This window comes from Corynebacterium sp. p3-SID1194, from assembly GCF_025144155.1.
In the GTDB taxonomy this organism is placed as follows: domain Bacteria; phylum Actinomycetota; class Actinomycetes; order Mycobacteriales; family Mycobacteriaceae; genus Corynebacterium.
In genome coordinates, this window is sequence record NZ_JALXWY010000008.1 from 1 (window position 1) to 56,663 (window position 56,663).

53 protein-coding genes are annotated in these 56,663 nt (G+C 62.6%); 34 read left to right on the forward strand and 19 right to left on the reverse strand.

The genetic code is table 11. The features are described from left to right. Positions 1-239: 239 nt before the first annotated feature. The 3 genes from M3G19_RS06810 to M3G19_RS06820 all read right to left on the reverse strand — a co-directional run bounded on the left by M3G19_RS06810 (position 240) and on the right by M3G19_RS06820 (position 1,495). Positions 240-791, reverse strand: coding sequence for a hypothetical protein (locus M3G19_RS06810; RefSeq protein WP_259901862.1), 552 nt, complete (start codon positions 789-791; stop codon positions 240-242). 61 nt (positions 792-852) lie between these two features. Then, the gene (locus M3G19_RS06815; protein ID WP_259901863.1) at positions 853-1,278 is read right to left on the reverse strand and encodes a type II toxin-antitoxin system VapC family toxin; all 426 of its coding nucleotides are present in this window, start codon (positions 1,276-1,278) and stop codon (positions 853-855) included. Continuing rightward, positions 1,241-1,495, reverse strand: a complete 255-nt coding sequence (locus M3G19_RS06820; RefSeq protein ID WP_259901865.1) for a type II toxin-antitoxin system Phd/YefM family antitoxin — start codon at positions 1,493-1,495, stop codon at positions 1,241-1,243. The genes M3G19_RS06815 and M3G19_RS06820 overlap by 38 nt, the downstream gene beginning before the upstream one ends. Positions 1,496-1,590: 95 nt before the next feature. On the opposite strand from M3G19_RS06820, the gene M3G19_RS06825 reads away from it, so the two are divergent. Beyond that, positions 1,591-2,985 (forward strand): DNA polymerase IV, encoded by a 1,395-nt coding sequence (locus tag M3G19_RS06825; protein ID WP_259901869.1) that lies wholly within the window; start codon positions 1,591-1,593, stop codon positions 2,983-2,985. Here the strand turns inward: M3G19_RS06825 and M3G19_RS06830 are convergent. Both M3G19_RS06830 and M3G19_RS06835 read right to left on the reverse strand, forming a co-directional pair. Further along, a complete protein-coding gene (locus M3G19_RS06830; protein ID WP_259901871.1) occupies positions 2,915-4,024 on the reverse strand; it encodes a HAMP domain-containing sensor histidine kinase in 1,110 nt (369 codons plus the stop codon). The two genes, M3G19_RS06825 and M3G19_RS06830, sit on opposite strands and share 71 nt — an antisense overlap. Beyond that, positions 4,021-4,710, reverse strand: coding sequence for a response regulator transcription factor (locus M3G19_RS06835; RefSeq protein WP_259901873.1), 690 nt, complete (start codon positions 4,708-4,710; stop codon positions 4,021-4,023). Before M3G19_RS06835 ends, M3G19_RS06830 begins: the two co-directional genes overlap by 4 nt. Positions 4,711-4,761: 51 nt before the next feature. Between M3G19_RS06835 and M3G19_RS06840 the strand changes: the two genes are divergently transcribed. Both M3G19_RS06840 and M3G19_RS06845 read left to right on the forward strand, forming a co-directional pair. Next, positions 4,762-5,661, forward strand: a complete 900-nt coding sequence (locus M3G19_RS06840) for a DUF418 domain-containing protein (protein WP_259901874.1) — start codon at positions 4,762-4,764, stop codon at positions 5,659-5,661. Positions 5,662-5,680: 19 nt separating this feature from the next. Continuing rightward, a complete protein-coding gene (locus M3G19_RS06845) occupies positions 5,681-6,622 on the forward strand; it encodes a trypsin-like serine protease (protein ID WP_259901875.1) in 942 nt (313 codons plus the stop codon). Here the strand turns inward: M3G19_RS06845 and M3G19_RS06850 are convergent. Next, complete coding sequence (locus tag M3G19_RS06850) at positions 6,582-7,565, reverse strand: asparaginase (protein WP_259901876.1); 984 nt, start codon at positions 7,563-7,565, stop codon at positions 6,582-6,584. The genes M3G19_RS06845 and M3G19_RS06850 overlap by 41 nt on opposite strands. Before the next feature lie 86 nt (positions 7,566-7,651). Here M3G19_RS06850 and M3G19_RS06855 point away from each other — a divergent pair, with 86 nt between their 5' ends. Next, positions 7,652-8,389: a hypothetical protein gene (locus M3G19_RS06855; protein ID WP_259901877.1), complete on the forward strand. Its 738-nt coding sequence runs from the start codon at positions 7,652-7,654 to the stop codon at positions 8,387-8,389. Between the two features lie 25 nt (positions 8,390-8,414). On the opposite strand, the gene M3G19_RS06860 is transcribed toward M3G19_RS06855, so the two are convergent. Together M3G19_RS06860 and M3G19_RS06865 are read right to left on the reverse strand one after the other, a co-directional pair. Beyond that, positions 8,415-10,085: an ABC-F family ATP-binding cassette domain-containing protein gene (locus M3G19_RS06860; protein WP_259901878.1), complete on the reverse strand. Its 1,671-nt coding sequence runs from the start codon at positions 10,083-10,085 to the stop codon at positions 8,415-8,417. A 6-nt stretch (positions 10,086-10,091) separates the two neighbouring features. Beyond that, the gene (locus tag M3G19_RS06865; RefSeq protein ID WP_259901879.1) at positions 10,092-10,973 is read right to left on the reverse strand and encodes a DUF6263 family protein; all 882 of its coding nucleotides are present in this window, start codon (positions 10,971-10,973) and stop codon (positions 10,092-10,094) included. 44 nt (positions 10,974-11,017) lie between these two features. On the opposite strand from M3G19_RS06865, the gene lspA reads away from it, so the two are divergent. From lspA to dnaE, 7 genes are all read left to right on the forward strand, one after another. Continuing rightward, complete coding sequence (gene lspA, locus M3G19_RS06870) at positions 11,018-11,557, forward strand: signal peptidase II (protein WP_210571643.1); 540 nt, start codon at positions 11,018-11,020, stop codon at positions 11,555-11,557. Continuing rightward, positions 11,554-12,468, forward strand: a complete 915-nt coding sequence (locus M3G19_RS06875; protein ID WP_259901880.1) for an RluA family pseudouridine synthase — start codon at positions 11,554-11,556, stop codon at positions 12,466-12,468. Before lspA ends, M3G19_RS06875 begins: the two co-directional genes overlap by 4 nt. Beyond that, positions 12,465-12,998 (forward strand): hypothetical protein, encoded by a 534-nt coding sequence (locus M3G19_RS06880; RefSeq protein WP_259901881.1) that lies wholly within the window; start codon positions 12,465-12,467, stop codon positions 12,996-12,998. Before M3G19_RS06875 ends, M3G19_RS06880 begins: the two co-directional genes overlap by 4 nt. Positions 12,999-13,075: 77 nt before the next feature. Beyond that, complete coding sequence (locus M3G19_RS06885; RefSeq protein ID WP_259901882.1) at positions 13,076-14,599, forward strand: efflux RND transporter periplasmic adaptor subunit; 1,524 nt, start codon at positions 13,076-13,078, stop codon at positions 14,597-14,599. Positions 14,600-14,650: 51 nt separating this feature from the next. Continuing rightward, positions 14,651-15,364: an ABC transporter ATP-binding protein gene (locus M3G19_RS06890; protein WP_296148214.1), complete on the forward strand. Its 714-nt coding sequence runs from the start codon at positions 14,651-14,653 to the stop codon at positions 15,362-15,364. A 3-nt stretch (positions 15,365-15,367) separates the two neighbouring features. Beyond that, positions 15,368-16,660 carry an ABC transporter permease gene (locus tag M3G19_RS06895; protein WP_259901883.1) on the forward strand — a complete coding sequence of 431 codons (1,293 nt, stop codon included), beginning with the start codon at positions 15,368-15,370 and terminating at the stop codon, positions 16,658-16,660. A 9-nt stretch (positions 16,661-16,669) separates the two neighbouring features. Continuing rightward, positions 16,670-20,236, forward strand: a complete 3,567-nt coding sequence (gene dnaE / locus M3G19_RS06900) for a DNA polymerase III subunit alpha (protein WP_259901884.1) — start codon at positions 16,670-16,672, stop codon at positions 20,234-20,236. Between the two features lie 137 nt (positions 20,237-20,373). On the opposite strand, the gene M3G19_RS06905 is transcribed toward dnaE, so the two are convergent. Together M3G19_RS06905 and M3G19_RS06910 are read right to left on the reverse strand one after the other, a co-directional pair. Continuing rightward, complete coding sequence (locus tag M3G19_RS06905) at positions 20,374-20,934, reverse strand: hypothetical protein (RefSeq protein WP_259901885.1); 561 nt, start codon at positions 20,932-20,934, stop codon at positions 20,374-20,376. A gap of 122 nt (positions 20,935-21,056) precedes the next feature. Next, complete coding sequence (locus M3G19_RS06910) at positions 21,057-22,325, reverse strand: ATP-binding protein (protein ID WP_259901886.1); 1,269 nt, start codon at positions 22,323-22,325, stop codon at positions 21,057-21,059. Between the two features lie 199 nt (positions 22,326-22,524). Between M3G19_RS06910 and ilvA the strand changes: the two genes are divergently transcribed. Continuing rightward, positions 22,525-23,808 carry a threonine ammonia-lyase IlvA gene (gene ilvA / locus M3G19_RS06915; protein ID WP_259901887.1) on the forward strand — a complete coding sequence of 428 codons (1,284 nt, stop codon included), beginning with the start codon at positions 22,525-22,527 and terminating at the stop codon, positions 23,806-23,808. On the opposite strand, the gene treZ is transcribed toward ilvA, so the two are convergent. Together treZ and M3G19_RS06930 are read right to left on the reverse strand one after the other, a co-directional pair. Then, positions 23,805-25,520, reverse strand: a complete 1,716-nt coding sequence (gene treZ / locus M3G19_RS06920; protein ID WP_259901888.1) for a malto-oligosyltrehalose trehalohydrolase — start codon at positions 25,518-25,520, stop codon at positions 23,805-23,807. The two genes, ilvA and treZ, sit on opposite strands and share 4 nt — an antisense overlap. A 174-nt stretch (positions 25,521-25,694) precedes the next feature. Then, entirely contained in the window at positions 25,695-26,525 is an 831-nt protein-coding gene (locus M3G19_RS06930) for a DUF1266 domain-containing protein (protein WP_259901889.1), read from the reverse strand. 59 nt (positions 26,526-26,584) lie between these two features. Here M3G19_RS06930 and M3G19_RS06935 point away from each other — a divergent pair, with 59 nt between their 5' ends. From M3G19_RS06935 to M3G19_RS06955, 5 genes are all read left to right on the forward strand, one after another. Next, complete coding sequence (locus tag M3G19_RS06935; protein WP_259901890.1) at positions 26,585-27,100, forward strand: hypothetical protein; 516 nt, start codon at positions 26,585-26,587, stop codon at positions 27,098-27,100. Beyond that, complete coding sequence (locus tag M3G19_RS06940; protein WP_259901891.1) at positions 27,088-27,357, forward strand: hypothetical protein; 270 nt, start codon at positions 27,088-27,090, stop codon at positions 27,355-27,357. Before M3G19_RS06935 ends, M3G19_RS06940 begins: the two co-directional genes overlap by 13 nt. Positions 27,358-27,429: 72 nt before the next feature. After that, complete coding sequence (locus M3G19_RS06945) at positions 27,430-28,074, forward strand: YigZ family protein (protein WP_259901892.1); 645 nt, start codon at positions 27,430-27,432, stop codon at positions 28,072-28,074. Positions 28,075-28,084: 10 nt separating this feature from the next. Then, positions 28,085-28,321, forward strand: a complete 237-nt coding sequence (locus M3G19_RS06950) for a hypothetical protein (protein ID WP_210571662.1) — start codon at positions 28,085-28,087, stop codon at positions 28,319-28,321. Positions 28,322-28,325: 4 nt separating this feature from the next. Beyond that, on the forward strand, positions 28,326-28,712 hold the full coding sequence (locus M3G19_RS06955; RefSeq protein ID WP_259901893.1) for an RNA-binding S4 domain-containing protein: 387 nt from the start codon (positions 28,326-28,328) through the stop codon (positions 28,710-28,712). A gap of 161 nt (positions 28,713-28,873) precedes the next feature. Here the strand turns inward: M3G19_RS06955 and treY are convergent, their stop codons facing one another. From treY to M3G19_RS06980, 5 genes are read right to left on the reverse strand one after another with little or no spacing between them, the layout of a single operon-like run. After that, on the reverse strand, positions 28,874-31,366 hold the full coding sequence (treY, locus tag M3G19_RS06960) for a malto-oligosyltrehalose synthase (protein ID WP_259901894.1): 2,493 nt from the start codon (positions 31,364-31,366) through the stop codon (positions 28,874-28,876). A 49-nt stretch (positions 31,367-31,415) separates the two neighbouring features. Beyond that, complete coding sequence (locus M3G19_RS06965; RefSeq protein WP_259901895.1) at positions 31,416-32,093, reverse strand: hypothetical protein; 678 nt, start codon at positions 32,091-32,093, stop codon at positions 31,416-31,418. A gap of 54 nt (positions 32,094-32,147) precedes the next feature. Beyond that, positions 32,148-33,479, reverse strand: a complete 1,332-nt coding sequence (locus M3G19_RS06970) for an exonuclease domain-containing protein (protein ID WP_259901896.1) — start codon at positions 33,477-33,479, stop codon at positions 32,148-32,150. Further along, the gene (glgX, locus tag M3G19_RS06975) at positions 33,472-35,727 is read right to left on the reverse strand and encodes a glycogen debranching protein GlgX (RefSeq protein ID WP_259901897.1); all 2,256 of its coding nucleotides are present in this window, start codon (positions 35,725-35,727) and stop codon (positions 33,472-33,474) included. The genes M3G19_RS06970 and glgX overlap by 8 nt, the downstream gene beginning before the upstream one ends. Before the next feature lie 39 nt (positions 35,728-35,766). Continuing rightward, the gene (locus tag M3G19_RS06980; RefSeq protein ID WP_259901898.1) at positions 35,767-36,300 is read right to left on the reverse strand and encodes a TetR family transcriptional regulator; all 534 of its coding nucleotides are present in this window, start codon (positions 36,298-36,300) and stop codon (positions 35,767-35,769) included. Between the two features lie 252 nt (positions 36,301-36,552). Between M3G19_RS06980 and M3G19_RS06985 the strand changes: the two genes are divergently transcribed. The 17 genes from M3G19_RS06985 to M3G19_RS07065 all read left to right on the forward strand — a co-directional run bounded on the left by M3G19_RS06985 (position 36,553) and on the right by M3G19_RS07065 (position 52,641). Next, positions 36,553-37,293 (forward strand): hypothetical protein, encoded by a 741-nt coding sequence (locus M3G19_RS06985; protein WP_259901899.1) that lies wholly within the window; start codon positions 36,553-36,555, stop codon positions 37,291-37,293. Further along, positions 37,275-37,847 (forward strand): hypothetical protein, encoded by a 573-nt coding sequence (locus M3G19_RS06990; protein ID WP_259901900.1) that lies wholly within the window; start codon positions 37,275-37,277, stop codon positions 37,845-37,847. Before M3G19_RS06985 ends, M3G19_RS06990 begins: the two co-directional genes overlap by 19 nt. Then, a complete protein-coding gene (gene hisD, locus M3G19_RS06995; protein WP_259901901.1) occupies positions 37,831-39,138 on the forward strand; it encodes a histidinol dehydrogenase in 1,308 nt (435 codons plus the stop codon). The genes M3G19_RS06990 and hisD overlap by 17 nt, the downstream gene beginning before the upstream one ends. A gap of 23 nt (positions 39,139-39,161) precedes the next feature. Beyond that, positions 39,162-40,277: a histidinol-phosphate transaminase gene (locus M3G19_RS07000; RefSeq protein ID WP_259901902.1), complete on the forward strand. Its 1,116-nt coding sequence runs from the start codon at positions 39,162-39,164 to the stop codon at positions 40,275-40,277. Beyond that, complete coding sequence (gene hisB, locus M3G19_RS07005) at positions 40,270-40,872, forward strand: imidazoleglycerol-phosphate dehydratase HisB (RefSeq protein ID WP_259901903.1); 603 nt, start codon at positions 40,270-40,272, stop codon at positions 40,870-40,872. Before M3G19_RS07000 ends, hisB begins: the two co-directional genes overlap by 8 nt. 173 nt (positions 40,873-41,045) lie before the next feature. Next, a complete protein-coding gene (locus tag M3G19_RS07010) occupies positions 41,046-42,281 on the forward strand; it encodes an MFS transporter (protein WP_259901904.1) in 1,236 nt (411 codons plus the stop codon). 20 nt (positions 42,282-42,301) lie between these two features. Further along, positions 42,302-42,940 carry an imidazole glycerol phosphate synthase subunit HisH gene (gene hisH, locus M3G19_RS07015; RefSeq protein ID WP_259901905.1) on the forward strand — a complete coding sequence of 213 codons (639 nt, stop codon included), beginning with the start codon at positions 42,302-42,304 and terminating at the stop codon, positions 42,938-42,940. Between the two features lie 9 nt (positions 42,941-42,949). Continuing rightward, positions 42,950-43,696: a bifunctional 1-(5-phosphoribosyl)-5-((5-phosphoribosylamino)methylideneamino)imidazole-4-carboxamide isomerase/phosphoribosylanthranilate isomerase PriA gene (priA, locus tag M3G19_RS07020; RefSeq protein WP_259901906.1), complete on the forward strand. Its 747-nt coding sequence runs from the start codon at positions 42,950-42,952 to the stop codon at positions 43,694-43,696. Between the two features lie 6 nt (positions 43,697-43,702). Next, on the forward strand, positions 43,703-44,512 hold the full coding sequence (locus M3G19_RS07025; RefSeq protein ID WP_259901907.1) for an inositol monophosphatase family protein: 810 nt from the start codon (positions 43,703-43,705) through the stop codon (positions 44,510-44,512). A gap of 7 nt (positions 44,513-44,519) precedes the next feature. Continuing rightward, entirely contained in the window at positions 44,520-45,296 is a 777-nt protein-coding gene (hisF, locus tag M3G19_RS07030; protein ID WP_259901908.1) for an imidazole glycerol phosphate synthase subunit HisF, read from the forward strand. Further along, positions 45,296-45,688, forward strand: coding sequence for a phosphoribosyl-AMP cyclohydrolase (gene hisI / locus M3G19_RS07035; protein ID WP_259901909.1), 393 nt, complete (start codon positions 45,296-45,298; stop codon positions 45,686-45,688). Before hisF ends, hisI begins: the two co-directional genes overlap by 1 nt. Next, positions 45,688-46,392 carry a TIGR02234 family membrane protein gene (locus tag M3G19_RS07040; protein ID WP_259901910.1) on the forward strand — a complete coding sequence of 235 codons (705 nt, stop codon included), beginning with the start codon at positions 45,688-45,690 and terminating at the stop codon, positions 46,390-46,392. Before hisI ends, M3G19_RS07040 begins: the two co-directional genes overlap by 1 nt. A 73-nt stretch (positions 46,393-46,465) precedes the next feature. After that, positions 46,466-47,305, forward strand: a complete 840-nt coding sequence (locus M3G19_RS07045) for an indole-3-glycerol-phosphate synthase (protein ID WP_259901911.1) — start codon at positions 46,466-46,468, stop codon at positions 47,303-47,305. A gap of 51 nt (positions 47,306-47,356) precedes the next feature. After that, entirely contained in the window at positions 47,357-48,349 is a 993-nt protein-coding gene (lgt, locus tag M3G19_RS07050) for a prolipoprotein diacylglyceryl transferase (RefSeq protein ID WP_259901912.1), read from the forward strand. Between the two features lie 86 nt (positions 48,350-48,435). Further along, entirely contained in the window at positions 48,436-49,863 is a 1,428-nt protein-coding gene (gene pyk / locus M3G19_RS07055; protein ID WP_259901913.1) for a pyruvate kinase, read from the forward strand. A gap of 27 nt (positions 49,864-49,890) precedes the next feature. After that, positions 49,891-52,314, forward strand: a complete 2,424-nt coding sequence (locus M3G19_RS07060; protein ID WP_259901914.1) for an excinuclease ABC subunit UvrA — start codon at positions 49,891-49,893, stop codon at positions 52,312-52,314. Positions 52,315-52,365: 51 nt separating this feature from the next. Next, positions 52,366-52,641, forward strand: coding sequence for a hypothetical protein (locus M3G19_RS07065; RefSeq protein WP_259901915.1), 276 nt, complete (start codon positions 52,366-52,368; stop codon positions 52,639-52,641). 143 nt (positions 52,642-52,784) lie between these two features. On the opposite strand, the gene M3G19_RS07070 is transcribed toward M3G19_RS07065, so the two are convergent. Then, the gene (locus M3G19_RS07070; protein ID WP_259901916.1) at positions 52,785-55,172 is read right to left on the reverse strand and encodes a glycogen/starch/alpha-glucan phosphorylase; all 2,388 of its coding nucleotides are present in this window, start codon (positions 55,170-55,172) and stop codon (positions 52,785-52,787) included. Positions 55,173-55,290: 118 nt separating this feature from the next. Then, positions 55,291-56,598, reverse strand: coding sequence for an amidohydrolase (locus tag M3G19_RS07075; protein ID WP_259901917.1), 1,308 nt, complete (start codon positions 56,596-56,598; stop codon positions 55,291-55,293). Between the last annotated feature and the right edge of the window lie 65 nt (positions 56,599-56,663).

A 56,663-nucleotide genomic window follows, 5' to 3' on the forward strand; every position in this document is an offset into this window, starting at 1 on the left:
GACAGTGACCTTGAAAATAGGGGTTTAGGAATAGGTGATTTTCCGGAAAGTGGATCTTTTAAAGGCGATTACCAGTCACTGATCACTTCTGCTCAACTCCGCCAAACATTTGGAGGAACAACCGCGTTCGTACCCGTAGCGTGGCAACTACTTGTCCCTGACTTCAGATCCTCCGCAGCACTTCCAAAGTGCTTCAGAGCATCTTCAGGAACTGAGTTAGCTCTCGAATTTTCTCGATTCTATGCTTTTGGGAGAAGATACTTTGCTGCTGTTGTGAGAGCTTTTGGAGCGTTCTTAATGAGCGTATTTCGGGCCTCAGGGCTTATTGCTGCTACACCGACGAGTGAAGTAAATCCCAACACTGCACCAAGCACTTCTTTGTGAGCCCTTAGAGCTTCTAGATTGAATCTCTTGTTGTTAATGTCATGCTCGAGTAATTTGTTGTCGTACCGCTCAAGGCGGTCGAGCGCATCCTGAATGGCTTCCGGGCTGCTTTCGGGATCTTGGACGATTTGTGCAAGCAGTTTCTTAGTGAAATCAATGCTTGCGTAGAGATCTCCAGAACTTTTCTCGTTACTGGTGACTACCTGTTGTACCGAATCATCCATTGCTCGCGCGAGTCTTGCCACTGTGTCGGGCGCAACTGTGAGAAGTGCTGATAGAACTCCCGAACTGATCTGATCATTTTGAATCATCTGGACAAGATCAAGAACCTTGTCGCTACTCATTTTGCGCAGGTCGTCGACTTTCAGTGCACTTTTCAAATCGTCAATAGACTCTATCTGTCCCATTTCGTTCCCCTCGGCAACTTGTTGAGTGAATTGTACCGTGGGCAAACTGGGGCCGAGCCCACTACACTACGACGATCTGCACCAGCTCTTCGAGGCCCTTGAAGTCATCGGGATTTCGGGTGAAAAGTGGAAGGTTTTCAGCGTTTGCCGAGCTAGCGATCAAGAGGTCGGCGATGCGTCGCCGTGGGGTTCGCCCTGACTGCACGACTGCAGCGTAAACGAGCCCGTACGCTCGAGCTGCCTGAGTATCGAAGGGAATGCAGTCGACTAGAGACTCGATGCGCTGAATCTGCGAGATCCTCTTGGCCTGTTCAACGCAGTCGGCAGTAGCGGCCGGACCTGCCTGGAGCTCAGCCATTGTGATGCTAGATATGGCGAATTCGTTTGGTAAGAGGTTCGGATCAATGGCAGTGAGATCCAGAACAACTGACGTGTCTAGCAGACCTCGTTCATGCACGCGGATCAATGTCCTGATTGAGATAAGCATCTACATCGGAGCGGAATCGCTGAAAATCTACCTGCGGGGCACTACGGAACGCTTCCAAGAGATCTTCTTTGCGTGCAAAGCGAGGGCGTCGCAAGGGCCGAAGTTCACCAACGGGTTGAGCATTCCTGGTCACGACAAAGTTGCGGCCCGCATCAAGTTCACGCATGATGCGACCGCTGTCATTGCGGAGCTCTCGTTGGCTGATCATGTCGGCCATGGCGTTAGCGTAGCACTGCTAGCTACGTGCAAGCGAGGATGCAGCAGGAACCTGACCTGCGGTCACCGGGCCTTCCGGCCTACGCTGGAGTGGCTATGAATCGCTGGGTGCTGCACATCGACATGGACGCGTTCTACGCGTCCTGCGAGCAGCTGACCCGTCCGACGCTGCAGGGGCGGCCGGTCCTGGTCGCCGGGGTGACTGGGCGGGGAGTGGTCGCGGGAGCGAGCTACGAAGCGCGTAAATATGGAGCGCATTCGGCGATGCCGACGTACCGCGCGGTCCAACTCGTCGGGCCGAAAGCGGTGCTGGTCACGCCGCGTCGGCCGGTGTACACCACGGCATCGCGGCGGGTCTTCGGGATCATCGCGCGCAGAGTGGATGTCGTGGAACAGCTTTCCATCGACGAGGCGTTCCTCGAACCGCGCGAACTCGCGGGAGCGTCCCCCGACGAGGTCAAAAACTGGGCGGATAATCTTCGCGAGGAGATCCGCCGGGAGACAGGCCTGCCCAGCTCCATCGGGGCGGGAACAGGCAAGCAGTACGCGAAGATCGGGTCCGGTCTAGCAAAGCCGGACGGCACATTCATCATTCCGCGGGAGAAGCAGACGGAGATCCTTCACCCGCTGCCCGTCGGCGAATTATGGGGTGTCGGGCCCGTGACCGCGAATAAGCTCACCGGCATCGGGGTGGAGACCATCGGCGATTTCGCGGCCATGAGCGAGCGTGAAGTGGAAGTAGCGCTGGGCGGGGTCGTGGCAAAGCAGCTGTGGACGCTGGCCCGCGGCATCGACGATCGCGAAGTCGCGCCGCGCGCGGAGTCGAAGCAGATCTCCGCCGAACATACTTATCCGCGCGACCTGACAACGAAGAGCGAAGTCGAGGCCGCTATCAGGCGCGCGGCGGAAGGAGCGCACAAGCGATTGCTTATCGACGGCCGCGGTGCCCGCACCGTCACCGTCAAACTCAAGATGGCTGATTTCCACATCGAATCGCGTTCCAGCACCTTGACGTACGCCACCGATGACATAGACACGCTCACAGCGGCGGCGTTCCGCATCGCCCGCTACCCAGACGAGCTCGGACCGATCCGTCTCGTCGGTGTGGGATTTTCCGGTTTAGAGACCGTCATGCAAGAAGTGCTCTTCCCGGAGCTTGACCGGGCGAATTTGCCTGAGCCGCAGACGGGGGAGATCCTTCCGGTCATGCCCACCGGCACGCGCGCGTGGGCGGCGACGCAGGATGTCCACCACTCCGAATTCGGCCACGGCTGGATTCAAGGAGCGGGTCACGGGTTCGTCACCGTACGGTTCGAGACCCGCGCGACAGGTCCTGGCCCGGTGAAGAACCTCCGCGCGGACGATCCCGAGTTGAGCCCCGCCGACCCTGTCGCGTCGTTGGCATGGGAGGACTGGCTGGCTACGACTGAGGATGCTCCGGCCCAGATGGACGATGCTCCGGCGCCGGGTGAGCCGAACGCGGAAGGCTGAGACGGGCGATGACACCTCCGCCGCGACGCGGGGTGAGATCGAGGTGGCCGTGGTGGGAGGTGGCAATGGCGTCCACAAGCGCGAGTCCGAGACCGTGACCGGGCCCGGCTACTCGGTTCGCGCCGCGGGCGAAAGGTTCTTTGAGCTGGTTCAACTGCTCCGCGCTGAATTCGGGCCCGCCGTTAGACACTTCGATGACCGCGGTATGCGCGTCGGTGAACAGACTCAGCTGTGTCGTTCCCTCCGTCCCGTGGGCGTGCGCATTGCGCAGCAGGTTGTCCACGGCTTGGCGAATGAGAACTGGGTCGCCGGCGACGGTGACCGATGCATCGCCGTGAGAGCTTTCTGTGTCGGTCGCGGAGGTGATTGCGGAGACGGGCAGCGCATCGGCGAGGTCGAAGACCGACACATTTGGTGTCTGGGCGCGCGCGAGGTCGAGGAGAGCGGAGACCGTTGCGGAGCTGCGTGCGTTCACGGTGCGGATCTGGGTGAGCGCCGCGCGCATCTCGTCCTCGCCGGCTTCGGGGGCAAGCGCCACGTCGGCGACGGTCTGAATGGTGGCGATGGGTGTTTTCAGCTCATGCGACGCATTCGCGGAGAAACGCTGCTGGCTGGCAATGGAAGCGGCGAGTGAATCCAGCATGGTGTCGAGAGCGTTGGCAAGGTCGCCGACCTCGTCGTTAGCGCCGGCGTAGCCTGTGCGCTGGTCCAAGTTCCCGGCGGTGACCTGACGTGCAGATTGTGCGATACCGGTCAGGGGAGTGATCGCCCAGCCAGCGACGAACCAGCCGATCGCGCCAGCCAACACGGTGAGAACGGCCAGCGTGGTCAGTGACACCGTGAGCACGACCTTCAAGATGTCGTCTGTGACAGGAACGGCACCGCTGATCGCCGCATCGTCGGGGAAGACTGCTTCGAACGGCACCGGAGTGAGCTTCAGATAGGCGTACATCACCGCGATGAGAATGCCGCCGACACCGGCGACGGTGAGAACGAATAGCAAAGTGATGCGGGCGCGCAGGCTCAACGCTTTTTTCATGAGTCCATCTCTGCGGGGTCGGCGGCGAAATACCCTTCGCCAGGCAGAGTGTGAATGATCCATGGTTCGCCGAGCTTGCGCCGCAGATACGAAATGGTCACGCGCGGTGAATTGGTGAACGGATCGGCATTGGCGTCCCACGCTTCCTCGAGCAGCTCTTCGGCCGAGAGCACCGCGCCGCCGGCCTCCATGAGGACTTTGAGGACGGCGAATTCTTTGGGGGACAGGTTGATCTCGTTACCGGCGCGCATGACGCGCTTGCGGGTCTCATCGAGACGCACGTCCCCGCACACCAGCACTGAATTGCGCTGCGGGGAGGAACGGCGCGACAGTGCGGTCACGCGGGCGATGAGTTCGGGCAGCTCGAAAGGCTTGGGCAGGTAGTCATCGGCGCCGAGCTCGAAACCGCTCAAGCGGTCGTCCAATGTTCCGGCGGCGGTGAGCATGAGCACCCGGATATGCGGGTAGTCAACGACGATCCGGGCGCAGATCTCATCGCCGTGCACGCCGGGCAGGTCGCGATCGAGGACCACGACATCCACATCTGGGGCGTGGGAGGTGAGGTGGGTCAGGGCTTGTGTGCCGTCGTAAAGCGCGGAAGCGTCGAAATTCTCCCTGCTCAACGCGGTCATTATAGCGTCGGCGAGGAAGGTCTCGTCTTCGACGATGAGTACGCGCGCGGTCATGTTTTGTGATCTTAACGCTCTCGCAACATCGCCCTGAATAGCGTGCGAAGCATGCCAAAACGGATTGTAGGAATCGATGTGTGCCGCGCGGTCGCGCTCATCGCGATGATGGCCGCGCACTTGACGACGACGGGCGCGAACACCCTCGGGATCACCGGTCAGTTGCTGTACGGCTTTCCCGCGGCGCTGTTCGCCTTCCTGGCGGGGGTGTCCATGAAGCTCATGGCGCATTCCGCTGGGCCGCTGCAGTTCACCGTTCGCGGGGTGCTGCTTGTCGCGCTGCACTTTGCGCTCGTGCCGTTTGCGGGCGAGATCACCGTCGTCCTGCTTCCCATTGGCATGTCCATGATCGCGCTCGGGTGGATCACTGGCTGGGACGTGCGCGCGAAAATCGCGCTGTGCGTGGCGCTGTCGGTGGCCTCGGGGCTGATCTACCAGTTCGGTCTCGAACCGTGGTCGCTGTTCGGCCCGCCGTATCCGCTGGTGATGTGGGCGTCGTTGATGACCGCGGGAATGGTCGCCGAAGAACGTGTTTTGCCGTCCCGCACCGCCACTGTTGTCGCAGCTGTGGCTGGCGCCGTTATCGCCGCGCTCGTGGTGGTCGTGCGACTGAACTTCATCGTGCCGTCCGCATGGCTGGAGCCGAACGGGCACACCGGCGGGCTGCTGGACATTGCCGGTTCGGTCGGCATGTCGCTCGCCGTGCTCGGCCTGTGCAGTTTTGTCCCGCGGTCGTGGGTGATGCAGCCGCTCGGTTCGATGTCGCTCACCATCTACTGCCTGCACATGCTCAGCGCCCAGTGGCTGAGCTTCACCGTCAGCGTCATCATCGCCGCTGTCTTCGCCGTCGCGTGGTCGGCCTTCTTCCGCCGCGGACCGATGGAAGGGGCGATGCGCTGGTGCATCGACCGAATCACAGCTCTGGTGCCAAAGCTGGCATCAACCTCGTAGAACTCTTTGAAGGAGAATCATGAAACTCACTCGTACTCATAGTCGTATTGCCGCACTCGCACTGACTGCTGTGCTGGTGTCGCCGACACCTGCGTGGGCACTGGACAGCAAAGACATGGCTGGTTCGACCCCGGAAGCCGGCACTGTCGTCTCGCTGCGCATGGAAGACAACGAGCCGGATGACGGCAGCTGCACCGGCACCGCGATCGCCCCGCACTGGGTGGTCACCGCGCGCCACTGCATGGAGATGTTCAACAAACCCGGCGGCACTGTCCGCACCGGGGAGGGCGACCAGCAGCGCATGTACAAAGTCGATCGCTGGGAGAAGGCACCCCGCGGCGATATCGGCCTGGTGCACACCGAGGAGCCGATGCAGCTCGAGCACTTCGCTGAGGTCTCCCATGACGAACTGAAAAACGGTGAGGTCACGGTGTACGGCTGGTCCTCGGAAGGCGCCGGCGGTTCGAAGACCCTGCCCGTCGCAAAGGGCGATGCCGATACCGCGGCCGGCGATGAAGCACCCGCGCTTTTCGACGCCCCGTCGGCCGCCGTGGTCTCGCTGAAAAACGGCGCGCGCATCCAAGGCGGAGACTCGGGCGGCCCGATCTTCGCCGACGGGAAGGTCGCAGCTGTGATGTCTGCCGGGCTTTTCGACGACCCAGACAACCCGTCCGAAGAAGACCTGATGAGCAACCCGAAGGTGGCCGTGTCCCCGGTAGCGGACCAGGCGGAGTGGATCGAAAAGACCGTTGCCGGTGAAGAAGCAGGATCTGGAGAGGCTGCAGCAGCTGGCGAAGAAGCAGCATCCGGCGAAGAAGCAGGATCTGAGGCTGTTTCCGGTGCTGACACCATGACGACGGCTGATGACGGTGCCCGTCAGATGCCGGTGAGCCTGTGGATCATCCTGGGCAGCGTCGTCATCATCGCTGGTGCGGTGGTGTGGCGCCTGAGCCGTCGATAAGCGTGCGCGGATCAATACCTGCCGATAGCGCCGCGGCGAGGGCGATACGTGCCTGACCGGCGCGCAACCACCCGGCTGGAATCGCACCGCGGTCCCCGAGCGTTGCGCCGCCGCCGGCACCGCCATAGGCGAATTCCACCTTGCCGTGCGGCACGACGGTGGTGACCACCACTGGAATCCCGGCGTCCAGTGCACGGTGCAGCGCCTGGCCCATCTGCTCCGAGACATTGCCGGAGCCCATGCCCTCGACCACGATGCCGTCGGGGGCCATCCCGATCACCGCGTCGACGATGTCCCCGTCGGCGCCGGCCCAACCGGCCACGATCGGGATTTTCATTCCGGCAAGCCGCACAGGGTGGATCGGGGCGGGGCGAGGCGGATTCGCGTCGCCGATCGATCCGGTGGTGGGGCGGAAGGCATCTAAGGCGTGCGTGTCCGCCTTGACTAAGCCCCGCGCCGGGGTGATGTTGCCGCCGAATGCCACGACGACACCCGAAGCGCGGCGGCGGTCAGTGGCTTCGCCTGAGACAAATTCAGAAATGTAATCCGCGGCAGCACGCAGGTTGCCGGGGCCGTCGGGGGTGTCGGCATCGGCGGCGCGCTGCGCACCCGTGACCACGACCGGCTTAGCCGGGTTCGTGTGGAATAGATCGAGCGCAAAAGCGGTCTCCGCCATCGAATCGGTGCCGTGGGTGACCACGACTCCGGCGACGGACGGATCGGCGAGTTGCTCGTGAACGGTGGCGACGAGGGCATCGACATCCGCCAGAGTCATCGACGACGAATCCAGGGCGCGGACGTCGACTGGACGGCACGGCGCAGTGATACCGGCGGATTCGATCAGCTCTGCGGCAGTGCGGCGGGGCACGAGCGCGCCGGTCTCGTCTGCCTCACAGGCGATGGTTCCTCCAGTGGCGACCACAGCGATTTCTAACGCATTCATGAACTTCAGATTAGGCGCGCCGATTAGTCCTAAACCAACTGGCACCGGTAACGTTAGGCCAGTTAACGGAATTCAAGGAGAGATAAATGAACGCACCGACCACCGCACGGAAATTCGCCGCCATCGCGGCTGCGTTCGGCGCTGCAATGACCCTCGCGGCGTGCTCGAACGACGAGACCGGAACCGACTCGGACACGGCCACCGAGACCAACACAGCTTCGCAGCAGGCCGCCCCGGCTGCTGAGAAGCCGACGGCTGAGCAGCTCAACGAGGTGCTCGCGCGTGCCACCAACCCGGAACTGCCGATGGAAGAGCGCGTGAAGACGGTTCAGGGTGGCGAGAACGCCCGTGAGCTCTTCGACGTCATGACGCAGGCGAAGAAGGAGTCCGGCGCGGACTTCCAGGTTGTCGAACCGATCCTGCCGGGCTACACCCCGAACGAGGTCCTCGCCGCCGTGAACTTCACGCAGCCGGACCAGGGCCCGTCTGTGGCTGAGAACGTCTCCTTCATCTTCGAAGATGACACGTGGAAGCTGTCCCAGTCCTGGGCCTGCACCCTGATCACCAACACGGTGACTCCGGAGCAGGTCCCGGCGATGTGTAACGCCCAGGCAGGCCAGGATGCTCAGGCACCGGCGCAGGGCGGCCCGGGCGCACCGGCAGCACCGGAAGCACCGGCTCAGGGCGGCGCTCAGGCCCCGGCGCAGGGTGGCGCTCAGGCACCAGCACAGGGTGGCGCGGGCGCACCGGCAGCACCGGCAGCACCGGAAGCACCGGCGCAGGGTGGTGCTCAGGCACCGGCGGCCCCGGCCCCGGCGCTGTAAGACGAATAGGTCAAGACGACCTATTTCAGTTCTCTTCGCGCCACACTTCTTCCGTCCACAGCGTGGACAGGGTGAGAAGTGTGGCGCGTCCGTCTTTCTGGGCGATGCGCTGGCGCCAACGGCGACGGATCCACCGGTCGTGGCTGGTGATGATCACGGTGCCGGGGAAATCCACCAGGGCGGCCTCGAGCTCCTCGGCCAAGGCGAGGGAGAGGTGGTTGGTGGGCTCGTCGAGAAGCAACAAATCCGGCGGAGAGCACAAGATCTTGCCCAAAGAGACGCGGCGGCGCTGGCCGAGCGAGAGGTCCTTCAGCGGCATTGCGGCCTGCGCCGATGTCATGAGCCCCATGTCGACGATTCCCGGCACGATATCGGCACCGGTGACAGAGAGGTCCGTCCATGAATCGTCCTGTTCCAGGCGGGCAACGCTCATTTCCTCCGGCATGACGAGCTCGCCGGAATAGTCAGTGAGCTCGCCGTCCAGAATCTTCAGCAGGGTCGATTTGCCAGAGCCGTTCGGGCCCTCGACAAGGAGCTGTGCGCCGGGCTGGACTTTGAGGTTCAGCGGTGCGAGCCGGTCAGGGACCGCGAGTTCGTTTGCGACGACGGCGGGCACGCCGAGGGAGGTCGCGGTGTGTTCCGGGATGCCGGTGAAACGCAACGGCTTCGGGGGAGCAGGGATCTGGTACCGCTCCAGTTGCTCCAGGCGGTTCTCGGCGGCGCGGCGACGGTTGCCCACGGTCTTGGCGGCGCGGTCGGCATAGAACTTCGCGGCTTTGCGGACCTCGGATTTCGATTCCTGCGAATGGAAGATGTCCTCCGCCGACTGCTCAGCGGCTTTTTCCAGTCGCTCGCGTTCGTGTTCCTGGGCGGCATAGTCGGTGGCCCAGCGCTGACGGCGCTGCTCGCGTGCCTTCAAATAATCGCTGAAGGAACCGCTGAAACGCGCACCCTGGCGGGTTTCCTCGCCCATACCGCCCTCCGCACCGAGACCCGGGTCGAGGTCGACGAGCGCATCGCACACCGCGTCGAGGAAATAACGGTCGTGCGAGGCGGCGAGCACTGGGCCGGAAAAAGACTCGAGCTCGCCGACGAGAAAGTCCACGGCTTCATCGTCGAGGTGGTTCGTCGGCTCGTCGAGCACCATCGCGTCCACTGGGCGCAGCAGGAGAGTGGCCAGAGCGAAACGGCGGCGCTGCCCGCCGGACATCTCGCCTAGCGGAGTGGACAGATCCACATTGGCCAGGCCGAGACCTGCCAAGACGGTGGCGATACGGGCGTCGAGCTCCCATACGCCGGAATTCTCAGCCCTGGCCAGGGCGAGATCGAATTCATCTGCTAAGCGTGTGTTTTCCGGGTCCTCCGTCATCGCGCCGGAGAGATCTGCAATGGCACGCTCAACGCCGCGGAGCTCCTCCACGGCGCCGTCGATAAGCATGCTCGCGGGCTCCGTGAACGGCAGTGATGTCTCCTGGGCGATGAAGCCCGTGACCGGCGGGGTGACCAACGTGCCCGCAGTGGGGGTGAGGTCGCCGGAGATGATGCCGAGGAGCGTTGACTTGCCCGCGCCATTCTCCCCGATGAGTCCTGTGACCGAGCCGGACGGGACCGCGAAAGAGATGTCGGTGAGCACGCGGTGCCCGTCGGGGTACGTGAACGAGATTCCGTCGAGTCCGATGTGAAGCGGGGCAGGCATGATGGCTTATTTTCCGTATCGTGTTGCGGTGGTGATGTCCTGGACCACCTTGAAGTCTTGTTCGTCGCCGGCATAAACCAGCCGTGTCGTCGCGGCATTCTGTCCGGCCACGGGAATCGGTTTCGTCAGGTCGACCGTGATTTCCGCTTGCGATGTCGTGCTCGTGCTTTCTGTTTCGAGCTTTACCGTATCGCGATCGTCTTCAATCCCATCGGGGTTGGGCCCGATGCTAGAGGGGCTTTGTGTCAGCTCCTCCGAAATATCGAGGTCGAGCGTGACCGTGGACCCCTCGATCTTCGTCACCGTGTAGGTGGTCGTGCGCTGCATGGACGTCTGCCCGGTCGTGCGCGCTTCCGCCGTCCACGATGCGCCTTCGCCGACTTCCTCGCGGGGGAAGACCGGCATTGTCGACAGAAGCTGGAGCAAACCGCGCTCGAGGCGTTCGCGGTCCTCGTCGCTGCTTCCTTCTTCCGGGAGCAGCTTCACGTCGTTGATCTGCCCGGTCGGGTCGGCGGACCAGCGCATGCTGAAACCCTCGGCGGTCACGTCGGTGGTCTCCCCGGTGCTGGTGGCCTCGATCTGCAGCGTCTGCGCGTCAGTGGCGGTGGGCTCCGGCGCGTCTGGATCGACCTTGTCCGTGGCCACGCGGCCCTGGTAAATCCCGCTGGCCACCTCGATGCCCGTGGTCTGCTCCGCGCCCTCGGTGGAATAGGCGAGCACCTGCTTGTCTCCCTCGCCGGCGTCGATGAGCGTGACACGGGCCGGGTCGACGTCGAATGCGGGGACCTCCGCGAACGGGTCGGCATCCTGCGACGAGCACGCGGAAAGCACCGCGGTAGCGCCGAGCGCGCCCGCGATCATGATTGCTGGGAGAAACCTAAAGCTCACACAATGAACCTACCGCACACGTAACCGACTACAGTAAGGCGACGATGAGCACCTCTACTTCGCAGAAGCCCAACAGCGCCCGCGGAACCACTCGCCGCCGGACCGTGGCAATGGTCGCCGGCATCATGGTCGCCGTGGGGCTCGTGGACCAGGTGGTCAAACAGATCATGGTCACAACCCTGACCCCCGGTGAGCCCGTCGCGGTGATCGGGGACTGGTTCCGCTGGCTGCTGTTATTCAACTCCGGTGCCGCGTTTTCCATGGGGCAGGACCTCACCTGGCTGATCACCGCGATTCAGCTCGCCTTCGTCATCGGTGCGCTCGTGTTCGCGCACCGCCTCCACAACCGCTGGGAGGTACTCGGCATCGCGCTCATTGCCGGCGGTGCGCTGGGCAACCTCATCGACCGCCTGTTCCGCCCGCCGGGATTCTGGTTCGGCCACGTCGTGGACTACATTTCCGTCGGCGATTTCGCCGTGTTCAATCTCGCGGACACCGCCATCAACATCGGGGTTGCCGTGTTCATTCTCGCCCTGTTTTTCGCCAAGGATGAAGAGGCCACGGCCGAGAAGGACGAGTCATGACCAGCGGTTACAGGTCGATCACGGTTCCGGAGGGGCTCGACGGCATGCGCGTCGACGCCGCCGTGGCCAAGGTCTTCGGCGTGTCACGCTCGGTTGCGGCGGATCTCGATGTGCTTATCGACGGCACCGTGGTCCCTAAATCCACCCGCCTCACCCCCGGGCAGACCCTCGAAGTGACCCTGCCGGAACCCAAGACAGTGCCCATGCCGAAGGACGAACCGGTGGAGGGGTTGGAGATTCTCTACGACGACGAGGATGTCATCGTCGTGGACAAGCCCGTCGGCGTGGCCGCGCACCCGACGCTCGGTTGGGACGGCCCGACCGTCGTCGGCGGCTTAGTGGCCATGGGCTTCCAGCTACCTGACGCAGGTCCACCCGAGCGCAAAGGCATCGTCCAGCGCCTCGATGTGGGCACCTCCGGCGTGATGGTCGTGGCCAATTCGATCCCCGGCTACTCAGTGCTCAAGCGGGCCTTCAAAGAACGCACCGTGGAAAAGACATATCACGCGGTGGTTCAAGGTTTGCCCGATCCGATCGTGGGCACCATCGATGCGCCGATCGGGCGCCATCCATCCTCCGGGTGGAAATTCGCGGTGACGCAGGACGGCCGGCCGTCGGTCACGCACTACGAGGTGATCGAGGCGTTCCGTGAAGCGAGTCTGCTCGAGGTTCACCTGGAAACCGGCCGCACCCACCAGATCCGCGTGCATATGTCTTCGGTCGGCCACCCGTGTGTCGGGGACCCGATGTACGGATCCGATCCGAACCTGACCAAACGGCTGGAACTCAAACGCCAGTGGCTGCACGCCACCGGGCTTGGTTTCACACACCCGGGTACGGGCAAATGGATGGACGTGACGTCGCCGTACCCGGAGGATCTCCAACGGGCCGTCGAAAAGCTGCGCGCATGAACCGGCGTGAATTCGCGGCGGGCGCAGCCTTAATCCTCGGCGCTGTTGCCGTCGGAGTGCTCGTGGCACTCATCTCCGCGCTGGGCACCCGCACGCGCTTCGAATCGGTCCCGCTGGGCGACACGTTGGGGCAGGACAACGGCGAGACTTTCGCAGAGTACGTCGAACGTGCAGACCACTCGCTGGCTGAGGCACCGGATGATGAGCCAGTCTTCGCGCTCGTGACCTTCGCTGCTGATGCTTCTGCGGAGCAGGCGTCCGCGGTGCTCGAACCCGTGGGAAGAGTCGACGCCGTGATTCCGCCCAATGCTCCGCTTCAGCCCGTCGGCGAGCCGAAGGACGGGCGGGACAGAACTGAGATCTTCCGGATCGCCACAGACGGGGAACTGGCCGGTGCGGTTGTCCGCGATACCGGAGACGTGTTGCGCGACATCGCCGATGACGGGAAGGTCGCCGCAGTAGAGGCGCTTCCGTCCGATGCCGTGTGGGGTGCTTTCGGGGTACGTTCAGTGAATATTCAGGCTCGTTAAGCGCCTATCGGTGAGGCCTTCCGAACGTGTAAGGTCATTGAAGGTTAATTTTCGATCCTTAAACGAGGAGATGAGACGTGTCAGCTATCCGTAAAACCGGGGCATCGCTCGCTATCGCTTCGACCCTGTTCTTCGCAACGGCGTGCGGTCTGGGCGGAGACGGCGGTGACAAGGAAGATGGAGCCTCCCTCGGCGCTGGCGAATACGATGTCGTGGCCAAGGAAGAAGTGGTTAACAGCATCATCGTCGACGGTTCGATCGCCCCGATCCGTCAGGCTGGCATCTCCACCACGCTGCAGGTTCCGGTGGAGAAGATTCACGTCGGCGTCGGCGACAAGGTGAAGCAGGGACAGCTCCTGGTCACCATGGACACCTCCTCGATCGAGCGCGAGATCGACGCCCAGCGTCAGGCGAACGAGCAGCTGACGAGCCAAGGCCAGGCCGGCGGGGAACCCGTCGAGATGACCGCGGCGTCGAACAACGTGAAGCGGATGGTCGATGACGCGCGCAAGACAATCGACGACTGCATCAAGCAGGTTCTTCCCGGCCCCGCCCCGGCACCCCAGCCGGCACCGGCTCCGGAAGAGAAGGGGCCGTCCCGCGAGCAGATCGAAAAGGCGTTGAACGAAGCCCACGAGCAAGGCCGTGCCCAGGGCGCACAGGAAGCGCAGGACGCACTTCAGCAGCAGGCCCAGATGGGTGGCGGTGCCGCAATGCCGGGTCAGGAGGGCATGTCTGAAGAGGAAGCCATGGCCCAGCAGCAGGCGCTCGCCCAGCAGGAAGCGATGGCGCAGGGCGGAGACATGCCGGGCGGCGGTGGCGCTGACACCAGCATGCTCGAGCACCAGGTTCAGGAGCGTGAAGTCACTTCGCCGATCAACGGTGTCGTGACCAAGATCGAGGCTGAGGAAGGCTCCCCGGCTGGCGGCGCGCTCATGACCATTGCGGACACGTCGCGCTACCTGATCAAGGCCACTGTTCGCGAGTCCGACATCGCAAATGTGAAGGAAGGCAACCGCGTCACCTTCACCACCCCGGTCACGGGCGACCGTGAATTCGAAGGCAAGGTGCGCCGCGTCGCACCGATGGCCGACGGCGGCGAAGACGGTGGTGCTGCGGCAGCCGCACGCGCCATGCAGGGCGGCCAGGGCGGTGGTGGCCAGAGCAGCAAGAAGGACACCGGCATCAGCTTCCCGGTGGAGATCGAGGTCACCGGTGACACCAAGGGCCTCCGCTTGGGCGGTTCCGCCCGCGTAGAAATCATCACCGAGGAAGACCGCGACCACCTGAGCATCCCGCGAGATGCTGTCTACGACGAGAACAAGGTGCTGGTGCTCAACCGCGCCAACAAGGATGCGGCCGAGGGAACGATCGAAGAACGCACCGTGAAAACGGGCGTGAAGAACGACACCGACATCGCGGTTACCAGCGGTGATCTCAAAGAAGGCGATATCGTCATCGCGTGGCCGGATGATTTCCGCGGCCGCGTGGGCGAGACCCTCAGCATCAACGACGAGAATTTCGGCCCCGCATCGTCCGGCAATGGTGAAAAGGACGACAAGGCTGATCAGGACGAGAAGTCCGACAAATCGGACAAGTAGGGGGAGAGTAGCCCTGTGAGCACTGCCATCAACGGCGGCGAACAGCCGGCCATGGTCAAAATCGACCCCGACAAGCTGATCTTCATGCGAGGGATCGTCAAGACCTACAACAAAGGCAAAGACACCGAGCTGACCGTCCTGCACGGCATCGACTTCGACACCGACCACGGCGAATTCGTTTCCATCGTCGGTCCGTCCGGCTGCGGCAAGTCCACATTGATGAACTTGATCGGCATGCTGGACAAGCCGACGCACGGCGGGTACGCGTTCAACGGCGAGGACATTTTCCAGAAAGTGGATAACGAGCTCGCCTCGTACCGTTCGGAAAATATCGGTTTCATTTTCCAGAACTTCAACCTCGTCGGCCGCATCAACGCGCTGCAGAACGTAGCCATGCCGATGATGTACGCGGGTGTGGGCAAGCGGGAGCGCGAGGAGCGCGCTGCGGAATTGCTTGAACTCGTGGGCATGGGCGATCGCATCAAGCACGCACCCAACGAGCTGTCCGGTGGCCAGAAGCAGCGCGTGGCTATCGCGCGCAGCCTCGCCAACGATCCGGATTTGCTGCTTGCCGACGAACCGACCGGCGCGCTTGACTCCGAAACCGGGCGCATGGTGATGGATCTGTTCCACCAGCTCAACCAGGAATACGGCAAGGCGATCGTCTTCATCACCCACAACCCGGAGCTGGCGCAAGAAACCAGCCGGATTGTCGAAATGAAGGACGGCCGCGTCGTGGACGTGCGTTCGGGAGGGGCGGTCTAAACCATGGAATTCCGTGAATCAGTCAACCTCGCGCTCGGCAGTCTGCGGACGAACAAGATGCGTTCAATCCTCACCCTGCTGGGCATCATCATCGGCATCATGGCCGTGGTGATCATCATGACGCTCGGCCGCGGCTTGCAAAACAGTGTGACCAGAGGCCTCGAGGACATTGGCGCATCGCAGCAAGCGGTGTTCATCACCGAGAAACCTCAGGAGAGCGCTGACGGTGAAGAAGAAACGGGAGGCTTCAACGCGCCTGTCGTCGACGAAGCGGACAAAGTCACGCTCGAGCAGCTGGACGAACTCAAGGACCACTTCGGCGACCGCATCGTTGGCGTGGACATCCAGAACAGCTTCGGCGGCGATGCCAAATTCGAGGGTGAGGATGCCTCGGTCCAGGTGCACCCAGTTCTCGGCGAGTCCATGGAAGTGCGCAACGTGAAGATCGCTTACGGGCGCGCAATCGAGCAGCGGGACATCGACAGTCAGCGCCCGGTCGCGGTCGTCTCACAGGAGCTTGTCGACGCCTTCTTCGGCGGCGACGGTGCCGCCGCCCTCGGAAAGCGCATCGATCTGAGCGCGGAATCGACTGGTGTGTACACCATTGTCGGTGTCGCCGAGGCGGAGGCGCAAGACGCCAGCAACTTCGGCCAGGATTCGGCTGCTGGCCAAGCCTTCGTGCCACTGAGCTCCGTCGACCGTATCGCGGAGCCGATCACGAGCACCGAAATGTTCAACGTGCAGGCTAAAGGTGAGGAAGATCCGGCAGAGTTCCGCGACGAACTGCAGAAGTATGTCGACCGGTGGTACTCCAAGAGCGATACAGCCCAGGCCGAAGTCATCGACATGCAGGCGGAGCTCGCGTCCTTCACCAAGATCTTCGGTGCCATCAGTGCTGTGATCGCCTCCATTGCCGGTATCTCCCTGCTCGTCGGTGGCATCGGTGTCATGAACGTCATGCTCATCACCGTCACCGAGCGCACCCGCGAAATCGGTGTGCGTAAGGCGCTCGGCGCGACCCGCCGTGATATCCGCACCCAGTTCATCGTTGAGGCAGTCATGGTCTGCCTCCTCGGCGGCATCATCGGCATTGTTTTGGGTGGTCTCATCGGTTCGGTCGCCAGCGGCTTTATCGGCATGTTCGGCGGTGGCGAATACGGACCAATGGCGTGGCCTCCGATCAGCGCTGTCCTCGCCTCGTTGATCTTCTCCATGGCGATCGGCGTTTTCTTCGGCGCGTACCCAGCGAACAGGGCCGCCAAGATGCAGCCGATCGACGCTTTGCGCTACGAGTAAACTACCGGCATGGCCAAAAACTCCTCGTTCGTTCACCTGCACAACCACACCGAGTTTTCCATGCTCGACGGTATGGCCAAGGTGGATCTCTTGGCCGAGGAAGTCGTCCGCCAGGGCATGCCCGCCGTGGGCATGACGGACCACGGCAATATGTTCGGCTCGAACGCGTTCTACCGCCGGATGGTGGAAGCCGGCGTGAAGCCGATCATCGGCATCGAGGCGTATATGGCCCCGGAGTCCCGCTTCAACAAAAAGCGTGTGCTGTGGGGCACTCCCGATCAGAAGGGCGACGACGTCTCGGCCTCCGGCGCTTATCTGCACCAGACGATGCTGGCGGAGAATGCCACCGGCCTGCACAACCTGTTCAAGCTGTCCTCATTGGCGTCTTACGAGGGGCAGCTGGGCAAGTGGCCACGCATGGACGCGGAGCTCGTCGCCGAGCATGCCGACGGAATCATCGCCACCACCGGCTGCCCGTCCGGCGATGTGCAGACGCGCCTGCGTCTCGGCCAGTACGACCAAGCGCTCGAGGCCGCCGCGATGTGGCAAGACATCTACGGCAAGGACAATTATTTCCTCGAGCTGATGGACCACGGCCTGCACATCGAGCGCCGAGTCCGCGACGACTTGTTGCGCATCGGCCAGGCGCTCGACCTGCCGCCGCTGGTCACCAACGATTGCCACTACGTGCTCGAATCACAGGCACCAGCCCATGAGGCAATGCTGTGCGTTCAGACCGGCAAGACACTGCTCGATCCGGACCGCTTCAAATTCGACGGCACGGACTTCTACATCAAGTCCGCCGCGCAGATGCGCGCCACGTGGGACGATATGGTGCCGGACGGCTGCGATAACACTCTCTGGATTGCTGAGCGCGTCGGTGATTACAGCGAGCTGTGGGAAGAACACCCGCACGACCGCATGCCGATCGCGACAGTGCCGGAAGGAGAAACCCCGACGACGTGGCTGCGCAAGGAAGTCCACCGCGGTTTGGAGGAGCGCTTCGAGGGCAAGGAAGTGCCCGAAGAGTACCTGAAGCGCGCCGACTACGAAATCGGTGTCATCGACATGAAGGGCTACCCGTCCTACTTCCTCATCGTCGCTGAGCTGATCAAGCACGCCCGCTCCGTTGGCATCCGTGTCGGACCGGGCCGTGGTTCCGCCGCGGGCGCACTGGTCGCATATGCCTTGACGATCACGAATATCGACCCGATCGAGCACGGTCTGCTCTTCGAGAGGTTCCTGAACCCGGAACGTCCCTCCGCACCGGATATCGATATCGACTTCGATGATCGCCGTCGCGGAGAGATGCTCACCTACGCCGCCGAGAACTGGGGCGAGGACAAGATCGCCCAGGTGATCACCTTCGGCACAGTGAAGACCAAACAAGCCATCAAGGACGCCGCCAAGGTCAATTTCGGCCAGCCGGGATTCCAGATGGCCGACCGCATCAACGCCGCACTGCCGCCCGCGATCATGGCAAAAGACATTCCGCTCGCCGGCATCACAGACCCGGAGCACGAGCGCTACTCGGAGGCCACCGAGGTCCGCTCCATGGTCGAGACGGACCCAGATGTGGCGAAGATCTACGAGACTGCCCGCGGCCTCGAAGGCGTCGTACGCCAGGCGGGCGTTCACGCTTGTGCGGTGATCATGGCCTCGGTTCCGCTCATGGACCACATTCCGATGTGGAAGCGCCCCGCTGACGGTGCCCTCATCACTGGCTGGGATTATCCGGCGTGCGAGGCCATCGGCCTGCTGAAGATGGACTTTCTCGGTCTGCGCAACCTGACCGTCATCGGCGACGCAATCGAGAATATCCAGAAAAACAGGGGCGAGACCCTCGACCTTGAAGGCTTGGATACCGATGACCCGAATGTCTACAAGCTTTTGTCCCGCGGCGACACCCTGGGAGTGTTCCAGCTCGACTCCGGCGGCATGCAGGAGCTGCTCAAACGCATGAAGCCGACAGGCTTCAACGATATTGTCGCCTCGCTCGCGCTTTACCGTCCGGGACCGATGGGCGTGAACGCGCACTGGGACTACGCAGACCGCAAGAACGGCCGCAAACCGATCACGCCGATCCACCCGGAGTTGGAGGAGCCGCTACGCGAGATCCTCGACGAGACGTACGGTCTCATCGTCTACCAGGAGCAGATCATGAGGATCTCCCAGAAGGTAGCCAATTACACGGCCGGCGAAGCAGACGGCTTCCGTAAGGCCATGGGTAAGAAGAAGCCGGAAGTGCTTGCCCAGCAGTACGAGAAATTCTCGCAGGGCATGTTCGACAACGGTTACACCAAGTCCGCGGTCGATGCGCTGTGGGGCACGATCGAGCCGTTCGCGTCCTACGCGTTCAACAAATCTCACGCCGCTGGCTACGCGTTGGTCTCGTACTGGACGGCGTACCTGAAGGCTAATTACGCCTCCGAGTACATGGCGGCACTGCTGACCTCCGTCGGCGACAAAAAAGATAAGTCCGCGATCTACCTCGCTGACTGCCGCCACTTGGGTATTTCTGTTCTGCCGCCGGACATCAACGAGTCCGAGGAGAACTTCCTCGCTGTGGACAAAGACATCCGCTACGGGCTCGCCGCGATCCGCAATGTCGGCGTGGAAGTGGTGGAGTCCATCATGGAGACACGCCGCACCAAAGGCGCGTTCACGAGTTTCTCCGACTACCTGGACAAGATCGACTTGCTGCCGTGCAATAAGCGCATCACGGAATCGCTGATCAAGGGCGGCGCATTCGACTCGCTCGGCCATCCGCGCAAGGGGCTGCTGCTCGTCTCCGACGGTGCGGTCGATTCAGTTCTGACGACGAAGAAGGCAGCTGATAAGGGGCAGTTCGACCTGTTCTCGTCCTTCGGCGGAGATGACGGCGACGACAGCGCCGCAAACGCATTCAGCATTGATGTGCCGGAAGAAGAATGGGAGAAGAAGCACAAGCTCGCGCTCGAACGCGAAATGCTCGGCCTTTATGTCTCGGGCCACCCGCTTGACGGGTTCGAGGAAGCGCTCGAAGCTCAGACGGACACTCCGATGCCGAAGATTCTCGGCGGGGAGATGCGCCACGGCGACCAAGTGACCATCGGCGGCATCATCTCCGGTGTCGACCGGCGCTATTCCAAGAAGGACGGCTCACCGTGGGCGATCGTCACGCTTGAGGATCACAACGGCGCCCAGGTGGAGGTTCTGCTGTTCAACAAGGTCTATGCCCTTGTCGCGCCGCAGATCGTCGAGGACAACATCATCTTGGTCAAGGCGCACGTCTCCATCCGTGATGAGCGCATGAGCCTGTTCGGCGACGACGTGAAGGTCCCCGAGCTCGGCCCCGGCAACGGTGCTGGTCTGCCGCTGCGCCTGACCTTGCGCACCGACCAGTGCACGATGGATAACATCCGGAAGCTCAAGCAAGTGCTGGTGAATAACCCGGGCGATTCCGATGTGTACTTGAACCTCGTCAACGGGGACCACTCCCAGCTGATGGTTCTCGGTGACCACTTGCGGGTAGAGCGCTCCGGCAGCCTCATGGGCGATCTCAAGGCAGCCATGGGCGCCGGCGTGCTGGGGTAGGTCAGCTGAGGCGACGTCGATAAGCGCTTATCGACGCGCAAGCGAAAGACTCCTCGCTCCCACGGATTCATTCTGGGGGAACGAGGAGTGTTTAACGATTGAGGCGGCCCTTCATCATCTAAGGGGCCGTGCGGCATTTAGCCGAGGCTCCTCATGAAGTTGTCGAACTGAGCCTTCGCTGTAGGGGAGACAGTGATGATCAGCGCTGCCAACTGGGAGCCCACCGTGATCACGCCGCCGACCAGGGCCACGATCGTGGAGATGCTCTTGAACTGGTTGCTCTGGGTGTAGTTCGAGATGCGGTTCAGACCGGACGAGCCGAAGGGACCTTCCTTACCGGCTTCGGAGCTGGCACCACCGTTGTCCCACTTGCCCTTGGTCGGGTCGAGGGCGTTCGGGTTCTCCTCCTCTTCTTCGTCTTCGTCCTTATCCTTCCCAGGCTTATTCGGTGCCGGCTTGGTTTTACCGTTGTCGTCGTCTCCGTCCTTATCCTTCGGAGGTGCCGGCTTGGTTTTACCGTTGTCGTCGCCAGTCTCGGAGGGGGCGTCATCGTTGCCGGAGGTAGTGTCACCGTCGTTGTTAGTGCCGGTGTCGGCCGATGTGTTGGACTCGTCGGCGGCCTGGGCGACGGCCGGTGCGGCGCTGAAAGCCATTGCGGCGGAAAGTGTTGCGGCGATGAATGCGGTGCGCTTCTTCACGAAGGACTCCTTCTGCACTGAATACGTTCGGGTAAAGCTAATAGGAACCTCGAAAGAGCTTACGCCCCACGACAACTAATGCCAAGGGTTTTCGCGGGCTGCTCTGCTTGGCCCAGCCTTTGTCAAGGCCGGAGCTGGTGCAGAGGAAAGGTGATGACTCCGTCGTCCAATTCCGCAGTGATGCCTGTGCCAGTGATCACGGCGGTGAATGAGGGTGCACGTCCTTCGTGATTGATGGCTTCGACGGCTTTCTTGAGGGATTTAGCGCCACGCTCAACTCCGCCGAAACCAGTCTTGACCTCGATAGCTCCCCATCGGCCATCGGGGAGTGTCAGCACTGCATCGATCTCATTCCCGTTCGAGTCGCGGTAGTGGTGGATAGCTCCACCCAACGATTCGATCATGACCGCAAGGTCGTGAATCACGGCAGATTCGAAGAGCAGGCCAGTGGTCTCGGGGTCTTGTTCCAGTGAAGCGGAGGTGGCGCCCAGAGCTGCGATGGCGAGTCCAGCATCTGCGAGGTGGTATTTCGGGGACACCCGCAGACGTGCCTTGGAACGGAGCCGCGGTGTCCAAGCGGCGACTGCTTCGACGACAAAAATGCGCTGCAAGCTGTCCAAGAGCTTGTTCACCGTTGGCAGCGAGATGCCCGGGCTTACCGCATCTAGGTCTTTCCGTAACGTGGCCACGGAGACTTCGCCTGCAGTTGACCGCGCGATCGCAGCAATGAGTCGTTCGGTCGCTAAGGGCGAGATGCGGAGATCCACCACCCGCTGCATGTCGGCTCGGGCTGCCTCCGTCAGGTAACCACGCAATTGAGTGAGCACGACTTGCTCGTTCGTGTCCTGATAGCCGGGAAAACCTGGCCGGAGCAGATCGCGGATGACCTGTTGGTAGGAGATTTGTTTTGCATCTGGAAGTGGGGACTCGCCGTTGAACAACGATTCGAGAGAAACCGCCGGCTCATAGTCTGCCTTCTCAAAAAGTGTCAGAGTGCGCTGCCGCATGCGCAGGAACCGTGCGGCGCCTGTGTGGCGAGTGAGATCATCTGCCGGCACAGCCGAGCCTGCCAAGATGAACTGCCCCGGCTCCCCGGCCTGGTCGATGGCGCGACGGGCGAGATTGAACAGATCCGGTGCAGTCTGCCATTCGTCCAGCAGCCGGGGTCGCGGGCCCGCGAGCACGGACTCAGGTACGAGTCGCGCTACTTGGTTGGTGGCGGGATCGTCAACAAATGCGAAGGACTCGCAGTGGTACAACCCGGTCATCGTCTTGCCGCATCCGCGCGGACCTTCGATGATGACGGCGCCGCTGGCCTGCAGCAAAAATTCGACTCGAGTGTCGACGATCCGTGGACGGTAGCGGCGGCCTGCTAGCTGTTTAGTATCCACACCAATCCCTCCTAATTTATGTTTTGCAGCAAGTGTAGTTTATGTTTTGCAGTAATCATAGTTTATGTTTTGCAGATTCTGGGGCGGGGAACCTGCTGGAAACGCGGCGGTCTTCGGTCGTGGAGCACGCTCGCGGCGTCCGGAAATTTTCGGTTCACATGCGCTTGAGGGGCCATGTGTGAGTCTATGATTGCTCGGTATGACACATTCGCCTGATTTCTCACCCGTCCATGCAGCAGACATCCAAGGGGCACAGGCGAGCATTTCGAGCATTATTGCGCCGACTCCGTTGCAGTATTGCCCGCGTTTATCGCAGGCCTACGGGGTGGAGGTGTATCTCAAGCGCGAGGACCTGCAGGATGTGCGGTCGTACAAGATCCGCGGCGCGTACTACAACATCAGCAACCTCACCGAAGAAGAGAAAGCGGCGGGTGTCGTCGCGGCGTCGGCAGGCAACCATGCGCAGGGTGTCGCGTACGCGTGCCGCTCGATGGGCATCGACGGAAAGATCTTCGTGCCGAAGCGCACGCCCAAGCAGAAGCGTGACCGCATCAAGGTGCACGGCGGGGACAATGTGGAGCTCGTTCTCGTCGGCGACACCTTCGACGAAGCGGCAGAAGCAGCGCGCAAGGACGCACAATCACGCGGTGCCACCATCGTCGAGCCCTTCAATGCGCGCAATACCGTGATCGGCCAGGGCACCGTGGGCGCTGAGGTGGTCTCCCAGCTGTCGGGTCTGGGCAAGTCGCTCGACTCCATCGTCGTCCCAGTCGGCGGCGGCGGACTGCTCGCCGGCATCACGTCCTATCTGGCCGACATGTCGCCACGCACCGCGGTCGTCGGCGTGGAACCTGCAGGCGGCCGATCGCTGCAGGCGGCGCTCGATGCCGGCGAGCCAGTGACGCTGGAGACCATCGATCCGTTCGTCGACGGTGCCGCGGTCAAGCGCATCGGCGACGTGAATTTCAAGATCATCGAGGAAAATCTCGGGCGCTTGCACGTTGTGGCAGCCGATGAAGGAGCGGTGTGCACGTGCATGCTCGCCCTGTATCAGAACGAGGGCATCATCGCGGAGCCCGCGGGCGCCCTGTCAGTAGCGGCGTTGGCAGATGTGAACCTGACACCTGGCAGCACCGTTGTGTGCGTCATTTCCGGCGGCAATAACGATGTTCTGCGCTACGCCGAGATCATGGAACGGTCCCTGGTGCACCGGGGACTGAAGCACTACTTCTTGGTCAACTTCGCGCAGGAGCCGGGCCAGCTGCGCCGCTTCCTCAACGACGTGCTCGGCCCCGACGACGACATCGCGTTGTTCGAGTACCTGAAGAAGAACAACCGCGAGACCGGCGCGGCACTCGTCGGCATCGAGCTCGCCCGTGCATCCGATCTCGACCCGCTGCTCGAGCGCATGGAGGAGGCTGCATTCGACTGCCGCCGGCTCTTCCCGGGCACCCCCGAATACGATTTCATTGTCACTGGCTAGCGCCTGATGATGGCGAATCCCCAGGGCTCCAGCTGAGTCTCGTCAGCGGTGACAGTGGGGGAGCCGAATGAGTAGATGAGCTCCCCGCCCGCAGGGACGGTGACCGGCTGGTCAGTGAAATTCGCCGCGAGGAAGACATCGTCGTAGCCCATGGTCAGCCAGGAATCGGAATGATCGACTTCAAGCTCGCGCAGATCTTCGCGGGCGAGGTTCAATTCGCGGCGCAGGGTGATCAGCGTCTTGTATGCCTCGTGCATTGCGGAGGCATCGTCGTTGGCATTCCAGTTCAGCTTCGCTGATGCAAAAGTAGCTGGATCAGCCGGATCAGGGACCTCGTCGAAGTCCCAGCCGTAGCGCGCGAATTCGTGGGCGCGTCCCTGACGGGTCAGTTGCATCAGCTTCTCGTCAGTGTGGGAGACGAAGAAAGGAAACGGTGTCTGCGCGAAGGATTCCTCACCCATGAAGATCATCGGCGTGAACGGGCTGAAGAAGATCACGGCGGCTTTCAGCGCGTGCTGGGCCAACGTGAGATTCTGCGACGGGCGGTCGCCCTGCGCGCGGTTGCCCACTTGGTCGTGCGTCGTGGTGTAGGTGATCAGCTTCCACGGCGGGATCGTCGACAGATCCAGTGCACGACCGTGGGTGCGGCCGCGGAAGCTGGAGTAATGGTTACGGAACCGGAAGCCGTGGCGTAGCGTGTCCGCGAGAATCTCAATCGTGCCGAAGTCTTCGTAATATGCGTTATTTTCGCCGGTGACGACGGTGTGGAGGGCATGGTGGACGTCGTCAAGCCACTGCGCGTCCAGGCCGTAGCCACCGACGGAATAATCGGAGATGATCCGCGGATCATTCAGGTCGCTTTCGGCGATAATGATCGGGTTCGGTCCGAATTCCGCCTCCACTTCGTCGGCGAGCATGTTGATCTGCTCCATGATCGAGTACGCGTTGCGGTCATCGTAGGAGTGCACCGCGTCGAGGCGTAGCCCGTCGATGTGGAATTCGGTGAGCCAACGGCGGACAGCGTCCAGCACATACGCCCGGACCTCGTCCGAATCGGCGCCGGAGAAGTTGACCACGTCACCCCACCCCGTGGAACCCGACGTTGTGTACGGCCCGAATTGGCCGTTGTAATTGCCGTCGGGCCCGAAGTGGTTGAACACAACATCCAGATACACGCCCACACCGCGACGGTGTGCGGCATTGACCAGACGTTTAAGCCCGTCCGGCCCGCCGTAGCTCTCCTGCACCGCGAACCAGTCCACACCGTCGTAGCCCCAGTTGCGCTCGCCGCCGAAAGGCTGGACGGGCATCAGCTCGATCGTGGTCACGCCCAAGTCCACAAGATAATCAAGCTTATCGACGACTCCGTCGAACGTTCCCTCCTTACTGAACGTTCCCACGTGGAGCTCGTAGATCACTTGCCCCTTGAGCTCGTAACTGGTCCAGTGCTGGTCGGACCACTCGAATTCGGGATCCGTCACCGCAGACAGGCCGTGCACTCCGTCGGGCTGGCGGGTCGAGCGCGGGTCGGGGAGGGGAGAGGTCCACGACGCGCCGTCGAAAAGCGAAAAGCCGTAGCGCTGACCTGGAACCTTCTCGATATCGCTCAACCACCAACCCGTGCGCGCGTCGTCGCGGCGCATCGGGTGCTCGACGCCGTCGACCACCACTTTCACATCGTGCGCGTACGGGGCCCACACATCGAACTTCATATCTTTAACCCTAAGTAAAATGGTCCGGCGATGGTGACAACATATTCATTGCCTGTCGCGGGTGAGCCGACGGTGAGCGAGATCGAGATCAAACTTGCAGAAGCGTGACCGCGGTGCTGGTAGACCGACTAAGAAAGAGCGCCGCGAGCTAGACAAACTGCGTGGCAGGCGCGGCTAAGCGTGGAGCGGGAAGCGCCGCCAGGGAGAGTTCGGGTCGATCAATGCTTCCGTGAGAATGTGGTCGAACAACTGGAGTTCACCTTGCATGTCGTCTGCGTTGTCCCTGATGGTGTCGGCTGACCAAATGGCGCGACCCCACCAGAAGCTGGCTGCGGCATCCGCCCAAGACCGGAAGTGCTTCTGCAGCTCGGCGACAGCGCGCGAGGCGTAGCTGGAGTACTCCTCAGGGGTGATGAGCCCGACGAGCGCGGCTGTCGCGCCTGTCATTTCCACCCGCATGATGTCCCAAGCGCGGGTCGTTGCCGGGGCTGACGGCGCGTTAACGTTCGCGAACGAAGGGTGGGTGCGCACAGCTATCCAGTGGTCGAAGTCGGTCCAGAGCTGCTTCGGATCCATCCAGTTGGAAATAGCCAAGTGCTCCAGGAAGATCTCCATCGTCCGGCGGCGCGCCGCAAAATCCTGCGAACGCCATTCCTGCGGGGCGAACTCACCCGTGAGCATTTCGGCTGTGTGCAGCACGGCATCCGACGACGCGGTGTGCATGTCGCCGGCGATGAGCATCTCCATCATTTGACGGGCTCCATCAGCCGAGGTGATGCCCCACGAGTGCTCAAGCATGCGCTTGTATTGCACGCGATTTTTCTTTACAGGCAACGTGGGAGTGTCCACGGTCCGGTCGTGTGCCACTCGGTACGGCAGGGCGAAAACCGCCTCCAGCACCGTCTGACGGTCCGGCTGCGGGGTGCTCCATTCCCACAGGTCAACTGCCATATTTTCGGCCTTGGCGCGGGGACGTTCGAACCGTGCGGCGGTGATGGCGGTCATCAGGGGATTCCTTCCTCGCAAGACGAAATTCGCGCAATACACATGTTAACCTGCGTTACGTGGTCAATGAGAACGAGTTTGTGCGTAAAGCGTTGGAGCGCTGTGGTGACACCCAGATCGCACCGGCCGTCGTGAATGACGTCATGCATGTGCTCGGGCCTGGAGAGGAAATCCTGGAGGTGGCACTCACGAGTGCTCCCGGGTTCACGTCAGCATGCGTGTGCACGACTTCGCGTCTGTTTCTTGGCACTGCGCCAGGCCAGGTGACAGTGATCGACCACGCCTGGCTCACCGGCTTCTGTGGTCGCCCGTACGGGCCCGCAGAAGAGCTAACGCTCACACTCAAGGCCGTGGACGGGGAAGTGAACTGGATCGGATTCAATCGCACTGGACTGATGCGTATCTTGCACGCCCTTGATTTCGCGATGCAGAGCCCGGCACCGGAAGCAACTATTCCAGAACTGTTCAACAAGTGGATCGATGTCCAGCAGGAAGCGAACAATGTTGAGATGACTCCCGAGCAGTTCGAACTGAACATCCGCGAAGCGATCGGAGAGGGCAAGTGGCTGACATAAACACCTACCCGGAGCCGAGGGCCGCCTTCTCTGGCGACGCGCTTCTACCCGATCCGCCGCCGAACCGGCCCCGGCCCAACTACGGGCCGAAAGTTGCGCCCCCGGCGCAGAAGGCTCATAATGGCGCCCCTTACGGTGAGGACTATGATTTCTGGCAACAGGGCCTGTCCCCGGTGAAGCTCTCCGTTCAGACGCAGCTCATTCTGGCCGCCGTGATCGTGACCATTATCGTGACTTTCGCGGTGATCTTCGTTTAAGGATCTAGCGCAGCTCTGCGCCGCCCACGCATCGAACTTCAGGTGTTCAACCCTAAGTAAAATGGTCCGGCGATGGTGACAACATATTCATTGCCTGTCGCGGGTGAACCGACGGTGAGCGAGATCGAGATCAAACGCTCCCGCTTCATCACCTGGATTGCACGAGCTGAGACCGAAGAAGAAGCACGCGATGTCATCGCACGCGCACGACACGAATTCCCCGATGCGCGGCACCACTGCTCCGCATTCATCGTGCACGTCGACGATGCCGTGCCCATTGAACGCTCCAGCGATGACGGTGAACCTGCCGGCACAGCCGGTAAACCGATGCTCGATGCACTGCGCGGCTCGGGCCTCGAATCCGCCGTGGCCGTGGTGATCCGCTATTTCGGCGGTGTGAAACTAGGCGCGGGCGGGCTCGTCCACGCCTATTCGGAATCTGTCTCCCAAGCTCTTGACGCCGTGCCACGGGCGGAGAAATCCCTTCGCGAACTCGTCGCAGTCGACCTTCCTCATGCCGATGCCGGGCGGATTGAAGCGGAACTGCGCACCCACGGCATCGACGTCGTCGACGTGGCCTACGGCGCGCACGCGAGTTACCGGCTCGCCATTGCCCCCGGAACCCGCGACGATTTCGATGAGCTGCTCGCCGCCGTCACCCAAGGAAACGCAACCGCGCGCGAGGCGGGAACAATGTGGGTGGAGCGCGCCCGCTAAACTTATGCTCATGACTCTTCAGCCCCGCCCGAATAACCCGATCGAAGCCCGTAAACAGGCCGTGCGCCGCTACTCTCGCAACGGAGTGGCTTGCGTCGGTGGCGGTGTGCTCGGCGGTGTGGCGCTGGGCCTGATCTTCTCCTCCTTCTGGTTTTGGTTCGCCCTCGGCATGGTCGTCGCTGTGGGCGGCGGGCTGTACAACTACAGCAAGATCCAGAAGATCATCAACCACCAGGACAACTACTAATTCCGTGGCTGGTGCTGAACCGGACGGCAGCCCCGTCCGCATCGACGTGTGGGTGTGGGCCGTCCGCATGTACAAGACCCGCTCCGAAGCCGCCAACGCGGTGCGCGCCGGTCACGTCAAGCTCAACGGCAACGCCGTGAAGCCATCCACCCAAGTCGTGCCGGGCGACCGAGTCAAAGCGTGGAAAGACTACCGGGACATCGAGTATGAAGTGGTGCAGACCCTTCGCAAACGCGTCGGTGCACCTGTAGCCCGGACCTGCTATATCGACCACTCGCCGCCGCCTCCGCCAAAGGAGTACTTCTACTCCATGCCGAAGCGCGACCGGGGTGCTGGCCGCCCGACCAAGAAGGAGCGGCGCGAACTCGACCGGCTGATGGGCCGGCGCTGAACAAGGAGTCCTGGATGTGGGCATCCTCGGCGAGGATGTGAACCCCAAAACTTAGTTAGCCCAGGTCGGCGAAAATGCCCTGAAATCCGCGACCTGGGGTAACTCATTTCTGGGGTTAACATCTAGAAAACTGAAATCCAGGGGGCTGAGTTTGAGCGGCGCTACACGTCGGTGTGGGCAGCGACCAAAAGCGCCGTCGGCAGGACGTCCAGGACATCGCGGACGAGGACCGTGCCCGTGAAAGTCGAGCCAGTGAGCCGGTCCGTCCACTCGCCCTCGGGCAAGGTGACGGTGGTCTCGCCCCATCCGCCGCGGTCCTCCAACAGGAGCGGGCGTCGGGTGGCTAGCGCGACAACAGCGAGGCCGTCAGTGCCCCGCGCCATGCCGACGAGGTGGCTCGCAGCCTCGCCCACGCCGAAGACTGCCTGGTAATCACCGTCCAAGAAAATGTCCGGGTGTTCCCGGCGGAGGTAGACGCCCTCGTGGGTGACAGCTTGCTTGGCGCGGTCGATGATGCCGGCCAGGTGCGGATAGAGGCCGGGCTGCTCGTCGTCCGCCGCGGCGTCGCGGGCCCGGATCAATTCGGCGTGGACGCGGCCGGACAACGCCGCCTCCTTGAACTGTTCCAGTGTTTGCTCCCGGGCCACGTAATCGACAAAGCGGCGGTTGTCCGGGTCGACCAGCGACAAATCCCAGAATTCCTGGCCCTGGTAGGTGTCCGGGATACCGGGGCCGATGAGCTGGAGCATCTTCCGGCCGAGGGAGACTTGCACGGCACCGCGGTGAATCTCACGGAGGAAGTCATCGATCATGGGGGCGGCGGGGCCGTCGATAAGCGCGTCGACCCAGTCCATGATCGTCCGTTCGAAATGCTCCTCGTTGTCGAACCACGACGTGTGCACGCCAGCTTCGCGCACTGCTTTGATGGCGTAGTCCTTAAGGCGCTCGCGGATGGTGTCGGTGCTGCCGTCGGTCAGCCAGATGCCGATGATGTTCTGGAGGAGGAAATGCGCCGTCGCATCGTCTGGCGCGGGGACCAGGGCGCTGATCTGCTGGGCCAGCTCCGCGAAGTCCTTGTGGCGCTCGGTGAGCTCGATGATGCGGGCGCGGGTGTCCTCGCTGCGCTTCGTGTCGTGGGTGCTCAGCGACGTCATGGCGTGCGGCCACAGCATGGAACGCTCCTGCTGGAGCAGGTGGAATTCCGCAGCCGACACCCCGAACCGGCCGGGCGCGCCGCCGACCTCCTGGAGCGCGACGAGGCGACAGGCCCGGTAAAACAGCGTGTCCTCTACGCCCTTTGCCATGACGGCACCACAGACCTGGGCGAAGCGTGTCTTGGCTTCGCCGTTCGCGAGAAACGCCGCAGAGATCAGATCGAGTGCTCCGCGGCGGGACGGGAAGCGCCGCACCATGTCCGCCACGATCGTTGACGTCTGGCGGGATAGGGAGATATAGTCCGCGCGGTAAACCGGCATAGCGGCGACGAGGTCGATGACAGTGCGTTCCAGATCCTCGTCGGTCACGTCCGCGCCGGCCGTGGAGAAATTATCGCGGCGGATGGCGCGGGTCAGGCGGCGGACCTCAGCGGCCAGCTCTGACTGCGCCACGTCTCGTTTGAGCTGGTGTTCGGCTGCGGCGATAGCTGCTTCATCCCATGTTGAGCCGGACTGCTGGAGGGAGAGCATGCTCAACGAATCCTCGGCGTCGCGGGAAATGAAAATGCCGTCGAGCTCCCGCAGCGCGTCGTATCCGGTGGTGCCGTCGACGGCCAAACGCGGGTCGAGCGGTTCCGTGACACCGAGAATCTTCTCGGCAACCAGCCACCGGTCCTTCCCGATTAGATCCCGCAAGCGGTTCAAATAGGTAAATGGGTCGGCGAGTCCGTCCGGGTGGTCCACGCGGACACCATCGATCAGGTCTTCTGCGATGATCTGGCGCAATGTGCGATGGGTGTGCTCGAAGATGAGCGGGTCCTCCTGGCGGATGCCCGCCAGGCCGTTGACGGAGAAGAAACGGCGGTAGGAGATCACTCCGTCGCGCCAGAACATGAGGCGGTAGTTCTGCTTTTCGTAGACCTCGCGCGGATCATCGTCGAGGCTGGAAAAAGAGCCCGGCGCGAGGGGGAAATAACTGTCGAAATAGGCGAGCACCGGCTCATCGATATCGTCGAGATAAGTCAGTTCGAATTTGTCCTCGTCGCCCGGCTGGCCCAGCACGGGGAGCCCCAGTTTGCCGCCTGCGCCGTTGTCCTCGTGCCAGTCGATGTCGAAATACGACTCGAATTCCGAGTCTTGCCCGTTTTTGAGTACGTCCCACCACCAGGCATTCAACTGTGGTGTCTCCACACCGAGGTGATTGGGCACAATATCCACGATCAGACCGAGTCCCGCCGCGTGCGCTTCCGCCGCTAGGTGGCGTAGCCCTTCGATTCCGCCGAGTTCCGGGTTCACCTCGGTCGGGTCTGTCACGTCGTAATTGTGGTTGGACTCCGGATACGACGTGAAGATCGGGGAGAGGTATAGGTGGGAGACCCCTAACTCCTTCAAGTAGGGGACGAGAGCGGCGGCATCGGCGAAGGTGAAACTTCGGCCCGCCGGGTCCGCTTTCGCGCCGCGCAATTGCAACCTGTACGTCGAGGTGATCGGACGGGGCATGTGCGGACACTCCTTATCGTCGTGACACTGTGTGGTACACCCTCACACACTAGTGAGATGAAGCCGCGCTCTCACCGCTTCCGCAGTCATGATGGTTGACCGGAAAACCGTAGGAATAGGTGAATACCGCAGCAGCCGGGAATTCCTCGCGTACCTGGCGCGCATCTGCGTCGAGAACAAAGAGCTCTTTGTGGTCGCGGGTGAGAAACACCAGTGCTGCTTCGGGGGAGAGGATCTCCGTGAAATGTGCGTGGAGCACTCTGAACGTCCGCGGATGCGCCAGCCACGCTGCCGGCGGATGCGCACCGCCTCGCACTTCGAGGCCCCGGGGTGCTGCATCCCCTAGTGCGAAAGATGCGTTGCGCACCGTGAATTCGATTCTGTCGTGCTGCGTGCGCAGCAAGGTGTCGGCGGCGGTATCCCAGGCTTGCTGCGTGCTCAATTCCATGTGCCCCAGATCAAGCGGTGTCAGTAAACGCCCGTCTGGGGCTTTCAACAACGCCACATGGTCGCGGGAGAGCGCGACATATGCCGGCTTGGCCGATGAACCCGGGTGCGCCCAGCCGGTGGACTTCACAGCACGCGTCCGCGGAGCGGGAACAGCGTGCAGTGCACTCGCTGGGAGCTGAGCGACGGCCAACCCGGCGGATGAAGACACCGGGGACGGGACGGAAACAGGGACAGGAGTAGGAACGGCAGGTGGTGCAGGATTCAGCGCGACATTCATGCCTTTTTAGACTGCGCTGACCCAGCCCGCGGTTCCCTCGCCGCCGAAATTTCTTTAAAACGGGGGCTGCTCGTTCAACCCGAGAATGTCCAGCAGTTTGTCCGCGGGCCAAATCTCAATCTCTTGGCCCTTTTCCATCAGCTCGCGGGCGCGCTTCTCCTTGGAGGTCATCGACGCCCATTCGCCGACGACGAGAATCGTCGTCTTCTTGGTCACGTTCTTGCCCACCTGGCCGCCACGTGCAGCGATGCCGTCCCACAGCTGGCCTTTGTCGAAGGGCTCGAATTCGCCGGTGAGCGTGATATTCTGCTCGTAAAGCGGGGACTTTGGATCCGCATCGACAGCCGGTTCCGGGATCGTGTCCGGGGTTGCCACCGACTGCCACGGCGCAGGGCCGCGGCCGGATTGTCCGGAGCTCCCGTTCTCGTCTGGCTCGCTCTTCTCCTCAGCAGCGGCGGCGGACTGCAAGGCCGTCTGCGCGCCGGAGAGGTCTTTGAGCACAGGGGTGACGCGGGCAGTGCCGACGGATCCCAGGGCGAAGCCGGTGGAATGGACGTATTCGGCCAGCGTGCCGGTGTGCTCTGCGCGCCGGGCGAGTCCGAGCATCACGCCTGCGCACGCTTCCGCATCGGCGGCGGCATCGTGGTGGTTGTCGAGTGTGACACCGAAATGCTCTGCCACCGTAGGCAAACGGTGGTTGGCCACGCCCAAGTCAGCGGCGCGCGACTGCGCCAGCGTGCACGCGAAGGTGATGTGCGGAATCTCCGCGCCCGAGGCCTGCGCCGCGTAGCGGATAGCGGAGGCATCGAAATACGCGTTGTGCGCCACGACGGGCAGGTCGCCGACGAAGTCCGTGAATCGCTCAAACAGCTCACCGACAGCGGGCTCATCGGCGACGGCGTCTGCCGTGATGCCATGGCAATCGACATTGAACGGATCAAACTCGTCGATGCCTTCCGGCGGGCGGCACAACCACGATGCGCGCTCGACGATCTCGCCATCGATGACGCGCACCAGCCCGATTTGGCAGACCGAACCCCAATTCTGGTTCGCGGTTTCGACATCGAAAGCAACAAAGCTGAAGCCTGGAATGCTATCCGCGCTGATCTTCTTGCCCGAACGCGCGGCATCCACGATGGCCTGCAGCTGTTCCGGCCCTTTCTCGTCGCCCGGGACGAAACGAATAACAGTCTCACCAGCGCCGCCAGCAAGGACGACACGTGCGCCATCCCAGTCATCGCCGGGAAGCACGCTTATCGACGACATCTCCGCCAGCGGGAGCACCACCGCCTCTGCCGTGCCGGTCAACGCGGCTTCAAGCGGATCCGGGTGAACCTCCAGCGCGGAGTCGGTGACCAGGATTCGGGCACCGTGCGTGTTAATCATCTGCGCCCTGTGCCTCCTCGACGCCTTCGGCCTTCTTGTCGTCTTCGTTGTTTTCGTTGTTCTCCTCGTTCTCGTTGTTCTCGTCGAAAATCGGAGGCTCGATCTGGCGGAGCACGATGGTGGAGCGCGCTGGCACATTCTTGGTGCCGCCGGCTTCGATCTCTTCGGTCTCTGCCGGGTGACCGAGGGGTTCGGTGGTGTCGATGAGAACTTCCCACTTCGCGCCGAGGGTCTTCGACGGCAGGGTGAACTCGATGTCCTCGTGGAAGGCGTTGAACATCAACAGGAAGGAATCGTCGGTGACCTGCTGGCCGCGTGAATCCGGCTCAGCGATCTGGCTGCCGTTGACGTATGCCTGCAGCGCCTTGCCGAAAGCGAAGTCCCAGTCGTCCTGCGTCATCATTCGGCCGTCGGGCGTGAGCCACGCGACATCGCGGTCCTGGGCGTCAGTGCCCAGCGGGCCACCAGCAAGGAAGCGGCGACGACGGAAAACCGGGTGGTTCTTACGGATGGCGATTAGGCGCTTGGTGAAGTCGTGCAGGTCGTCGCCCACCTCCAGACGGTCCCAGTTCATCCAGGACGTCTCGTTGTCCTGGCAGTACACGTTGTTGTTGCCGCCCTGAGTGCGCGCGAATTCATCACCGTGGGCGATCATCGGTGTGCCCAGCGAGAGCAGCAGCGTGGTGAGGAAGTTGCGGCGCTGCTGCGCACGCAGCTTCAAGATTTCTTCATCGTCGGTCGGGCCCTCCACACCGCAGTTCCAGGAGCGGTTGTGGCTCTCACCGTCGCGGCCGTCCTCTTGGTTCGCCTCGTTGTGCTTCTCGTTGTAGCTGACCAGGTCGTTGAGGGTGAAGCCGTCGTGCGCGGTGATGAAGTTGATGGACGCGGTGGGGCGACGGCCATTGTGGTTGTACAGGTCCGACGAACCAGTCAGACGTGACGCGAACTCACCGAGCGTGGCAGGTTCGCCGCGCCAGAAATCACGCACCGTGTCGCGGTACTTGCCGTTCCACTCGCGCCACAGCGGCGGGAAATTGCCCACCTGGTAGCCGTTCTCGCCCACATCCCACGGCTCGGCGATGAGCTTGACCTGGGACACGATCGGGTCTTGCTGCACCAAATCGAAGAAGGTAGCCAGGCGGTCCACATCCGAGAACTCGCGGGCCAGGGTGGATGCGAGGTCGAAGCGGAAACCATCGACGCGCATCTCGGAGACCCAATAGCGCAGCGAATCCATGATCAGCTGCAAAGAGTGCGGGTCACGGACGTTCAGCGAGTTACCGGTGCCGGTGTAGTCCATGTAGTGGAACCGGTCGTCGTCGACAAGCCGGTAGTACGCCTCGTTGTCGATGCCGCGGAAGGCGATCGTCGGGCCCATATGGTTGCCTTCTGCCGTGTGGTTGTACACGACGTCGAGGATGACCTCCATGCCCGCTTCGTGGTACGCACGGACCATGCCCTTGAACTCGGCGACAGCGTCACCCGGCTTCTTGCTGGCCGCGTAGTCCTGGTGCGGCGCGAAAAAGCCGAAGGTGTTGTAACCCCAGTAGTTGCGGAGGCCGAGGTCGCGCAGACGATCGTCCTGCAGGAACTGGTGGACCGGCATGAGCTCCACCGAGGTCACCCCGAGGTCCTTCAAATAGGAAATGACGCTCGGGTGGGCAAGCCCGGCGTAGGTGCCGCGGAGATCTTCCGGCACATCCGGGTGCAGCTGCGTCATACCTTTGACATGCAGCTCGTAAATAATCGCGTCGTTCTCCGGAATGCGCGGAGACCTGTCATCGCCCCAATCGAAGAACGGGTTGATCACCACAGACTTCATCGTGTGGCCGAGTGAGTCCTCCTCGTTGCGTCCGGTGCCCGGCTCCTCGGCGTGAATGTCGTAAGAGAACAAGGACGAATGTCCGTCGAATTCGCCGTCGAATGCGCGGGCGTATGGGTCGACCAGGAGCTTGGACGGATCGCAGCGCTTGCCGTTTTCCGGGTCCCACGGGCCGTGGACGCGGTATCCGTAACGCTGGCCAGGCAGGACGCCCGGCAGGTAAGCGTGCCAGACATGATTGTCCACCTCTTCGAAGTTGACGCGCACTTCATTTTCTTCACGGTCGATCAGGCAGAGCTCCACCTTCTCGGCGACGTTGGAAAAGATGGCGAAATTGGTGCCAGCACCGTCGTATGTAGATCCCAGGGGGTAGGAGGATCCAGGCCACACCTGGATGGTCTGCTCATTCGCGCTCGGATTTGTCATGAGACCCGATGTTAATAGAAATCGGGGTGCGTGATGCACCTAGTGCGGGTCCGCGTCGAGCCCCGCGAGAAGGAGATCCACAGCAGCATCGACCTGCTCGGCCGAACCATAAAGAACCTGCTTTTCACCTGCAGTTATTTCTCGAAGTTGTGTGCCAGCCTGGTGGAGGCTCGTGGCGCCCAAGGTGAGATAGAGCAGTCCGGCGGCCGCCGACTCAGGCGGGTCTCCGTCAAAGCTCGCCCGTATTCCGTCGAGCAATGCGGGAAAGACAGAGGAGTCGGCCTGGGACGCGGCGGTGGAGACCACGTCGGCGCCGTCGATATGCGATAAAAGCGCCTCGCGCAGAGCCGCGCAGAATTCTTTGGGTCCGGGATGCGGGGATATGAGCACAGGGGCGACGATCTCGTCGGCCATCGCGGCGATGAGTGCTTGTTTGCTGTCAATATGCCAATACAAAGCGCCCGGGGCGACACCCAAGGACGCGGCGACCCGGCGCATGGAAACATCGGCGAGACCGTAGGAATCCAAGATCTCCACGGCTGCTCGGGCGATCACCGGGCGGGACAGTTGCATGCTATAACAGCGTACACGCAGCTCCCCGGCCATTCTCACAGCTAGTTCATGGCATCTTCAACGCCCCACAGTTAATGGGAATCACGTGGCCGTTGCTATGATCTGATGTGCACTGAAAGCAACACTAAGCAATACGCGTTATCAAAGATGTTCTCGCGTCACATGACGCGGTGGCTTTCGCCGGGACATCGGTAGGCCCCACTGTTTCGAAGAGGGCTTCGGATAACGGAACAGTTTGAGGAGACTTCTTTTATGACGTTGACCATCGCTCCGAAGAAGACGGTCGCGGCAGCTATTCTCATCGCACCTTTGGCTCTTGCTGCCTGCGGGTCCAACGAGGACGAGAATGTCGCCGAGGGCATGGCTACCGAGACCAATGTCGTCACTGTCGATCCGGAGGCTGAGAAGCCTGCGGACGATAAGGAGAAGAAGGACGGCGACGACAAGGATAAGGACAAGGACAACAAGGACGAGGAGTCCAAGCCTGAGGACGCACCGAAGCCGGAAAACGACCCTGCGGCGCAGGGCGTGCCGAATGAGGGCGCAGCTGGGGTGGTCAACCCGTTCGAGGACGGCACGCTGCCGACCGTCGAGGCGAAGCCTGTCGAGGGTGGCCAGGAGGCCAGCGAGTCAGACGTCAAGGGCATGACCGAAACGATGAACAAGATCTACAACCCGAAGGATCTTGTCTCCTGGTCCCGCGTGATTATGGAGAACTCCTGCCAGAAGGTCGTCGACCAGACCAACCAGGAGCTGGCGGGCCGCGGCACCTCCCTCGAGCAGACTGAGCGCGAGATGCAGCAGGCAGTCGACGCAGCGCGAGCTGCGGGCCGCCCGTTGCCGCCGGTCCCGCAGACCCAAGCGGAGCTTAGCGACGTCCGAGTGGACGGCGACTCCGCCTCCGCCACCGTGACCGTCAATACCAACGGCCAGACCGAGTCTGGCGTCCAGCGCTTCCAGCGCGAGGGCGGCCAGTGGAAGGTGTGCAACTAAGTCATTCCCCGCGTATTTCCCAGCCTTTCGGCTGGGGCGCGGGGCTTGTTGCGCTTGGGGGCATTATCGCCGCGCTTGTCGGCGGCGTGTGGGGCCTTACTCGTCCGGGCTATTCCGCCACCGTCGATGATGGCGGCGCACGCATCGACCCGGCATTGAACGCAGATAATGTCGAGTTCATTTCTTTTGTCGGCTTCGTTGTTCTGACCACACTGCTGGGTCTATTGATCGGCGTTGTGGCTTTTCTGACCGCGGGAAAACGCGCGGGGATCGGGCGGATGCTGTTCACCATTGCCGTGGCGGCGTTTTCAAGCTGGACGTTATTTATTCTCGGCACCTGGTCCGCGGAGCTGTACCACAGAGTACCTGATCCCCATGATGTGGTGCCGGGGCAGACACTGACCTTTGTGCCGGTCCTGCGCCCGGGGCCCGCGTGGCTCGCGGGGCCGTTTGTCGCGGCATTGGCGTATTGGCTCGGCGCGGTTTCATCGGTGGGAAGTGGCCCGGCGCCGCGTGACGCCGAATATGATGAGCGCCATGCTCAATGTGACTGATCTTCGTGGACGCACTCCTTCGACATCCGAGCTGCGCCGGGTTCTGCCCCGGGGCGGCATGGATATTGCATCGGTGGTTCCCACTGTCACTCCGATCATTGAGGACGTGAAGCAGAGCGGCGCCGCAGCGGCGCTCGACTACGGCGAGAAATTCGATTCGATCCGTCCCGACACTGTGCGGGTGCCGGACGAGGTCATCGCCCGCTGCGTTGAGGATCTCGACGGTGAGCTCCGCGCCGCCCTGGAAGAGGCGATTGCGCGGATCCGTGCAGTCCACGCCGCACAGAAACCGTCTGAGCACACTATCGACGTGGCCGACGGAGCCACGGTCACCGAGGTCTTCCTCCCAGTGGAGCGCGTCGGCCTCTACGTGCCGGGCGGTAAAGCGGTCTACCCGTCGTCGGTGCTCATGAATGCCATTCCGGCGCAGGAAGCAGGGGCAGAATCGCTCGTGGTGTGCAGCCCGCCGCAGGCGGAACACGGTGGATGGCCGCACCCGACGATCCTCGCGGCGTGCGCGATGCTCGGTGTGGATGAAGTCTGGGCCGTCGGCGGTGCGCAGGCGGTCGGCCTCATGGCCTATGGCGATGATGCGGAGAACCTCGAGCCTGTCGATATGGTCACCGGCCCCGGCAATGTCTTCGTTGCTGCCGCAAAACGCGTGGTCAACGGGGTAGTCGGGATCGATGCAGAAGCGGGGCCGAGCGAGATCGCGGTGCTCGCGGACGATTCCGCGGATCCGGTCCTTGTCGCCGTGGATCTGATCTCTCAGGCAGAGCACGATGAGAATGCTGCGTCGGTGCTGATCACGGATTCGGAGGAATTCGCAGCCGCCGTCGACAAGGAGATCGACGCGCGAGCAGCGCAGACCCTCAACGCCGACCGTGCGGCGACGGCGCTTGGCGGGCAGCAGTCCGGCATCATTCTCGTCGACGATCTCGCCGCAGGCATCGCTGTTGCCGATGCGTATGCTGCAGAGCACCTCGAGATCCACACACGCAATGCCGCCAATGTGGCAAGGAAGATCACGCACGCCGGCGCGATGTTCGTCGGACCATTCTCCCCGGTGCCGTTGGGTGACTACATCGCAGGCTCGAACCACGTGCTGCCCACGTCTGGCACAGCACGTTTCACCCCGGGACTGTCCACCCACACATTCCTGCGCCCAGTCAACATCATCGAATATGACGAGAAAGCTCTCGCCGAAGTCGGGCCGCACATCATCACCTTGTCCGGCGACGAGCAGCTTCCCGCCCATGGTGAAGCGATCAAGGCTCGCACCGAGAAATAGTGAAGGGACGACAAGGAGAAACAATGACTGAGCCCAATCAGCAGAACCAGCTTGCCCTGTCCGACCTGCCGCTGCGTGAGGAGCTGCGAGGCGAGTCCCCGTACGGCGCGCCGCAGTTGAGCGTGCCGGTGGCGCTGAACACGAACGAGAACCCGTACCCGCCGTCGGATGAGCTCATTGCGGACCTCGTCGAGGAGGTCCAGCGGGTCGCTGCAGGACTGAACCGCTACCCGGAGCGTGACGCGGTCGAGCTTCGCGACGACCTCGCCGCGTACGTGTCCAAGCAGACCGGTGTCACAGTCACGCGCGACCATGTGTGGGCGGCGAACGGCTCAAACGAGGTGCTCCAGCAGCTGCTTCAGGCCTTCGGTGGGCCGGGCCGCACCGCGATGGGGTTCGTGCCCAGCTACTCCATGCACCCGATTCTCTCGTCGGGCACACAGACCGAGTTCATCGGAATTCCGCGCGGAGAGGACTTCCGCGTCGATGTGGATCTGGCCGTTCGCGAGATCAACGAGCAAAAGCCTGATGTGGTCTTCGTGACCACCCCGAATAATCCGACGGGCGATGTCACCGCGCTCGCTGACATAGAGCGCATCACCGAAGCAGCCCCTGGCATCGTGATCGTGGATGAGGCGTATGCGGAATTCTCCCCGTCGGCATCCGCTGTGTCGTTGCTGGAGAAGTACCCGGCCAAGCTCGTGGTCTCCCGAACCATGTCGAAGGCCTTCGATTTCGCGGGAGGCCGTCTCGGCTATTTCGTCGCCGCCCCCGCCTTCATCGAGGCAGTCATGCTCGTCCGCTTGCCGTACCACCTTTCGGTCCTGTCACAGGCGGCAGCGCGGGTGGCGTTGCGGCATGCGGGGGAGACGCTGGGGAACGTCGATAAGCTTGCGTCTGAGCGTGAGCGCGTTCAGGCTGCGCTGCTTCAGCTGGGGTACGAGGTCGTGGACAGCGAATCGAATTTCCTCTTCTTCGGCGATTTCGACGATGCGCACGCAGCCTGGCAGGAATTCCTCGACCGCGGGGTGCTCATCCGTGATGTCGGCGTGGCTGGACATTTGCGTGTGACAATCGGGTTGGATGAAGAAAACGACGCGTTCTTGGCTGCAGCGAAGGAGATTAAGGATAATGACTGACCGGATCGGCACAGCGACGCGCACGACCAGCGAGTCGGACATTTCGGTCGAGATCAACCTCGACGGCACGGGCAAAGTCGAGGTGGACACCGGCCTGCCGTTCTTCGACCACATGCTCACCGCATTCGGCACGCACGGCAGCTTCGACCTGAAGGTCAAGGCGGAAGGCGACACGCACATCGACGCGCACCACACGGTCGAGGACACCGCGATCACGCTGGGCTGGGCGCTGATCGACGCGGTGGGGGACAAGTTGGGCATCCGCCGCTTCGGCTCCATGGCCCTGCCGATGGATGAGACCCTCGTCGAGGCCGTCGTGGACATCTCCAACCGCCCGTACTTCGTCATGAACGGCGAGCCGGAATCCATGGCGTGGCAGATCATCGGCGGACACTACGCCACGGTGATCAACCGCCACTTCTTCGAGACACTGGCGTACAACGCGCGCATCACCCTCCACGTCAACGTGCGGTACGGCCGCGACCCTCACCACATCACGGAAGCCGAGTACAAGGCGGTCGCGCGCGCACTGCGCCAGGCCTACGAACGCGATCCGCGCGTTGAGGGCGTACCCTCTACCAAGGGCGCGCTTTAAAGCACGCTTATCGACGTCAGCGTTGTTCCGCTAACCGCCGCGCCCAACGCTGATTTTCGGGCTTTTCCAACTGTGAATCCTCACGGTTGGTGGGAGCCTGATTTTTCTTGTTGGAACCGTCCGGTTCCTTTTTTCTTTGTGCAGTCGATGTGAGTTTTGGGAGGGTTTTCACCGTGGGTTCCCCGCAAGGGACTGGTCCGGACGATGCTTCCCAGACTGAGGTCAATTCGGTCTGGGAGGCATCTGGCTTCATTCCGACTCTGGTGGCGGTCGCCGCCGCTTTCGGTTCGTGGGCGCTGTTGCTGCCGGTCGTGCCGGTGGCAGTTCTCGATGCAGGTGGCTCCCACGCCCTCGCTGGTGCGTCGACAGGCGTGTTCATGGCTGCGACTGTGCTCACGCAGGTCTTCATGCCGCGGTTGCTGCGCCGGTTCAGCTACCGCTCCGCGATCGCCGTTTCGGCGGTGCTGCTCGGTGTCCCGGCGCTGGCGTTCATGTGGAATATGGACCCGTCGGTGGTCCTTGCGGTGAGCGTGGTGCGCGGTATCGGCTTCGGCGCGATGACTGTTGCTGAGGCCGCGATCATCGCTGAGCTTGTGCCTCGCAAACTGCTGGGTAAGGCCTCCGGTGTCTTCGGCGCTTCGAGCGGCTCCTCCCAGATGATCGCGTTGCCGTTGGGCCTGTTCCTCAGCGAGAAAATCGGGTACGAACCCGTGTGGATCATAGCCACAGTGATCGCCGCCGTCGGCGGCTTGGCGTGTGCTGCTATCCCGCCCATCAAGGGGGCCCAACCCGACCCGGTGGCCAGCGGCGCGATGTCCGCCCCGACGTGGAAGCTCGTGCTCGTGCCCACCCTGGCGCTGGCCATCGCCGCGATGGCGTACAGCCTGATCGCCAACTTCCTGCCCGATGCCGCCCGCGACACGGGGATCACCTCCGGCACCACGCTCGGTGGCCTGATCCTGGCGGTGATCAACCTGGCAGTCATGTCGGCGCGCATCTTCACCGGTGTCGTCGCCGACCGCCGCGGCGAGCCGGGCACCCTCATGATCCCGTTCCAGATCGCCGCCGCCATCGGTATGTTCGGCTTCGCCGCCTGCCTGGCTACCAGCGCCCACCCAGTGTGGATGGTCGTCTCCGCGATCTTCTTCGGTGCCGGCTTCGGCGCCGTGCAGAACGAATCCTTGCTCAGCATGTTCTACCGGCTGCCCCAGTCCAAGGTCAGCCACGCTTCCGCCGTGTGGAATGTCGGTTTCGACGGTGGCCAGGGCATCGGCTCCTTCATGTTCGGCGGCATGATCGCCGGTCTCGGCGCCGCGGGAGCGTTCGCTGCCTCTGGTGCCGTCGTCATCGCCGGCATCGCCATGACGACGACCGACTGGATCATCGGCCGACGCCGCCTCCGGCGATAGGGGCGCTAGACTTCCCACTCATGAGCAATGTGGTGGCCCTTCTGGATTACGGTGCAGGAAATCTCCGCTCGGCGCAGCGTGCGCTCGAGCATGTCGGGGCGGACGTGGTGGTCACGCGCGACCCCATGATCGCGGTGGAGGCAGACGGTCTGGTTGTGCCGGGGGTCGGGGCATTCGACGCGTGCATGCGCGGGTTGAAGGGCGTCGCCGGGCCGCGCTTGATCGGGCAGCGGTTGGCTGGCGGTCGGCCGGTGCTGGGGATCTGCGTGGGGCTGCAGGTGATGTTCGAGAAGGGAGTCGAGCATGGCATCGAGGCGGAAGGGTGCGGGGAGTGGCCGGGGGTCGTCGATAAGCTTGATGCCCCTGTCTTGCCGCACATGGGCTGGAACACCGTCGATGTGGCGGACGGCTCTGAGATGTTCGCGGGGTTGGATGCGGACACGCGGTTCTACTTCGTGCACTCCTATGGCGTGCAGAACTGGGAGATGGCCGAGGATGACTTCATCGCCGCGCCGAAAGTCTCGTGGTCGCAGCATGGCAATTCGCGGTTCGTCGCAGCCGTGGAAAACGGCCCGCTGTGGGCCACGCAATTCCACCCGGAGAAGTCTGGGGATGTCGGTTTGACGTTGTTGCGGAATTGGGTCGGCCATCTGAATTAGACTGCGGATATGAGTTTCACTGTTCTGCCCGCAGTAGACGTCGTCGATGGCCAGGCTGTCCGCCTTGATCAGGGGGAAGCCGGGACGGAGAAGAATTACGGCGCCCCGCTGGACGCGGCGCTGCAGTGGCAAGAAGAAGGCGCGGACTGGTTGCACTTCGTCGATCTGGATGCGGCGTTCGGGCGCGGCTCCAACCACGAGCTGATGGCGGAGATCACCAAGACGCTGTCCATCAACGTGGAGCTGACCGGCGGCATCCGCGACGACGCGACGCTTCAGCGCGCGCTGGCAACGGGTGCGAAGCGCGTCAATATCGGCACGGCTGCGTTGGAGGACCCGGACTGGGCGGCCGAGGCGATCGCGAAGCACGGCGACAAGATCGCCGTCGATATCGCCGTGCGCGAAGAAAACGGCGAGTGGCGCACGAAGGGCCGCGGTTGGACATCGGACGGCGGCGACTTGTGGGAGGTCCTCGAGTTTTTCGATTCCGCCGGGTGCGCGCGTTTTGTGGTCACCGATGTGAGCAAGGACGGCACGCTTGCTGGCCCGAATATGGACCTGTTGCGCGAGGTCTCCGCGGCCACCGACGCTGCTGTGACGGCGTCGGGCGGCGTGTCCACACTCGCCGATATCGCCGAGATCGCGCGTTACGCCGATGAAGGCATTGACAGTGTGATCGTGGGCAAGGCTCTCTACGAGAAGCGCTTCACGCTGCGCGATGCCCTCGCAACCGCGGCCGCGCCGGGGGACGAGTAGGGCGCAATGCAGGCAGACGAGTTGAACAGGTTCCTCGCGGTCGCGGAGGAAGCTGCGGATATCGCGCGCCAGCAGTTCGTCGAGGGGCTCGGGTCAGCACCAGCGCTGTATAAAAGCTCCAACGACTTCGCCACAGAGGTGGACCTGCAGATCGAGACGACGCTGCGCAAGCACCTCACCGAATCCACGGGGATTCCTGTGCTCGGCGAAGAAAAGGGAGGGCAAAAGCTTAGCGACGCCCTGTGGGTCGTCGACCCCATCGACGGCACCGCTAATTTCTCCTCGGGCAACCCGAATTGTGCGGTGCTGATCTCCCTAGTGGTGGATGGCCAGCCGGTCGTTTCCGTCACGGATGTGCCGATGTTGAATATGCGTCTTTCCGCCACCGAAGGTTCCGCCCTCACGCTGAACGGAAGGCAGCTTCCGCGTATCGACGAAGTCAAGCCGGTGAGCAACCAAGTCGGTGTGGGCACTGTGGGCACCGACGACACGAGCCGTGTTCCGCCCGACAGCCGCCTGAAGCTGATCAAGGCACTCGAATACTCCAATATGCGCCCGCGGATCAGCGGATCGGTCGGCCTTGACTTGGCTTTCGTCGCGCAAGGAATCTACGAGGCCACCGTGAGCTTCTCGCCGTTCCCGTGGGACAACGCCTCCGGTGTGCTCCTCGCGCGCTGCGCCGGCGCCGTTGTCACGGACGTGGATGGCAAGCCGTGGGAGTTGGGCTCCCTCGGTGTCATCGCTGGGTCGCCCGAAGTGCATGCTTCAGTGCTGCGTACCATGAAGTCCATTCAGCGTGAAGCCGGAAGGAAGTGATTGAGCCATGGCCGTGGCAACCAGGGTGATTCCGTGCCTAGACGTGGACAACGGCAGGGTCGTCAAGGGCGTGAACTTTGAAAACCTGCGTGATGCAGGCGACCCGGTGGAGCTGGCCAAGCTCTACGGTGAACAGGGCGCAGACGAGCTGACCTTTCTCGACGTGACCGCTTCCAAGCAAGGCCGCGGCACGATGCTCGACGTGGTGCGCCGCACCGCCGACCAGGTGTTCATTCCGCTCACCGTCGGCGGGGGTGTGCGTACGGAAGACGATGTGCGCGAGCTTTTGCGTGCTGGCGCAGACAAAGTCTCTGTCAACACCGCGGCTATCTCCCGGCCGGAGCTGTTGCGCGAGCTCTCCCAGGTCTTCGGCGCACAGTGCATTGTTCTATCCGTCGACGCCCGCCGAGTGCCGGAAGGCGGCACCCCGCAGCCGTCCGGATTTGAAGTGACCACCCACGGCGGCACCCGTTCCGCGGAATTGGACGCCATCGAGTGGGCTCGCACGGGCGAGAAACTCGGGGTGGGGGAGATCCTGCTCAATTCCATGGACGGCGACGGAACGAAGGAAGGCTTCGATCTCGAGCTCATCGAGCGCGTCCGCGAGGCCGTCTCCATTCCTGTGATCGCTTCCGGAGGTGCTGGCCAGGCCGAGCATTTCCCGCCTGCGGTTCGCGCCGGGGCGGACGCGGTGTTGGCCGCTTCCATCTTCCACTTCCGCGAGGTGAGCATCGGTGAGGTCAAGCAGGCGCTTGCCGACGCCGGATGCGAGGTGCGTCAGTAATGCGCGATACCCCCACCGATGAGCTCACCCCTGAGAATGCCCAGCTCAACGACGCGCTCCGTGACCGCGTCCGCTTCAATGATGCCGGGCTGGTGCCCGCCGTCGTCCAAGCCTCTGGCACAAACGAGGTGCTCATGATGGCGTGGATGGACGAGCATGCGCTCGCCTACACCCTGGCCACGCGCCGCGGCACCTACTACTCCCGTTCCAGGTCCGAATACTGGATCAAGGGACTCACGAGCGGCAATACTCAGTACGTGACGGAGGTACGCCTCGACTGCGACGGCGACACCGTGCTGATGAAAGTGGAGCAGCGGGGCGGAGCCTGCCACACTGGCGACCGGACCTGCTTCGATGGTGACCTACTCCTCGCACCGGAGGAAGGACGATAATGAGCGACACTGACGGAACGACCGAGCCAGTCCAGGACAAACGCCATGCCCGCCTGGGCGCCCTGCTGATGGGAATCGGAGCGCTGGTGCTCTGGTTGGCTTCGCGCGTGAGCTGGATGACGGTCAATTACGAAGATGACCGCACGGGTAACGGCGCCGTGGACGTCAACGGCGCCACCTGGTCGACGGAGGTCACAGCGGTGGTGCTGTTGCTGCTCGCCGCCACAGTGGCTGGGCTGGCTTTGCGGCGCTGGGGCCGCCGTCTCGTCGGCGCAGTCGGAGCTATCGCAGCCGTGGCTGTGACCATTCCGCCGCTCGGGCTGCTGGCGGGTTCGCCGGACCCGGAACGCGCTAAAGCATTGCTGACCCTGGGCGGTGAGGAAACGGCTATCGGCAGCACCGTCGGTGAGACTGCGATCCCGGAGTGGGCGAATATTTCCAGTATCGATGTTGCCGCACTTGGCCCCATCGCAGCTGTGCTGGGTGCACTCGCCGCCGCTGCTGGCGGCCTTCTGCTCGCGGTCCGACCCGGCTATGACGCGGCGACGGTGAATAAGTACGAGAAGACATCGCAACGCCGCGAGAAAATTGAGCAGGATCTCGAATCTGAGCCCGATTCCGGTCGCGTTCTGTGGGATGCGATCGACGCGGATCTGGACCCGACCGACACTGAAACGCGAACTGGGCCCAAGCGGACGGAGTGAAACTCCGCGCATGTAGAACACTTTTGCACCGCTTGATTTCGTGGACTGCACACAAACCGATAACCTCATAGGCATGACCGCGGTGCAGGGCAAGCAACAGCTGGTCACCAACGCGACGCACAATCCAGTTGTCGCGGGGGTGCTGGCTGATGTTGCCGAGCGCGAAGCACAAATTCCTTTCAAGGAGATCAAAGCCCGTTCGCGCAGCATGCCCGAGACGAGGGATGTCCGCGCCGCCTTGCTCGGCCCCGGCTGCGGGGTGATCGTGGAGATCAAACGCACCTCGCCCGTTTTCGGCCCCACCGGGGTGATCGACTCCATGGCGCATCTCGCCGCCGAGATTGAGGCCGGAGGCGCCGCACTCATCGCGTGCCAAACGGAGCGTTTGCGTTTCGATGGCTCCCTTAACGACATGGAGCAGGCACGTAATGCGACCAGTCTTCCCATGGTGTGCCGTGACGTGATCGTCGACCCTTACCAAATTCACGAGGCCCGCTGCTACGGCGCCGATATGGTGCCGCTGCAAGTGGGCCTTTTGGAGCAGGCGCGGCTGGAGAGCCTGCTCGACCGAGTGGAATCCCTGGGCATGGTGGGAATGGCAGAGGTCCGCACGGTGGAGGAAGCCGACCGGGCACTACGCGCCGGGGCATCGGTGATCGGCGTGAACTCGTGGACGTTCGACACGAACGATCTGAACCGCGAAGCCTTCGGCGAGATCGAGCCCGGCCTTCCGGAAAGCGTGCTGCGGATCAGTCTCGGCGGCGTCCGCAATGCCCGCGACTTGATCTCGGCTGCCTCCATTGGCGCCGATGCTGTGCTCGCTGGTGAGGCAGTGATGACCAGCACCAACGTGACCGCGGCCACCCGGCGTCTCGTCGCTGCCGGCCAGCACCCGGCCTGCCCGTCGCGCTAAGACCACGCGGGGCTGTCGCCATCGCAGCCGTAATCAGGCAAACTGATCTTCGTGGTTACAGAAGTTCTCGCTAATTTCCCGTCGCCCCCGCAGGGCGTGTGGCACCTCGGGCCGATCCCGATCCGTGCCTACGCGCTGTGCATCATCACCGGCATCATTGTCGCGTTGACGCTTACGCTGCGCCGCTACAAGGCGCGCGGCGGGGACCCGGACATGGTGTGGGATGCGGCGATCGTGGCTATTCCCGCCGGCATCATCGGCGGGCGCACGTATCACGTGGTCACGGACTACGACAGCTATTTCGGGCCCGGCAAGGACCCGTGGCAGGTCTTCAACTTCTCCGCGGGCGGTTTGGGCATCATGGGCGCGGTGGCGTTGGGCACGCTCGCGGTGTGGGCGCTGTTCCGGTACCGGAAGGTGCCGCTGCCGCCGTTCGCGGATGCGGTCGGGCCGACTATCATTCTCGCCCAGGCGATCGGCCGTCTCGGCAACTATTTCAATCAGGAGCTCTACGGCCGCCCGACGGATGTGCCGTGGGCGCTGGACATCTTCTATCGCGTCGATGAGAACGGCAATTTCGCGCCGTTGACGGGACGCTCCACGGGCGAGCTCGTCACCAGCGTTCACCCGACATTCCTGTACGAGATGATCTGGAATGTCGCGGCTTTCGCGTTCCTGCTCTGGGCGGAGCGGCGCTTCCGACTCGGCCACGGCCGCGTCTTCGTGCTTTACATCGCGTCCTACACTCTGGGCCGCGTCTTCATGGAAACGATGCGTGACGATGCCGCGAACACCATCTTCGGTCTCCGTGTGAATTTCGTGATTTCCGCGGTGATCTTCATCGTCTCCACGACTGTGTTCTTCCTCATGCGCCGCGGGCGTGAAACTCCGGACGAAGTTGATCCGCGAGAGCTGGAGGGCGCGGACGAAAAGCACGAAGAGCACGCCGCATCGCTCGATGATGCAGACGCTGCCGATGCGGAGCGTGGAGAGCAGAAGACTTCAGTCGGCGTGCGCGAAGAATCGCAGAAGCAAAAGCCATAGTGTTTCGGTAGCGTGGGCGACGTATCCAATCCTTGTCCAGCCAGCTGAAAGCCCGGCTGGGCCGCATAGATCAGAAGAAGGAAGCTGTGGATAGACGCACCAAGATTGTTTGCACTCTCGGACCTGCAGTAGCCAGCAAGGACGCAATCCTTGGACTCGTGCGTGACGGCATGGATGTCGCCCGCCTGAATTTCTCGCACGGTGATTACCCGGACCACGAACAGAACTACAAGTGGGTGCGCGAAGCGACCGACGAGACGGGCCACGCGGTCGGTATTCTCGCCGACCTCCAGGGCCCGAAGATCCGTCTCGGCCGCTTCGAAGGCGACGGTAAGACCTACTGGGAGACGGGTGAGACCGTCCGCATCACGGTTGACGATGTCGAGGGCACGCATGACCGCGTGTCTACGACGTACAAGAATCTTGCGCAGGATGCGAAGCCGGGCGACCGCCTGCTTGTCGACGATGGCAAGGTCGCCCTCGTCTGCAAAGAAGTCGACGGCAACGATGTGGTCTGTGAGGTCACTGAGGGCGGACCTGTCTCCAATAACAAGGGTGTCTCCCTGCCGGGGATGGACATCTCCGTGCCGGCGCTGAGCGAGAAGGACATTGCGGATCTGCGCTTCGCGCTGAAGCTCGGCGTGGACTTCATCGCCCTGTCGTTCGTGCGTTCCCCGTCCGACGTGGACTTGGTCCACGAAGTGATGGATGAGGAGGGTCGTCGCGTGCCGGTCATCGCGAAGCTGGAGAAGCCGGAGGCTGTTGACGCGCTCGAGTCCATTGTGCTGGCCTTCGACGCCGTCATGGTCGCCCGCGGCGATTTGGGCGTGGAGATCGCGCTCGAGCAGGTGCCGCTGGTGCAAAAGCGCGTGATTCAGATCGCGCGTGAGAACGCCAAGCCGGTGATCGTCGCTACGCAAATGCTCGATTCGATGATCGATAATTCCCGTCCGACCCGCGCGGAGGCCTCTGACGTGGCTAATGCCGTGCTCGACGGCACTGACGCGGTCATGCTCTCCGGTGAGACCTCGATCGGTGTGGACCCGCACAACGTCGTGCGCACGATGGACCGCATTGTGCGTGTGGCGGAGTCGATGGGCTCGGTCCCGCCGCTCAACCACATTCCGCGCACTAAGCGCGGCGTGATCTCGTATTCCGCGCGCGATATCGCGGAGCGCCTCAACTCCCGCGCACTCGTTGCTTTCACCAGCTCCGGTGAAACCGCTCGTCGCATGGCGCGTCTGCACTCGCACCTGCCGCTGCTGGTCTTCACACCGAACCAGGAGGTGCGCTCTCAGCTCGCCCTGACCTGGGGTGCGGAGACATTCCTGTGCCAGCATGTGGACAACACCGACCAGATGATGCAGGTCCTCGACGAATCGCTGCTGCACCTCGACAAGTACAAGGAAGGCGACATGATGGTCGTCGTCGCCGGCACCCCGCCGGGAGTCGCAGGCACGACGAACATGATTCACGTGCACCAGCTGGGAGAGGACGCGCGCAACCCGCGTTAGAATCCCACTCTCGTTACGCTGGTGGGCATGCCTGAAACAACTGAGATTTCCACTGGAATCAAAGTCAGGGATGCCCACCTGCACAATCTGAAGAATGTCGATGTGGACATTCCCCGCGGCGCTCTCGTCGCGGTGACGGGAGTGTCCGGTTCCGGCAAATCCTCCCTCGCTTTCGGCACGATCCACGGCGAGGGACAACGGCGCTACCTTGAATCGGTGGCGCCTTTTGCGCGCCGGCTCATCGGCTCGGCGGTGGATCCACAGGTCGGGGAGATCGATGGGCTTCCGCCCACGGTGGCGTTGCAGCAGTCGACGTCCGGCGGCGGGGCACGTTCTACCGTGGGAACAGTTTCTGCGCTGTCGAACAGCATCCGCCTGCTGTATTCGCGTTCCGGCGATAACCCGGAGGGGCTGTATTCCGACTCGTTTTCTCCGAATACGCCGGAGGGCATGTGCCCGACCTGCCAAGGCACCGGGGTCGTGCACGAGCCCACGGAGCAATCGATGGTTCCGGATCCGACGCTGTCCATCGAAGACGGTGCGATCCAAGCCTGGCCGGGTGCATGGGCGGGCAAGAATTTCCACGACATCCTGCAAACACTCGGTTATGACCTCGATTCGCCGTGGCAGGATCTGCCGCAAGAGGACCGCGAGTGGATCCTGTTTACAGACGAGCGCCCCGTGGTCACGGTCAAGCCGTTGCGTGGCGAGGACCAGATCCAGCGCAATTACAAGGGCACGTGGCGCTCGGTGGCGGCTTATCTGACCAACACGCTTGCAGAAACCCAGTCCGACACCTTGCGCAAGCGCGTCCTGTCGTACATGGAATCCCGCACGTGCGAGACGTGCCACGGCCGCCGCCTCAATCCAGAAGCGCTCAAGGTCACCTACGCGGGCATGCCTATCGACGAGCTCGGCGCCCTGCCCCTCGACCGCGTTCACGCCGTGCTGTCGGAGCAGACCCCGGAGGAGAATTCTGCTGAAGATCTCCTGCTCAAGCAGATCCTCCCGGCGTTGCAGTCCGCGCTCGACCTGGGGCTTGCGCACCTGAGTCTCGACCGGCCTGCACCGACGCTGTCCGCGGGCGAGCTTCAGCGCATCCGTCTCGCCGCGCAATTGCGTTCCGGCCTTTTCGGCGTGGCGTACGTGCTTGACGAGCCATCGGCGGGTTTGCACCCGTCCGAGCGCGATGCGGTGCTCGATATTTGCCGTCGTTTCATCGCCGCCGGCAATTCCGTCCTGCTGGTCGAGCACGACATGGAGCTTGTTGCGGAGACTGATTGGCTCGTCGATGTCGGTCCGCGTGCAGGCGAACGCGGCGGCGCGGTGGTCTATTCCGGCCCCACTGCGGACTACGACGCGGACACGCCTACCGCGAACGCGCTGGGCAATCGCACGCTTTCGCTTAACGACGACCCGCGGGACGCCACAGGAACCCTGTCGCTTTCAGGAGTCCACGCCAGGTCCATCGACGACCTCGACGTCGATTTCGGTTTGGGCCAGTTCACCGCAGTGGCGGGAGTCTCCGGCTCCGGCAAGTCCACACTCGTCAGCACCGTGCTCGCCGGGGTTCTGCGCGAGGGGGCCTCCAGCGTGGCTGATGACGAGGACGGGGCGCAGGATACGGGGGAGTGGAGCGTCGATAAGCGTGCTGGTTTCGATGCTGTGAGCCGTATTGTGCAGATCACCCAGAAGCCGATCGGCCGGACGCCGCGTTCGACGCTCGCAACGTACACCGGGCTTTTCGACGGCGTACGCAAGCTCTTCGCATCTACCCCCGAGGCGAAGAAGCGGAAGTGGACTGTCTCGCGCTTTTCCTACAACGTGAAGCAGGGGCAGTGCCCGACGTGTGGCGGTGCAGGAAAGATCGAGGTTGAGCTGGTTTTCCTGCCCGGCTCGTACACGACATGCCCGGATTGCCGTGGCGCGCGGTACAACGACGAAACCCTCGAGATCACGTGGGAGGGCCGCACGATCGCCGACATGCTCGGACTCACCGTGGACGAAGCGGCAGACGTCTTCGCCGATGAGGCGAAGATTCTCCGCGCCGTCGAGACTTTGCAGGCGGTCGGCTTGGGATACTTGACGCTTGGCCAGGGTGCCCCGGAGCTTTCCGGCGGTGAGGCACAGCGCATCAAGCTCGCCACCGAGTTGCAGCGCTCGCGCAATTCGCGCCGGGGCCACACGGTGTACCTGCTTGACGAGCCGACAACCGGCTTGCATCCGGCGGATATCGAACTGTTGGTGAAAGAGTTGAATGGCCTTGTCGACGCTGGTCAGACCGTGATCGTGGTCGAGCACGACATGTCGGTCATCGCGCAGGCCGACCGCGTCATCGAGATGGGGCTGGGCGCAGGTGCCGAGGGTGGGCAGATCATCGCCGACGGAACCCCCTCTGAACTGGCCGGGAAGAACACTCCCACTGGACGTGTATTGTTTTCGCGAGCCTAATCGATAGACGGGGTGCAAGGATCTGATGTTGAACAACGAGGAGGAAGAACAATGATCCGTCAACGTCTCGCCGCCCTCGCCGTCGCAAGCACGATCGCGTTCGGCGCTACAGCAATCCACATCCCGACTGCCGCCGCCGAACCGGAGCAACCGCAACCTGCTGCCGCGCAGATGTCGGCGCTGCCCGCTTTCGATCAGTTCAAAGAAATGATCAGCTTGGTGATTTCACTTCCGCCGATGCTGTCGAGTGCGGCTCTGGCTTACATTGCAGGTCCGGACCACGCCTGCTCGGGCCTCATTCCCCAGTACTGCCCGAACAAGAAATAACGACAGACGGCACAAAGATCACCGACGCACAACGAAGGAGAAGAACAATGATCCGTCAACGTCTCGCTGCTCTCGCCGTCGCCAGCACGGTGGCGCTCGGCGCCGCAACCAGCCCCACCCCGGCGGCGCCCCGCGTCTAACCCTTAAGCGATCGGGGTCGGGTCGATCTTCCAGACCTCGGTGGCGTAATCGCGGATCGTGCGGTCGGAGGAGAAGCGGCCGGACTCGCAGATATTGATCCAGCACATGCGCGCCCAGTGCAGCGGGTCATCGAAGTACTCCGCGGCCATGCGGTCGCGGGTCTCCTTGTAGGACTCGAAATCGCCCAGGACGTAGTAGGGGTCCGGGGTATTCCAGCCGCCGTCGACAAGCAGTGAATCGCGCAGGTCGGCGAAGATGCCGGTGTGGTTGTCGTCGAGGGTGCCGTCGATAAGCGCATCAAGCGCGCGCTTGATGGCGGGGTTGTTCTCGTAGACCTCGGTCGGGTTGTAATTCTTCTTCAGCTCCGGAAGTTCCTCCTCGCGGGCGCCGAAGATGTACGCGTTGTCCTCGCCAACGGAATCGACGATCTCCACGTTCGCTCCGTCCATCGTGCCCAAGGTGAGCGCACCGTTCATCATGAACTTCATATTGGACGTGCCCGAGGCCTCCTTGCCCGCGGTGGAAATCTGCTCGGAGACATCCGTGGCGGGAATGATCTGCTCGGCGGGCGATACGTTGTAGTTCTCGATGAAGACCACGCGCAAGTACTCCGAGACTTCCGGGTCGTTGTTGACCATGTCGCCGATGGTGTTGATCAGCTTGATGATCGCCTTGGCGCGGTCGTAGCCCGGCGCCGCCTTCGCGCCGAAGATGAACGTGCGCTTCGGAATGTCCTTCTCGCCGTCCTTGATGCGGAAGTACAGGTCGAGAATGTAGAGCGCGTTGAGCAGCTGGCGCTTGTACTCGTGGAGGCGCTTGATTTGCGTGTCGTAGACCGACTCAGGATCGATCTCCACGCCCTCGTGCACGCGCACCCAGTCGGCGAAGTCCTGCTTATTGGCCGCCTTGATCTCGCGGAGCTCCTCCATCACCGCGTCATCCTCGGCGTAGTGGCGCAGCTCCTTGAGCTTGTCCATGTCCGTGACCCATGCATCGGAGCCGACGAGACGATCGAGCAGCTCGGACAGGCGCGGGTTGCACATGCGCAGCCAACGGCGCGGAGTGACGCCGTTGGTCTTGTTGTTGAACTTCTCTGGGTAGAGCTCGTGCCAGTAGTTCAGGGTGTCGCGCCGCAGAATGTCGGTGTGGATCGCGGCGACGCCGTTGATGGAGTACGAGGCGTAGCAGGCGATCCAGGCCATGTGGACCTTGCCGTCGTGGACCGGGGAGTAGTGATGCGCGTCCTCCGGGCCGATCCCGCGGGACGCCATGTCCTCGCGGTAACGGCGATCGATCTCCACGACGATCTCCCAGATGCGGCCGAAGAGCTTCTCGAAGATGGACACATCCCAGGTCTCCAGAGCCTCTTCGAGCACCGTGTGGTTGGTGTAGGCGAACGTCTTGGTGGTCACGTCCCAAGCGTCTTCCCAGGTCATCCCGTGATCGTCGAGAAGCAGGCGCATGAGCTCCGGAATGCCCAGCACCGGGTGGGTGTCGTTGAGCTGAACGGAGTTGTACTCGGCGAAGCCGCGCAGGTCCTCGCCGTGGTGCGCGATGTAATTGTCGATCATCTCCTGCAGCGATGCCGACACGAAGAAGTACTGCTGGCGCACACGCAGCACCTTGCCCTCGTACGTCGTGTCGTTCGGGTACAGCACGCGGGTGAGGTCATGGACTGCCTCGCGCTCCAGGATTGCGTCGGAGAAGCGCTGGGAATTGAAAGCGTCGTAGTCGAACTCAGCCATCGGCGACGCATTCCACAGGCGCAGGGTGCCCACATTGTCGGTGCCGTAGCCGGTGATCGGCATGTCGTAGGGGATCGCGCGGACGTGCATGTCGTCGAATTTCACGATGCGCTGCTGCGTGCCGCGACGGACGATGAACGGGTAGAAGCTCTCCTTCCATGCGTCCGGGTGCTCCTTCTGGAAGCCGTTTTCGATCTCCTGTCGGAACAGACCGTAGCGGTAGAGCAGGCCGTAACCGGTGACCGGGTAATCCTGCGTCACAGCCGAATCGAGGAAGCAGGCAGCGAGACGGCCCAGGCCGCCGTTGCCGAGCGCGGCATCGTGCTCGGCCTCAAGAGCGTTGAGGAAGTCGTGGCCGTTCTCCTCTGCCGCCTTAATAGCGTCGTCGACAAGCCCCAGGTTGGTGAGGTTATTCAACAAAGCGCGGCCCATGAGGAACTCGGCGGAGAAATACGCCTGCTGGCGCGTCGCCTTGTACGCCTTGCGGGTTTCATCCCATTTGTCGGCGAACTGCTCCATCGTGGCCAGGGACAGGCCGGTCCAGAATTTCTTGCGGGTCGAGGTCTCGGGAGCGGAGCCGGAGACGGACCGGACGTGGCCGCCGACCGTGTCCATGAAAGCAGGGGGTTTAGCTGGCAAATTCATGCGTTGATTACCTCAGGTCATCAGATGGTCAGATCATCTAGAAGGATCGCTAACACGCGCCACTGTACCGGGGGATCGGAACGCTGGTGGGGACGAAGCGGCGCGCGGGAAGCCGAGTCTACGGCTGACGGTCGAGCGGGTGCGCGAGATACGTGAGCACAGCTGCCGCAGCAGCATTCGTGGCGGCATACACCGTGGGCTCATATTCCGGCAGGAATGTGGGCATGTGGTTCACCGGCACATCAGTGATGACACGGTCTTCCGCGACAGCCTTATCCCAGACAGTGCGCGGGGTAGAGCCGATGAGCCAGAAGATATAGGGAACCCCGAACGCCAGCGGAATATTCGGGAAGTCCTCCGACACAGTCGACGGCTCCGAATCCACCGAGTCAGGCCCGAAGACCTCGTCGAAGGTGGAGCGGACTGTCATGAACGCGCCGCGGTCATTGTCCAGCAGCTCGCCGTGAGCGAAGTACTCGAAATACGGCTCCTCCTTGATGCCGGATGCCTCGCATTCCGCGATAACAACGCGCTGGATCGCCTCGTACACCTTGTGTTTCACCGTGTCGTTGTAGAAACGGCAGTTGACTACCAGCTCAGCGTGGTCGGGAATGATGTTGTTCGTCATGCCGGCATTCACCTGGCCGACGGAGACCACCGCGAAATCCTTCGGGGCGACTTCGCGGCCGACAATGCCCTGCAGGCGCAGGATGATGTGAGCCACCGTGTAGGTCGGGTCGACAGCAGCGTGGGGCATCGAACCGTGGGCGCCGCGGCCCGGGATGCGGATGCGGATGGAATCGCAGGCCGCGAACTGCGGGCCCGGCTTGGTCTGCACTTGGCCGGCGCGGCCGGGCATGACGTGCTGGCCCAGGCAGATGTCGGGGCGGGGAATGCGGTCGGTGAGTCGGTCGGTGATCATGGCAGTCGCGCCGCGGCCGATCTCCTCGCCGGGCTGGAACAGAGCCACGAATGTGCCTGACCAGTGTTCCCTGTTGTTGTCCATGATGTCGCACAGGCCAAGGAGGGCAGTCACGTGCATATCGTGGCCGCAGGCGTGCATGAGGCCGGTCACGGTGCCGTCGTCACGCGTTGCTGTGTCCGTCGATGCGTACGGCGCGCCCGTTGTCTCCGTGACCGGGAGCCCGTCGAAATCCGCGCGGAAAAGCACTGTCGGGCCGGCTGAGCCGTGTGTCGGCTCCCCGTTGTGGAAGACCGCGACGATGCCGTACCCGCCGATCGGGGCGATAACACGGCAATCGAAACGCTCGAGCTCCTTGAGAATGCGCGCGTGAGTGTTCTTTTCCTGCATGGACAGCTCGGGGTGTGCGTGCAGGTACTGGTACAGGTCGCGCTGCCATGCAGGATCCACCGTGTAGTTCTGCAGAATCTCCTTGATCGCATTCGGATCAGCATGGGCGGGCATGTAGCTCAGGGCCTCCTTGTTCAGTTTGTTCAATGCCGGTTGCGACCGTGCAGTCACAGTCGCGC

What these genes read in the sequence shown, in the direction of transcription:
- M3G19_RS06815 (WP_259901863.1), bottom strand. Translation starts at nt 1,278, where the DNA reads ATGCTTATCTCAATCAGGACATTGATCCGCGTGCATGAACGAGGTCTG.
- M3G19_RS06880 (WP_259901881.1), top strand. Translation starts at nt 12,465, where the DNA reads ATGAACCGGCGTGAATTCGCGGCGGGCGCAGCCTTAATCCTCGGCGCT.
- M3G19_RS06825 (WP_259901869.1), top strand. Translation starts at nt 1,591, where the DNA reads ATGAATCGCTGGGTGCTGCACATCGACATGGACGCGTTCTACGCGTCC.
- treZ (WP_259901888.1), bottom strand. Translation starts at nt 25,520, where the DNA reads ATGAAGTTCGATGTGTGGGCCCCGTACGCGCACGATGTGAAAGTGGTG.
- M3G19_RS06890 (WP_296148214.1), top strand. Translation starts at nt 14,651, where the DNA reads ATGGTCAAAATCGACCCCGACAAGCTGATCTTCATGCGAGGGATCGTC.
- M3G19_RS06950 (WP_210571662.1), top strand. Translation starts at nt 28,085, where the DNA reads ATGACTCTTCAGCCCCGCCCGAATAACCCGATCGAAGCCCGTAAACAG.
- M3G19_RS06835 (WP_259901873.1), bottom strand. Translation starts at nt 4,710, where the DNA reads ATGACCGCGCGCGTACTCATCGTCGAAGACGAGACCTTCCTCGCCGAC.
- M3G19_RS06860 (WP_259901878.1), bottom strand. Translation starts at nt 10,085, where the DNA reads ATGCCTGCCCCGCTTCACATCGGACTCGACGGAATCTCGTTCACGTAC.
- M3G19_RS06980 (WP_259901898.1), bottom strand. Translation starts at nt 36,300, where the DNA reads ATGCAACTGTCCCGCCCGGTGATCGCCCGAGCAGCCGTGGAGATCTTG.
- M3G19_RS06845 (WP_259901875.1), top strand. Translation starts at nt 5,681, where the DNA reads ATGAAACTCACTCGTACTCATAGTCGTATTGCCGCACTCGCACTGACT.
- M3G19_RS06985 (WP_259901899.1), top strand. Translation starts at nt 36,553, where the DNA reads ATGACGTTGACCATCGCTCCGAAGAAGACGGTCGCGGCAGCTATTCTC.
- M3G19_RS06820 (WP_259901865.1), bottom strand. Translation starts at nt 1,495, where the DNA reads ATGGCCGACATGATCAGCCAACGAGAGCTCCGCAATGACAGCGGTCGC.
- M3G19_RS07070 (WP_259901916.1), bottom strand. Translation starts at nt 55,172, where the DNA reads ATGAATTTGCCAGCTAAACCCCCTGCTTTCATGGACACGGTCGGCGGC.
- hisF (WP_259901908.1), top strand. Translation starts at nt 44,520, where the DNA reads ATGGCCGTGGCAACCAGGGTGATTCCGTGCCTAGACGTGGACAACGGC.
- dnaE (WP_259901884.1), top strand. Translation starts at nt 16,670, where the DNA reads ATGGCCAAAAACTCCTCGTTCGTTCACCTGCACAACCACACCGAGTTT.
- M3G19_RS07060 (WP_259901914.1), top strand. Translation starts at nt 49,891, where the DNA reads ATGCCTGAAACAACTGAGATTTCCACTGGAATCAAAGTCAGGGATGCC.
- M3G19_RS06945 (WP_259901892.1), top strand. Translation starts at nt 27,430, where the DNA reads ATGGTGACAACATATTCATTGCCTGTCGCGGGTGAACCGACGGTGAGC.
- ilvA (WP_259901887.1), top strand. Translation starts at nt 22,525, where the DNA reads ATGACACATTCGCCTGATTTCTCACCCGTCCATGCAGCAGACATCCAA.
- M3G19_RS07075 (WP_259901917.1), bottom strand. Translation starts at nt 56,598, where the DNA reads ATGCCCGCCCATGCTGATCCGAATGCGATCAAGGAGATTCTGCAGAAC.
- M3G19_RS07065 (WP_259901915.1), top strand. Translation starts at nt 52,366, where the DNA reads ATGATCCGTCAACGTCTCGCCGCCCTCGCCGTCGCAAGCACGATCGCG.
- M3G19_RS06965 (WP_259901895.1), bottom strand. Translation starts at nt 32,093, where the DNA reads ATGAATGTCGCGCTGAATCCTGCACCACCTGCCGTTCCTACTCCTGTC.
- M3G19_RS06875 (WP_259901880.1), top strand. Translation starts at nt 11,554, where the DNA reads ATGACCAGCGGTTACAGGTCGATCACGGTTCCGGAGGGGCTCGACGGC.
- hisH (WP_259901905.1), top strand. Translation starts at nt 42,302, where the DNA reads ATGAGCAATGTGGTGGCCCTTCTGGATTACGGTGCAGGAAATCTCCGC.
- M3G19_RS06970 (WP_259901896.1), bottom strand. Translation starts at nt 33,479, where the DNA reads ATGATTAACACGCACGGTGCCCGAATCCTGGTCACCGACTCCGCGCTG.
- M3G19_RS06930 (WP_259901889.1), bottom strand. Translation starts at nt 26,525, where the DNA reads ATGACCGCCATCACCGCCGCACGGTTCGAACGTCCCCGCGCCAAGGCC.
- M3G19_RS07040 (WP_259901910.1), top strand. Translation starts at nt 45,688, where the DNA reads ATGAGCGACACTGACGGAACGACCGAGCCAGTCCAGGACAAACGCCAT.
- M3G19_RS06850 (WP_259901876.1), bottom strand. Translation starts at nt 7,565, where the DNA reads ATGAATGCGTTAGAAATCGCTGTGGTCGCCACTGGAGGAACCATCGCC.
- glgX (WP_259901897.1), bottom strand. Translation starts at nt 35,727, where the DNA reads ATGACAAATCCGAGCGCGAATGAGCAGACCATCCAGGTGTGGCCTGGA.
- M3G19_RS06830 (WP_259901871.1), bottom strand. Translation starts at nt 4,024, where the DNA reads ATGAAAAAAGCGTTGAGCCTGCGCGCCCGCATCACTTTGCTATTCGTT.
- M3G19_RS07045 (WP_259901911.1), top strand. Translation starts at nt 46,466, where the DNA reads ATGACCGCGGTGCAGGGCAAGCAACAGCTGGTCACCAACGCGACGCAC.
- lspA (WP_210571643.1), top strand. Translation starts at nt 11,018, where the DNA reads ATGAGCACCTCTACTTCGCAGAAGCCCAACAGCGCCCGCGGAACCACT.
- M3G19_RS07000 (WP_259901902.1), top strand. Translation starts at nt 39,162, where the DNA reads ATGACTGAGCCCAATCAGCAGAACCAGCTTGCCCTGTCCGACCTGCCG.
- M3G19_RS07025 (WP_259901907.1), top strand. Translation starts at nt 43,703, where the DNA reads ATGCAGGCAGACGAGTTGAACAGGTTCCTCGCGGTCGCGGAGGAAGCT.
- hisD (WP_259901901.1), top strand. Translation starts at nt 37,831, where the DNA reads ATGCTCAATGTGACTGATCTTCGTGGACGCACTCCTTCGACATCCGAG.
- M3G19_RS06840 (WP_259901874.1), top strand. Translation starts at nt 4,762, where the DNA reads ATGCCAAAACGGATTGTAGGAATCGATGTGTGCCGCGCGGTCGCGCTC.
- priA (WP_259901906.1), top strand. Translation starts at nt 42,950, where the DNA reads ATGAGTTTCACTGTTCTGCCCGCAGTAGACGTCGTCGATGGCCAGGCT.
- hisI (WP_259901909.1), top strand. Translation starts at nt 45,296, where the DNA reads ATGCGCGATACCCCCACCGATGAGCTCACCCCTGAGAATGCCCAGCTC.
- M3G19_RS06895 (WP_259901883.1), top strand. Translation starts at nt 15,368, where the DNA reads ATGGAATTCCGTGAATCAGTCAACCTCGCGCTCGGCAGTCTGCGGACG.
- M3G19_RS06855 (WP_259901877.1), top strand. Translation starts at nt 7,652, where the DNA reads ATGAACGCACCGACCACCGCACGGAAATTCGCCGCCATCGCGGCTGCG.
- hisB (WP_259901903.1), top strand. Translation starts at nt 40,270, where the DNA reads ATGACTGACCGGATCGGCACAGCGACGCGCACGACCAGCGAGTCGGAC.
- treY (WP_259901894.1), bottom strand. Translation starts at nt 31,366, where the DNA reads ATGCCCCGTCCGATCACCTCGACGTACAGGTTGCAATTGCGCGGCGCG.
- M3G19_RS06810 (WP_259901862.1), bottom strand. Translation starts at nt 791, where the DNA reads ATGGGACAGATAGAGTCTATTGACGATTTGAAAAGTGCACTGAAAGTC.